Genomic DNA, 56,640 nt, shown 5'->3' on the forward strand with positions numbered 1-56,640 from the left:
ACATTTTACAAGGGTGCGCCATTTCGCCGCAGGTACATTGAGCAGGAGCAGAAGGGGTTTCATCCAAACACCACGCATGTCCAGACTGGTAAGCTCGCCCATCAATTCGATGGATGAATGGCTATGTCGCTACGCGCACTTCGAACACTGCTCGCTATTTCCCAGCACGGCTCTTTCGTCAGAGCAGCGGATGCCGTGCACCTCACCCAGTCAGCAGTCAGCCTTCATGTTCGGGCGTTGGAGGAGGATTTCAACGCACTTCTGTTTGATCGTTCAAGGCGGCTGGCGGTGCTCACGGATGCAGGTCATATCGCAGTAGAGCGCGCACGAGAAATCCTATCCCTATACGACGGCATCTCATCCGAGATTGGTGGCGACAGTGAGCTGCGCGGCAGGCTTAGAATCGGCGCCATTCAGACAGCGCTGGCCGGCGTCCTGCCCCATGCGCTATCAGCACTGCGTACCGATCATCCCCACCTGCGAATCACGGTTGCTTCGGGCATGTCCGCAGAGCTGGCTACGCGCGTTGAAGCGGGCGAGCTTGACGTTGCGATCACAACGGAGCCGGTCAAACCGCACCCATATGGTCTGACGAGCACGGCGCTTTACGAGGAGGGATTCTGGATTATCGCGCCGGTGTCACTTGCTCTTCAAGACCTGCAGTTGCTGCTCAAAAGCCAGCCGTTCATTAGGTTCGACCGCCGCGCCTGGGCAGGTCGAACCATTGAGCGCGAGCTACGCGCTATGAAGCTGCGCGTGCAGACTAGCATGGAGCTAGATAGTCAAGATGCAATAATAAAGATGGTTTCGAATGGACTTGGCATCTCCATTATTCCGCTTGCTCAGCATCAAGTCGAAAGCCTAACGACACTGACCATCGCGCCGTTCGGCACGCCGCAAAAAACCAGGCGCGTCGTGTTGCTGGAGCGTGAAGACCGTCCACTTGGACGGTTGGCTTCAGCACTGGCGAACGCCGTGAAGGCGCATCTGCCAAAAACTGACCTATGAGAAAAACTTGTTGATTTCTGAATTTTAAGTCGTTTTTATTTTAGAGTCGAACTTCTTATCGTGGTGCCTATCTTGATGATTCGCTGAGGGGCACCATGATCATTTCATCTACCGACACCACTTCGTTGCGGTCTCCTATCTTAATCATGGCTGAGCGCGCCGCGCTGATACGCGCTCAGGGCAGGGATGTCATCGACCTGACATTGGGAGAGCCGGATTTCAACGCGCCGCCCCACGTGCTTGAGGCTGCGCACGCCGCGCTTGAAGGTCGCCTTACTTACTCACCTTCGAACGGTATCGAACCGCTTCGTTACGCGATCCGTATGCGCATGAAAGCCATTCGAAACCTGGATTACTCAGACGATCAGGTGGCAGTCGGCTGTGGCGCGAAGCAGATCATTTACAACGCTTTCCAAGCGACATTAAAACAGGGGGATGAGGTCATCGTTCCTGCGCCCTATTGGGCAAGCTATCCCACCATGATCAAAATGTGTGGCGCGCGACCTTTGATGGTGCCTACTACCCTAGAAGCCGGTTATTGCCTCACCGCAGAGGCTTTGGATGCAGCGCTTCGTGTGGCAAGGTCGCCCAAATGGGTCATCTTGAACGCGCCCGGTAATCCTTCAGGATCGCTCTACTCAAGCCAGCAACTGTCAGACATCGCTGAAGTCCTGCGCCGATACCCAGGAGTGATGGTGCTTTCAGATGACATCTATTCAGAAATTCGTTACACGGATGATGTATATCAGACCTTGGCGGCGGTGGCACCTGATTTGACTCACCGTATTTTGATCGTAGATGGCGTGTCCAAAGTCTACGCAATGACCGGCTGGCGGGTAGGATGGGGATGTGGGCCAACGCCATTGATCACGGCCATCAATTCGGTTCAGTCACAGAACTGTACTCAGACCAGCACTCTGAGCCAAGTGGCGGCGGTGGCTGCGTTGACTGGGCCTCAGACACTGGTGAAAGAGCGAAATGCTATTTATCGCCAGCGGCGTGATGCTGCTCTGAATGTCTTCGAGGCCTGCGAAGCGATTGATGTCGCGTGTCCGGAGGGTGCGTTTTACCTGCTACCTCGGATCAGAACGATCAAAGATGATCAGGCTTTCGCACTAACCCTACTCGAAGTAGGCGTAGCTACCGTTCCAGGTAGCGCATTCGGTATGCCGGGGCATCTCAGGCTTTCATTCGCCCTTGATGAGTCAGTTCTGATTGAGGGCTGTGAACGGCTGGTTCAGAAAATCAAGGCAAGCGCATGACGCTCTCTTTGCTGACAGCTTTGTTGCCTATCGCATTATTGATCGTGTTAGGCGCATGGCTCAAACGTAGTCAATTCTTGGCAGATAACTTTTGGGCGCAGGCAGAGCGCTTGGCATATTACGTACTGCTTCCCTCTCTTTTTTTTCACGGGCTGGCTACAGCTAAGCTTGATGGGGTGCCCTTTCAAGGCATGGTCTCTGTGCTCATCGTATCGACTGTTGTGGTATCGCTGATGTTAGTAAGCGCGCGAGCGCTCATCACCACAAACGATGCGGCATTCACCTCCATATTCCAGGGTGGTATACGTTTCAACAATTACGTGGGCGTGTCGATAGCGGCGGGATTATTCGGTGTTCAGGGCATTGCCCTGGCAGCCGTTGCGAACGCGGCGATAGTGCCCACAGTGAATATCCTGTGCGTGTTGGTCTTTGCGAAGTACGGGGCGGGTGGCAGGATGCCATTGAGCAAAGTCCTTAAGCAATTGGCTCTGAATCCGCTGTTGCTGTCGTGCTTGGCTGGTGGGTTGATCCAAGTGACAGGTTTGGGACTGCCCATCGGTGTTGAGCCAGTGCTCAAAGCGTTGGGCCAAGCGTCACTCCCTCTAGGTTTACTCTGCGTGGGCGCCGCGCTGGAGTTCGGGAGCATGAGGCAGTGGCTGCGCCCAGTTGGCTATTCGTCACTGGTGAAGTTTTTAGTCATGCCACTGGTCACGCTTGGAGCTTGCCATTTGTTCGGGCTGGAAGGAAAAGCTGCCATCGCAGCACTGCTGTTTCAGGCGCTCCCCACTGCTTCATCGTCCTACATCATGGCGCGGCAGCTAGGTGGAGATGCACCGCTTATGGCCGGAATCATTGCTTGTCAGACCCTGCTGGCGGGAGTGGCCCTTCCCATCGTTATCCTTGCGGTGACCCAGTGGGTTTGAGCCTCATATTGTAGTGGTCAACAATTCCCGGACACTAAATTGAGTTTTTCCTCAGCGACCGCAGGCGCTAGCCCTTCGTTGAACTGATGCGGTCGCCGCCAGTTGTATCGCTCCATCAGGAACCGGCCGATGTCCTGTTGCGCTAGCGCAGCGCTCATGTAGCCCACCGTCGGTATCCATTCAGTTTTCAGGCTGCGAAATAGCCGCTCCATCGGCGCGTTATCGTGGCAGTTGCCGCGCCGACTCATGCTCTGTGTGAAGCGGTATCGCCATAGTCTTTGGCGGAAACTCCTGCTGCCATACTGGCTGCCCTGATCGCTATGAAACATTACGTTTTGCGGCCTGCCACGCTGCTCGTAAGCCATGTCCAACGCCTTGATCACCAAGTCGGCGTCGGGCTTGGATGAGAACGCCCAACCCACAACACGGCGGGCACAAAGGTCGATGACAGCCGCCAGGTAGTGCCATCGACCCTCAGCCCAAACGTACGTAATGTCACCGCACCAGACCTTGTTCGGGGATGTAACGTTGAAGCCCCGATCAAGCACGTTCGGAATATCAGGCCGCTCCACAGTAGCCTTTTTGTAGGCATGTGAGCCCGGCTGTTTGCTGATCAAGTTCATCTCGCGCATCAACCTACGTACCTTGAATCGCCCGATCTGCATGCCGTCCTCTTTCATCATCAGCATGATGCTTCGGCTGCCCGCAGCGCTTCGGCTTTGCGTGAACAGCTCGTTCACGCGACTACGCAAAACCACCCGTTCGGCATCCGGATACCGACGTTTTCGGCAGTACGCGTAGTAGTAAGATCGGGTTACTTCAAATACCGAGCACAACAGATCAATCGGCTCTTGAGCCCGCAGTTGATCGATTAACGCGAACGCTCGTGTTCCTCGGCCATCAAGAGCGCGGTGGCCTTTTTTAAGATCGATTTTTCCCGTTCTAGCCGATTGATACGGGCTTCGAGTTCCTGGATTTTTTGCTGCTCAGGCGTCAGGGCTTTGCTGGTCGGAGTAACACCGCCACGCTCCTGCTGGAGCTGGTTCACCCAACGACGCAGAGCCGACTCAACCAGCCCAAGCGAACGGGCTGCTTCGGTATGGCTGTAGCCTTGATCGAGCACCAGGCACGCCGCCTCGCGCTTGAACTCAGGGGTAAAGGTACGACGTTGCTTGGTCATCAGACACCTCTCTGTGGCGAGCATTCTCGCCTAAATGGGTGTCCGGTTTCATTAGACCACTACAAACATCGTCTTTCTCGAGTGATGCAGGCCCGCCTAGCGCGCCTGCGATTAACATAAGCCAAATATTGTCTTTAGCGAGGCCCTCATCTCGCGCCCTTCGCCTACCAGCACGTAAACGGTGTTCCGCGTCTCAAACAGGCAAACACCGTCGAAAGATTTGCACAGAGTTGAGCGCACCCATCCTCCTGGGGGAAATCGGCCTTGTTGGTCATGGATCACGCAATGTGCGTACATGAACATCGGTTGCAGGCCTGTGGCTCGTACCTTCGCGAGCGACTCGGGAGACTCGTCGACGTGAAAAATGAGCCAATCCTCGACGAGGCAATACGACTTGCGACCGAAGCGATCCTCCACCAACGCTTCGATTTCGGCCGTGGGTAGCTGAGTTCCGAAAGAGGAAATCTCCCCCTCCCGAAGCAGTCCAGGATCTGAAGAATTACCCATAAATTGCAGCTCCTAAAAACAGCGGAGAGAAATGGAGCTTCCACCGGGCGCTAATCAGCCAGCGATTACGGCTAAAAGACCATCGCCATGACTATATACATTTGTTTGGCCTCAATCAAACCCGGCATACCGTCCTCTTTTTGGGAGGGAATTGTCTGATGTCATTGCGCAAGGCTTACGCGGCGACGTTGCAGTGGCTGAGGGTGAGGCGTGGTTTATCGCAGGCTGATTTTCAGGATAAAGCTGATCAAGGTCACATCAGTCGGCTGGAAGCCTCGTCGGTCTCAGCCAGCGTCGATCTCAGTGCAGATCTAGCTCAGGCTCTTGATCTTCGGCCTTTGTCGTTTCTGACGCTTGTGGCTGCGGCGGATGAAGGTAAAACAGCGCGCTCCGCCCTGGAAGAAGTCCTGGCCGAATTGCACCAGCTCGGTGTATTGGACGAGTTTCTGCCACGTGAGCCTCAAACGCTTACCCCTCCTCAAACAGCGGCGGTGGAAGGAAAACTGAGACAGGTACAGGAACTGAAGCGCGCAGGGCTTTCGCAAACTGAAATCAGCGTGCAGCTAGGAATGCCCAGAACCACCGTTCGGCGACTGTGGCATGCTCAAAATTGATTGCTGCGAACTGATCGCATAGCTCCTATGGGGTCACTACTCCGACCATTACATTTGTCATGATCCCAGCACGGTATCAACGCCGCTGATTCTGTGGTGAGCTAATGATTTAGCCACGAGGCAGGCGGTAACTGCCGATTACCAGCCCCGCGTCGCGAGGCGGTGAGTTCCATCGAGTGACCTACATCGCCCGAAGGAACAGGTGGTCTCACAATAGTGAGTACCTGCTAGCGAAACCTCAGACCCCCGCGTTTCGCGGTGTAGTACGGCAGAGAATCTTCTCTCCGCGATTGCGATCCCGCCCCACGCAAAACTGATATTGGCTTCAGGCGCACCTGTCAAAACAGGGCGCGCGAATCAGCAAGACGTTTGACAGCTACCCCCCCCTGCACATTTTTTTCAAAACTTTCAGAAGTTCCTACTCCGCCCGGAGGAGACTGGAAATCTAGACGGACGCATTGATACCCTACCAACTGAATGGTAGCCTTTCAGCGGGCGGCCTATACTGACGGTCAAAGCCTTTTACGCCTCGGACGCATTAGTCATGCGGCGGTTCAGCCTGAGAGCGGAGGCCTACGTGCTAAGGAAGACTCCCTATGAAAAAGCAAAAGATCACGTTCCAAAACCCCCAAGGCATCAGTCTATCTGGCCTGCTTGAAGCCCCCGATGCGCCTAGCGCATACGCTTTGTTCGCCCATTGCTTTACGTGCGGAAAGGATATCAAAGCCGCAGCGAGGATTTCGAAAGCTCTGGTCGACAATAACGTGGCAGTGCTTCGCTTCGACTTTACTGGCCTAGGTGGTAGTGATGGTGACTTTTCGAATAGTAACTTTTCATCCAATGTAGCCGACCTAGTCGCGGCGGCTGATTTCTTGCGTACGACGTACCAGGCTCCCTCCATATTGATTGGTCATAGTCTGGGCGGTGCGGCGGTCATCTCTGCGGCTAAGCACATCCTGGAAGCAAAGGGAGTTGTCACCATTGGGGCACCCGCAGAAGCTGCCCATGTAATGAAACAATTCAGGAGAGACGTTGACGCGATTAGGGATATTGGTGAATTCAAAGTTACGCTCGCAGGACGAGAGTTCACGATAAAGAAGCAGTTCCTTGACGACATCGAATCGCAGCAGCAGGATCAAAACATCGCCAACCTGCAGCGCGCATTGCTTATTTTCCACTCACCAGTAGACAACGTTGTATCGATAGAGCAAGCGCAGAAGATCTATCTCAAAGCTAAGCATCCAAAAAGTTTCATCTCATTGGACTCAGCAGACCACCTGCTTACCAACAGCAAAGACGCAAGCTATGTAGCGTCATGCATTACAGCGTGGAGTTCGAGATACTTGTAGGACGCATTTTATTACCTTAAATCCTATAGAGGTTAATTCTATTCGGTATTGCTCAATACTGGCTCTGAAAGCAGCTAGAGAAAGAGAGAAAAAACAACCGTTTTGTTGTGACAGTGAGTTCGCGCACCGCCAACAGGGCAGTGATGACAGCAACCTTTGGCCGAATATTTTTCTGTCGATTGTAGTCGTCTCGCTTACTGCAGCGTTAATAGCCGATCTATGGAAGCAGTAGCGCGGTTTTAAAATTAATTTAGTTGACCTTTAAATCAGCCAGCACCACTTGTCATACAGACTGTGAAATGGTGCCAACCCATTCGGAGATTATCTATGTCTTACGACTTTGATCTATATGTAATCGGCGCAGGTTCTGGTGGCGTGCGTGCTGCTCGCTTTTCTGCCGGATTTGGCGCGAGGGTGGCAGTGGCCGAAAGTCGTTACTTAGGCGGTACGTGTGTGAACGTTGGTTGCGTGCCGAAAAAGCTACTGGTTTACGGCGCACATTTCGCCGAAGACTTCGAGCAGTCGCAGGGCTTTGGCTGGACTCCTGGTGACGCGAAATTTGATTGGGCGACGCTGATCGCCAACAAAGATCGTGAGATCAATCGTCTGAACAATATCTATCGCGATCTGCTGGTCAGCAGCGGCGTCACCCTCCATGAGGGACACGCGAAAATCGTTGATCCGCATACCGTCGAGGTCAATGGCGAGCGCTTCACGGCTAACAACATCCTGATTACTACCGGTGGCTGGCCAAAGATCCCCGAAATCCCCGGTCACGAGTACGCGATCAGCTCCAATCAAGCATTCTTTCTCAAAGGTCTGCCCAAGCGCGTTCTTGTAGTCGGTGGCGGCTACATTGCCGTTGAGTTTGCCGGGATCTTCCATGGCTTAGGTGCCAGCACCACGCTGATGTATCGCGGTGATCTGTTCCTGCGCGGCTTCGACGGTACGGTACGCAAGCATTTGCAGGAAGAGTTGACCAAGCGTGGGATGGATCTGCAATTCAATTCCGACATTGTGCGTATCGACAAGCAACCTGACGGCAGCCTGAAAGTAACCCTAAAGGATGGTCGGCAGCTTGAGACAGATTGTGTCCTCTTCGCTACGGGTAGACGCCCGATGCTCGACAACCTGGGCTTGGAAAATACGGGTGTAAAACTAGACGAAAGAGGTTTTGTTGAGGTTGATGAGCTATATCAAACTGCTGAGCCGTCAATCCTAGCTTTGGGAGACGTGATAGGGAGAGTCCAGCTTACGCCTGTCGCACTGGCCGAGGGTATGTCAGTGGCACGTCGCTTATTCAAGCCTGAGCAATACCGTCCGGTTGACTACCAGATGATCCCGACGGCAGTCTTCAGCCAGCCTAATATCGGAACTGTCGGGTTGACCGAAGAGGAGGCACGTGAGGCAGGGCACGAGGTAGTAATCTTTGAAACCCGCTTCCGCCCTATGAAACTGTCGTTGACCGAGTGCCAGGAGCGCACGTTGATGAAGCTCGTGGTGGATGCCAAGTCCGATAAGGTTTTGGGCTGTCATATGGTAGGCCCTGATGCCGGAGAGCTTGTGCAGGGGTTAGCGATTGCGCTGAAGTCGGGGGCGACCAAACGCATTTTCGACGAGACCATCGCTGTGCATCCGACATCCGCTGAAGAATTTGTCACCATGCGCACCCCGGTTGGAGGCTGATCGGTTTCAGGCAGTTTTTATGCACTCAGCTCTGTCGCAATGGCAGCAGCTGGGTGTAAACGTTTGCCGCGCCGTCTCGCCGTGGACGACACGCACCTGAGCATGGTTGTCCCCAGCTCCGTACAAAGAATCTCAACCTTGATACGGCAAGCTTTATCCCCCAAGCATTCGGCACATGCATCCATTCGAGCGGGCGCGCTGCTTTTTCCAACCAAATAAGATTCTCATCCTTAGAAAGGCTACCTATAGGTAGGCAGTTTTATTTGGAAGAATCTTCCAACCAATCCTAGAAAATCCCGTACCGAAATTGTCACCAATATCTTGTCGAGTGACATGATTTTCTAATGATCTGTTGAAAGCCTACCAACTAGATGGTAGCGTATATCCAGATTCAGAAATCACCCACGAACCTGCAGGGCGTTGAACGCCCACGTGAGAGCCCCCATGCAAGATTGGAAGCAAACCCGCAAAGACATCAACACTCGTCTGGTAGAGCTGAACGGCCTTTCCCCTGAAACCATGAAGGGCATGGCTGCTCTCGGTGCTGCCGGCAGCAAGACAAATCACCTGGATGCGAAAACTCGCGAACTGATCTCCCTCGCAGTAGCTGTGACAACCCGGTGTGATGGCTGTATTGCATTCCACGCAGCGGAAGCCAAAAAGCTCGGTGTTACCAGCGAAGAAGTGGCCGAAGCACTGGGCGTAGCCATCAACATGAACGCCGGTGCCGCTCTTGTCTACAGCACCCATGTACTCGACGCTTTCGATAAGTCCTAAGCATTACGCAGACTTTCCTCTTAGACGATTTCGAGAGCAATCATGAATGAGCTGTTCACCCCTTACGATTTGGCCGGTATCCCGCTAAAAAACCGCGTTGTCATGGCGCCCATGACCCGCACCCGAACGTTGAACAACATTCCAAATGAATCGAACGCGCTGTACTACGCGCAACGTGCTTCTGCTGGCTTGCTGATCACCGAAGGCCTGCCCATCTCCGATGAGGCTCGTGGCTATCTGTACACCCCTGGTATCTACGAGGATGTGCATCTGCCGGGTTGGCGGAACGTGACTGACGCGGTGCACGCCAAAGGCGGGAAGATTTTTGCACAGCTCTGGCACGTTGGCCGCATGTCCCACGTGTCTGTACATGGCATGGCGCCCGTGTCTTCGGGCACGGTGTCTGCGGTGGATACCACGGTGTATGCCTGGATCGAGCCCGGCAAATCTGGCCCTGTACAGCCTAGTGCGCCACGCGCCCTAGAAACCGAAGAAGTAAAACGCGTCATCGCGGACTTTGTTAAGTCTGCGCGTATGGCGATGGATGCCGGTTTTGACGGTATCGAAATCATGGCAGCCAACGGCTTCCTGTTCGACCAATTCCTGAGCAGCGCCTTGAACACTCGTACTGATCAGTACGGTGGCTCCATTGCGAACCGTCAGCGCTTCCTCCTGGAAACGATTGACGCGATTGCAGCTGAAATCGGTGGATCGAAAATTGGCGTGCGTTTCTCTCCGTTCGGTCGACTGTACGACTTCGGTGTGTACGAAGGCGAAGAAGAAACCTGGATGAGCATGGCGGCTGCCCTCAACGAACGAGAGCTGGCATTTGTTCACCTGAACTACCAGCCGACCATCCTGGCCGCGCAAACACCACCAGGTTTCGGCGCTGCGTTCCGTGAAGCTTACAAAGGCACCTTGATGGCTGCTGGCGGCTTCACCAAAGAGATCGCAGAGTCTGAGCTGGCCAAAGGCGAACTCGACCTGATCGCTTTCGGCACCGCCTACATCGCCAACCCGGATCTGGTAGAGCGCATGCAGAACGATTGGCCGCTGGCCGAGGGTGATCGCGAGACCTACTACGGGGTTAGCGATTCCATTGATAAGGGTTACACCGACTACCCGGAATACTCAGCTGCGAAAGCCTAATACTCCCGTTCAAGACCTTAGGAGAACACCATGCCACTCGTGACTATCAAAGGCATCGAAGGCGTTTTTACCGACGAGCAAAAAGCAGAGGTCATTCGCAAGGTAACCGACGCTATGGTGTCGGTGGAGGGCGAAAACATGCGTGCCCTGACCTGGGTCATTTTCGAAGAGGTTAAGAGCGGAGACTGGGGCATCGCTGGCAACCCCGTGACTGCACAGGATGTTTTGAAGCTGCAAGCAGGTCAATAAGGCTTCATCGCTTAACTACTAGCTCCCTGATTGCTGAGTGCATCTACGCTCAACGGTCAGGGGGCTTTTTCCGTTCTAAAAGAACGCCCAGCTTGTGGGGGATCACGCCGTGATTCTGATCATTTACGCCCATCCTTACCCTGAGAAATCCAACGTAAACGAGCTGATGCTCAGGTTCACAGCAACTAATCCTAATGTTGTAATCCGCTCCCTGTACGACCTTTACCCCGATTTCAATATCGACGTTGAAGCCGAGCAAAAGGCCGTGGAGCAAGCAGACCTGTTGGTTCTCCAACACCCTCTATATTGGTATAGCTACCCGCCACTTTTGAAGCTGTGGATCGATAAGGTCTTCACGCAGGGCTGGGCCTACGGTGCGGGCGCTACTGCGTTGAAAAACAAGAGTCTGCTGTGGGCCGTAACCACGGGCGGAGAGCACGATCATTTCAAGGCGGCGACCACCCAGGCTTCGCGGTGTTGTCCCAACCCCTTCAGGCGACCGCGAACTACTGCGCGATGAACTGGTTGAGTCCTGTAGCAATTCACGGCGCATACAGAGCAGATCAAACTGCACTACTCAAGCAAATTCGTCGTTACGGCGAGCGCCTGGCCTCATGGAAGGAAGACTGAATGGAAACCCACAGCCTGATTGAAATGCTCATCTACCTAGGCTCGGCTGCTTTGATAGTCCCGATTGCCGTCCGGTTGGGATTGGGGCCTGTTCTAGGCTACCTGATAGCCGGCTGCGTGATCGGCCCCTGGGGCTTGAAGCTCGTGACTGACGTCGAGTCCATCCTGCACTTCGCCGAAATTGGCGTGGTCTTGATGCTGTTCATCATTGGTCTGGAACTCGACCCCAAGCGTCTTTGGGCAATGCGCCGTATGGTCTTCGGGGGCGGCGCGTTACAGATGCTGGCGTGCGGTATTGCCATCGCAATATTTTGCGCAGCCCTAGGCTTGAACTGGACGGCTGCATAGCTGGTCGGCCTGACGCTGAGCCTGTCGTCGACTGCTATCGCCATGCAGGCCATGAGCGAGCGAAACATGAACTCCACCGCTGTAGGTCGTAGCAGCTTTGCGGTGTTGTTATTCCAGGACATCGCAGCGATTCCCTTGGTGGCAATGATTCCACTGCTGGCCGCAGATGGTGGTACGCCCTCAGGGGCAGCGCTGGCCCTGTCTATCGCCAAAATCGTCGGTGCAATTGTCGCAGTGGTTCTCTTGGGTCAGTACGTCTCTCGGCCCGTCCTTCGCTTCGTAGCGCGCTCTGGCCTGAGAGAAATCTTTAGCGCCGTCGCACTGTTCTTGGTGTTCGGGTTTGGCCTCTTGTTGGAAGAGGCGGGCTTATCCATGGCCATGGGCGCTTTCCTAGCCGGCGTCCTGTTGGCCAGCTCGGAGTATCGTCATGCACTGGAGAGCGATATCGAACCTTTCAAAGGGCTGTTGCTGGGTTTGTTCTTCATCGGCGTGGGTATGTCGATTGACTTCGGAACGCTGATCGACGCCCCTCTGAAAGTCATCACCCTGACGTTGGGCTTCATCCTGATCAAGCTACTCGTGATCAAGCTTTTGGGTCGATTCCTGAATGTCCCAAATGACCAGCGTTCATGGCAGGCGGTATTTCTCGGTCAAGGCAGTGAGTTTGCCTTTGTCGTATTTAGTGCCGCCACGGTCGCCGGAATCCTAGTCGACCCTTGGGGTAAAAGCTTGACGCTGGCGGTGGCGCTGTCCATGGGTGTAACGCCTTTATTGATCCTCTTGCTCAATCACCTGGAGTCAGCGAACAAACAGGGCAGCAAGGAAGCGGACACCATTGACCAAAGTAATCCTCGAGTGATCATCGCCGGCTTCGGAAGATTTGGTCAGATCGCGGGACGTCTGCTGATGTCCTGTGGTTTCGAGGTAGTGGTCTTGGATCACGACCCAGACCACATCGAGACACTTCGCAAGTTTGGGGTGAAGGTATTCTACGGGGATGCCACTCGTCTCGATTTACTGCACGCTGCGGGTGCCGCACAGGCCGTGGTGCTTATCAATGCCATCGACAATCAGGAAGATAACCTGGCACTGACCAAGCTGGCCCAAGAGCATTTTCCATCCTTGAAGCTGGTCGTGCGCGCTCGTGATATGGGACACATCATCACGCTGCGTCAGATGGGTATTGAAGACGTAGAGCGAGAGACCTTTGAAAGCGCACTTTCTCTCGGGCGCAGAGCTTTGGAGCAACTAGGGATAGGACGCTACGAGGCCCGTGAGCGTGCGGATCGGTTCCGCCGTCTGAACCTGGAAATGCTGGAGGAGATGGCCGCTCAACCCGATGAGGATACCGACTTCAGATACGACGCTTACAAGCGAGCGAACGCTTTACTAACTGAGATCTTCAATGAGGATCGCGCTCATCCAATTGACGCTGGCCCAGGTAAAAACGAGTCTTCGACATCACCAGGTGCATAGGCGACCAGACTGATGAGCATGGAGGACGCCCGATTAGCTGGCGTCTTCCAGCTCAGCGATGATCGCTTTCTTCAAGGCTGAGACCGATTTAGACCCTGCGAAGACTTTCAACAACCGGCCTTCGTTAAACACGGCCAAGGACGGCACAGAGCGGATGCCGTACATCTGCGCAATCGTCGGAGACACAGCGATATCAATCTTCCCAAAAGATGCTATCGAATGGAGTTTTGCTTCGAGCTCAAGAAAGACCGGCCTCATTTCTTTACAGGGTTTGCACCAAGAGGCGGAGAACATAACGACACTGCTGCCTTTGGCTACGAAGCGAGCAAATTGGGGAGCACTCAACTCAACGATACGGCTCATCTGGGTCTCTCGTTCTGTGTCAGGGAAAAGCGGCACCTTGAGAGTGCCGCCATCCAATGCCAGTCAAATTTCGCAGCCATCGATCCCGCAGACCTGGCCCATTGATGCGCTATCCAGGGATTTCGCCTCAGCTGCCATCTGATTCAACGCCTGAAGGAAGGAGGCGTCTGTCTGTGCGCCTGATACCGAGACCGCATTATTGAAGACGAACAGCGGTACGCCGGAACCCAATTGGGCGGCAAACTGTTCATCCGCTTTCATCTCAGCGCGCAGCTCTGCAGATGACCAAGCCAGTTGGATGGACTCATCCGACACACCTGCGCCTTTAGCAATCGCCGCCAAGCTGGCGCGATCAAAAAGGGACTTACCGTGGCTGGTACTCTGCTCGTACAGCGCTTCCACAAGACGCTTTTTTACCTCCGAGTCTTCAACAGCTTTTACCAGCACATGAGCATCCGCAGTATCGCCAAACATCATGGTGTCAAAGCGGTAATCCAGCCCGTCGGCCTCGCCATATTTACTGACAGTACTCATCATCGATAAAGCGGAGTTTGCGTTACCGAGCTTACGCTTCAAGGCCGGAATCATCGGCTCCGGAGCATGGTTGGCAGCCAGCCGATAGGCCCGAACGTTGACCTGTACCTCGTCCTTCTCTGGGAAGCATTCAAGTGCTTTCTCAAAGCGGCGCTTGGCAATCCAGCACCAAGGACACACATAATCAGACCAGATATCGACAACGTATTTTTTCGAAGGAGTTTTCATGATTTATCCTGCACGAAGAAATGAAGACTGAATTGCCACCATTTCAAGCAAATGGTTAAAACCAGCCAAAGGGTCGGTTGATCGACCGAGTGTCCAATCAATGAGGCTGGCTCCCTCCAACATGCTCAGCAGCATGAAGGCGAAGTTTTCAGCGGTTGTTCCCAGTGACCAGTTGTGCTGCCGGACGGCGTCCTCGAGGGTGCTTTGAAGCCAGGCGAGCTGCGAATTGAAGAAATCCCTGGTAAGCCCTTGGAGCGATAAAGGCAACGCAGCCATTTCCGCTGCCAAGGCGCCGCATAACGGCAGCAGCCCCTCATTCGCGCTGATCACGAAAAGTCGGGAAAAAGCCTGTAAGCGCTGCAGTGGCTCGGAATGCATGCTCTCGATTGAGAGCAACGTCTCATTGAATCGAGCGATGTAGTCGTTGATCAGCTCCGCGCCCAGGCACTCCTTGGTAGGAAAGTGATGGTGAATGCTGGCTTTTTTGATACCGATCTTCGCGGCGAGATCAGCGTAACTAAATGCTGAATAACCCTTGGAACGCATCTGGGTTTCCGCATAACTCATAAGCGCAGCTTTTGTCGTGATAGACATTCAGAACTCCTACAGCCAGCACCCTTTCCACCGAAGCAGTGCATTGGAAAAGCGCCTAGCTGGAAGGCGCTACACGCAGTGCTTGCTACGGTATTAGGCGCGTACCGCCATCACCCCTGCGTCCACATCCCAGATAGCGCCGGTCACCCAGGACGTTTTATCGGAGAGCAAAAAGAGGATGGTGTTGGCGACGTCTTCGGGAACACCCACTCGACCCAACGGGTGGAAATCATTCAGCGACTTCATCGCATCCGGGATTGCATCCTTGTCCATGAAGCCTTCATAGATCGAGGTGTGAACAATGCCAGGTGAAACGGCATTGACCCGGATACCTGAGTGAGCCAATTCAACTGCGAGGTTTCGGGTAACTGCATGCAGACCCGCCTTGGCCATCGAATAAGCAGTCGCAGGAGAGCCTGCCAGGGCGGCTTGGGCACCAATCGAACCAACGTTGACAATGGAACCTTCGCGTTTGGCGGCAAGCATGTTCTTGACCACAGCCTGAGTGATGAAGAATGTGGCGCGGTTCAGATCCAGGTACATGTCGTAGTCAGCCTCATCGTGCTCGATGAAAGGCTTGGGAATGAATATGCCTGCAGAGTTCACCATGAAACCAATGTCGCTATGGTTGGCATTGATCTCGTTGCGTACATGATTCATCCCTTCCTCCGTCATGAGGTTGGCAACGATCACGGATACGTTCCCCAGCGGACTCAGCTCGGCACGCACAGTCTCGGCTTTATCCTGTTTGCTGCCGGTGATAACCACGCTCCCGCCCGACTTCAAGAACTGGCGAGCTGTTTCCAAGCCCATGCCACTCGTGCCGCCGACGACCAACAGTTTTTTGCCTTTAAAAAAATCGTTCATTGCAGACTCCGTTTATCCAGATTTCATTGAGGGTGGCACCGGCAAGCAAACTGCCGGTGCACGCCTGGCTCGGATGTGACAAGGCTTGGGATCAGCCCTCACGCACTTCGAGGGTTGGCACCATGCGAATGGCTCTGGAGAAGTTTGCGTAGTTGACCGATGTCTTGAGCACCAAGTTGTGCAGCTCTTCCACACGCTCACGCGAGGCGTCGGTGTGCAGGCGAATGACAACACTGACTTCGTCGTAGCCTGGGTTAACGCTTTCGTCGATGCCCAGGAAGCCGCGCAGGTCGAGGGTGCCGTCAGTCTCGATCTCCAGGCTGTGAATTTTGATGCCCATCATCGCGGCATTGGCGGCATAGCCGACCGACATGCAGGCGTTGAGAGCAGCCATCAGCAGCTCCTGAGGGTTCGGCGCAGTGTTTTCACCCAGCAATTCATTTGGCTCGTCGGCAACGATTTCGAAATCACGCGAGTAGGTTTCACCGGCGAGGCTGTAGCGGCTTACTTTGGCCACGGAGCGGGTCTGGCCTTTCCACGCGGTCTTAACGTTGAAGCTGGCGTGGCGCTTGTTCGCATTCTCAGCAACACCTTGAGCAAACTGTTGCAGGGCAGCTACGTCAATACCGTTCAGGTTGTTAGTCATTTGGTAAATCCTTTAGGTTACGTAAGGTCGCTTGAATGAATCGCTGACCAAACAACCCTACCAACTAGATGGTTTGCTTGCAAGGAGTTTAGCCAAAATTCTTAAGCAGGTAGCTGTAGAGACCAGCATATTGGAGTGCGCATCGAGGCCTCTCCCCGCGAGTAAATCCAGGCTAATCAATGGGATAGGGCGATGACTGGTCAAGAATCAGAGAGATAGCGCGGGAGGAAATCAGCGGCTTCCACATCCGCTGAGCGGCTGTGTGAAAGGGAAATAACGATTAGAAAATGCTGACAGGGATGTGCTCTGTTCTTGCCCGAGCCGTGCAGTGCCAAGCCATACGCTGTCTTGGCACTGCACGATTTCAGTGGGTCTGCCCCGCGTGCAAATTTCTACCTACAGTAGCTTGAAAGTCTTTACGCGGTATCAGTGCTGCAGGAATGCCCTTCAACAAGAGAACAGCTCCGCATGCAAGTACAGCTGAGAAAATGCATAGGCCGTAGTTTATGGATCCGGTAGTGATCTTGATCCAACCGATCACAGCTGGACTGGTGAAACCGCCCAGCAAGCCAATGGAATTAATTGCGGCGATTCCACCTGCTGCCGCAGAACCGGACATGTAGGAGGTTGGAATTGTCCAGAAAACGGGCATCGCAGTGAGTATGCACGTAGCTGCTAGCGTGATCGCGCCCAAAGAAACCACCAAGCTTTGGCCGAACCACACAACCATTAAAAGCCCGATGCAACCACCGAACATACACACAGCCAAATGCCAACGGCGCTCCTGTTTCTTGTCAGAGTGTTTGCAAATCAAGATCATTCCAATTACGCCTACGATATAGGGTATTGCAGTCAGCAGGCCTATATTTACTGCGTCGGAAATTCCGTGCTCTCGAATCAGAGACGGCAACCAAAAGCTTATAATGTACAAGCTAGCCGAGATAGAGAAGTAAACAGCGCCGAGAATATAAAGTCGATAATCCTTCAGTGCTGCACCAAAATGATGAGTCTTCCCTTTATCACTTGAGTTCTCTTCCGCCAAGGCGTCAACAACAATGCTCTTCTCGCTGTTACTGAGCCAGCTGGCTTCGTTAGGACTATTCGAGAGCACAAAGAATACAGAGATACCCAATATAAGAGTGGGGATTGCCTCAATCACGAACATCCACTGCCAGCCCCGGTAGCCGAGCACACCATCCATGTGGGCTAGCAGCCAACCCGAAACGGGCCCGCCGATGATTCCTGCAACTGCGATTGCGGACATGAACATCGCAATGATTTTTCCCCTCATTGCAGACGGATACCAGAATGTCAGGTAAAGGACGATTCCTGGGAAGAACCCAGCCTCAAACGCACCTAGAAGAAATCGTGCAATATAGAATTGCATTGGTGTCTGGATAAACGCAAAGCTGCCCGAGATTAGTCCCCAAACAATCATGATGCGCATTAGCGTAAGCCGGGCGCCAATTTTCTCCAGAATCAGATTGCTAGGTATTTCGAACAGAAAATAGCCTAGGAAGAAAATTCCAGCACCCAACCCGTATACAGCGTCTGAAAAATTCAAATCCTGTTTTATATGAATGGCCGCAAATCCGATGTTCACACGATCAAGATAGGCGAAGACGTAACATATAAAAAGAAACGGAATTAGGCGGAGCGTGATTTTTCTGTAGATATCGGGCGCCTGCACGCAGCCATCCGCGTTACATTTCTCTTGGCCGCTCACAGCATTTGATTTATTCATGATGATGCCCACCTGAACCGAAAGGCATCAAAGAAGAGTGCGGTTTTGAGTTCGTAGGCTTGAAGATTCTTGTCGCTGTAAATTGAGAGGTTGTCATTTTTATTCTCCCGTTAGTTTGATTGCGAGGAGTGATCCCCCTCGCTTTAATTAGCTGTTACAAGCCTAGGTATCCTTTAAAAGCTCGAGCAGGGCGGGCTCGCATCATGTCTTCGATTGGATCACATCCCCAACCTGGAGTGTCAGGCACAACCATTGCGCCATTTTTGATCTCCGGTATATAACTAAAAAGATCCTTGTCCCACGCCAAGCGATCAATATCATGCTCCATGATCCTGAGGTTCGGAACCGCAGCCGCGAAGTGCACGTTCATCATTGTTGCTTGATGGCTATAAAAATTATGAGGCGCGACATTTACGTCTAGTGCATCGGCCACATGCGCAATCTTCATGGATTGCCACACTCCATTCCAAACTGCATCAATGATCGCAACGTCAACGGCTTGAGCTTGTAGATACGGTAGGAACTGACGTATGCCGAACAGCGTTTCGCAGGCTGCGACTGGTGCGTGGCTTTGCGAGCGTATGTATGCGAGGGCTTGGGGATTATAACTGTCCAGTTCTATCCAAAAAAAATCATAGTCACGCAGCGCTTTGATGATCTTCACGAACCCTTCAGTTTTGAAGTTGAAGTTTAAGTCGATCAAGAGCTCCGTGTCTGGGCCCGCACCTGCTATCAAGGCATCAAGGTGGGAGCGCACACTCGTGACCAGCTTCTTATCCAGGTTCAGGGAAGGCTCGTACGGGGCCGCGAATCCTGGCATCCACTGCCGAATACCGCGCTCGTCATGGACGAACAAATTTGTCTTAACCGCCGGGACTCCCAGCTCGCGTGCGTCCACGCCAGCCTGCGTAACCCCACTCAGATCGGTGATGACCGGACTGTAAAATTTTGGATGGTTGATGCGCCAGGTAGCGCAATGCGACCAGTACACAGGGATGCTATCTCTGTGCTTTCCGCCCAGAAGCTCGTAGCACGGTACTCCCAGCGCCTTCCCTTTGAGATCAAGAAGCGCATTCTCGAAAGCCCCGAGAGCTTCTGCCGCCAGTCCGTGGGGAGCTGGTCTCAAGGTCGCAGCAAGTGGGCCAATCACCGCTTCGTGACCCAAAACTGACTGCCCTATAAGTCTGGGCGCAATTTTTTCGATCACGCCAGTGAGGCCAGCGGGCCCGAATGCTTCATCGTACTCGGCCCACCCTACAGTCCCATCGTCAGCAACGATCTTGAGGTAATGGTAATTCCGCCAACCTGCGTCACAAGCAATAGTTTCGATCTGTTCAATACGCATTTTTATTGTTCTCCAAGGCCATATCGTCCAACAGTTAATTGTTAACAATCGACGAAATCGATCCTAGGCCCAAAGCTTTGGCTCGTCAACACCCTCTCGATGATCCCCATTCCCAGCGGGGACGGATGCTAGAAAAGCGAATTGTTAACTGTTGACAGCCACCACCTCGGTTGCCACTATCGTGGCATGAACCAGAAAAATGCCCTGTCCATTTCCGGCGAAAATATCGACCGCCGCAGCCTCGACCGTAAAGCAGCAGACTGCATCCGGGATGCCATAATTTCTGGACAGCTTCCCCTTGGGTCTCGTCTTACCGAGATCGGCTTGGCGACACAGGTCGGCCTATCCCGCTCGACGATACGAGCGGCTTTGCACCGGTTAAGCGGAGAAGGATTGGTGGTTCAGCACGCGTATACGGGGTGGGAGGTGTTTTCGCTCTCATCTCACGATGCGCGCGAACTGTACACCCTGCGGAGCTGCCTCGAAGGTCTGGCTGCCAGGCTTGCTGCGGAAACTATCGATGCGGTCGGTAAGACCACCTTGCTGGCAGCACTCAAGACTCTTGAGGTCGCAATTGAAGTCAAAGACTGGCGCGGGATTGCTGAGGCAGATCTGGCGGTGCACAAGCTGATCGTATCGATTGCCGGCCATCGTCGGCTTCTCGAACAGTACGCGCTGATCATTGATACAGTGTTACTCTATATCCTCCACACCAACAGGATGGTCGAGAGTGCAGAGTCGATCTACCCAGAACACAGGGCTTTAGTAGACGCAATTGTGTCTGGTGACAGCATTTTGGCTGAGCGCTTAGCGGCAGACCACGTCACTTCCCACGGACAAAGGCTTGCGAAATCCTTGGAGGCTACCGGGCATTGAGCTTGCCCTGCGTAGCTCTGAAGATCGAAATGTAACTGTGGCTTCTGGCCCTCTAACCGGTTTCATGCTGCGAGCGGAACTCACTGTCACCATAGACCGACCATCAGACTAAAAGCGCCAGCAGATCTCCGTTCAGGATTGCGTAACCAGCAACGCCTTATTGGATTGGCATCGAATCACGTGTAAAAGCTCACGGCCCCCTAGGCGAATCCTCGACTTCCTCTAGCCACCCCATCGTAATTTCAGATCGATCCTCCGCTCCCTCATTCCCTGACATCGAGTCAGGAATACCCGAGTTCATATCCAGTTCCGCCGTGTGGGCTACGTTCATCACGAACCAACCTGCCCAATCCGCCGAAGCATGCTCCACATCACCGCGTGCCCACCAACCCATCGCCGAAGCGCTGCCGAGGATGAACTTAGTCAAAAGGCGCTAAAAGACTACCTAATGGTAGACATTTAAAAAATGTAGATTAGTATGCGAAGGAAGCGATAGGAATCTCAGCCGACACTCACCCACAATCGTGGTCATCCGGAAGCTCGTATGAATACCTACAAGAATGCATCAACCCTTTTGGCCCACGCGTCAATTGACCCGGAGCAGCATCACGGTTTTGTGAATACACCTGTCTACCGAGGCTCCACCGTCGCGTTTCCCACATGTGAATCGATGCGTGAAGGGCGTCAGAAATACGCCTACGGACGCTGGAACAATCCCTCTACCGAGGCTCTCACCCAAGCCATCCAGCTTTTGGAAGGGGCAGAAGGCACTGTTCTATGCCCTTCAGGGCTCTCGGCTTGTACAACTGCCATACTTTCAGTAGTGGGAATGGGTGATCATATTTTGATCGCTGACAACGTGTATGCTCCTATCAGAGCCTTTTGTAAGCAGGTGGGTGAGCGTATGGGGATCGAAGTGTCGTTTTACGACCCCACGATAGGGTCAGGCATCAATGATCTCCTTCGATTCAATACCAGAGCCATCTACCTTGAATCGCCAGGCTCACTGACGTTAGAAATACAGGATATCCCAGCGATAGCCAAAGTTGCTCATGACAATGACATTCTCGTCATTGCAGATAATACATGGGGCACGCCGCTTTACTGCCAATCGTTAGAGCTTGGCGTAGACCTATCAATCATGGCAGCAACCAAATACATCGTTGGCCACTCAGACGCAGTTCTTGGCACCGTGTCCGCATCCAAACGTGCATGGGAGAGTCTTAAGCAATACCATTTCAGCATGGGTTTATTTGCTAGCCCTGACGATGTGACGCTAGCTCTTCGGGGAATGAGGACGCTTGATGTGCGACTGGAGCGACACTATATAAATGCAACAATAGTAGCCAAGTGGCTGGAGAGCCGAGAGGAAGTAACCGGGGTCTATTATCCTGCATTGGAGTCTCATCCCCAACACGAATTGTGGAAGCGAGATTTTAAAGGGGCATCTGGTTTGCTGTCGTTTACGACAACGCCTTCTTCGCAGTTAGCTGCTGACGCTATCCTGGACAGCCTATCGCTGTTTTCAATTGGTTACTCCTGGGGTGGCTTTGAAAGCTTGGCAATGATGGCAGATCCAAAGCCTGTCAGAAGCGCTACACGCTGGGAAATTGATGGTCATTTGATCCGACTCCACATTGGTCTTGAGGATCCATACGACCTTATCGCGGATCTTGAGAATGGCTTTGCGCAATTTAACAAGTTGCGTAATCAGTAGTAGCTGATATTTCTTGAAAAGTGCATCAGGCACAGTTTCAACCGGACTGCGCTCCAAGACAGGTAATACCGTATTCGTTCAGTTAGGAGCGTTTGGTGCCGCAGCAAACAATTAAGAAGTTTTCTTTCAATGGCACCAGAAAAGTAATTCCCCTTACGATTCTGGCCATGCTAGCCTTTGCAGCCAACTCGCTACTATGCCGACTTGCACTCCGTCACACTGAAATAGATCCTACATCTTTTACACTGATACGGTTATTAAGCGGGGCTGTTATGCTCTGGGTCATTGTAGCAATTAAAGGTGTTCGCGCCCGCCGCTCTGGAACTTGGCTTGGTGCCTTCACATTATTTGTCTACGCTTTCGCTTTTTCATACGCGTACGTACATTTGGAAACTGGAGCAGGCGCACTCCTGCTGTTCGGTGCAGTACAACTCACCATGCTAGGATACGGGTACTACAAAGGCGAAAGGATGCAAGCCGTAGCGATTCTGGGCCTCGTACTCGCCATAGGAGGGCTGGTTGCCTTACTGCTCCCAGGAGCGACATCGCCTGCACCGGCTAGTGCTGCACTAATGGCGCTTTCAGGTGTTGCATGGGCCATCTACTCCTTAATTGGCAGGCAATCGAATGACCCGCTCGCTTCAAGCGCATGGAACTTCCTGAGATCCATCCCCTTCATGCTTTTGGCCTCAACACCTTTCCTAGGTCACCTGTCCATCGATCTTACAGGTGTTCTTTGTGCGATTGGTTCAGGCGCGATTGCTTCGGGACTAGGTTATGCGATTTGGTACGCAGCCTTGCGTACGCTTTCCTCATTCCAGGCCGCCTCCATCCAGCTGAGCGTTCCTGTATTAGCATCGCTGGCGGGAGCTCTAGTTTTAAACGAAAGCCTCACCTCTCGTTTAGTGATCACATCACTTGCCGTACTGGGAGGCATCGGTCTAATACTGAGCGGTAAACGTTCAGCGGAATCACGCCGGTGAAGAGCCTGCCAATAAGGCTCTCAATGCTTAGATTGAGGAGCTAAAAGCCCGGCCAGAATCAAATCAAACCCAGAAGACTTCTGATAATCATCGTTCATGGCCCACGAGACAAAGCTTGCACCCTCAAGAGTGTTCAGCATGAACCTCGACACCTTCGTAACATCCAGATCGGCTTTGAACTCACCCAACGCTTGGCCATGAGCAAGGTTCCCTTGGAGCCAGGTGAGATGGATTTCAAAAAAATCCTTGGTCAATGTCCGTAGACTTTCCGGCAGGGCCAAAAGCTCTGCGGCCAAAGCACCACAGAGGGGAAGCATTCCATTCTCACTGCTATTCGAGAACATCAAGGCAAAGGCTTTAAGTCGGTCGACGACGCAGGTATTTTCGTCATTGATAGCGTCTAGCTGATTTTTGAAACGAAACAGGTAGCTTTCGACGATGGCAACCGCCATGCCTTCCTTGGTAGGAAAGTGGTGGTGAATACTTGCCTTCTTGATACCGATGTCTTCTGCCAGATCGGCATAGCTGAAGGCCGCATAGCCCTTTGTGCGCAACAGGATTTCAGCGCTGGTCAAAAGGTCTGAACGTGTACTCATGATGCGGCATCCGAATTTGTCATCCGGACATCATAAATTAGTCACTCCTCATAAGACAGCTTTCGCAATGAGCAGCACCGCGCTACCTGATGTGTGAAGCGCTCTGAAATGCCAGCCACAACAGGTTAGCGGCTGTGAGCGTTCATTGCTGGCCGAGATCATCAAGCGATGTCGGTCGCCCAAGCTCCGCTTTGAAGAGACTGCTCGCTGCCCCCAGCGTCCTCACATGACTTTTGCGTCTCCAGGCACACGCGTAAAAGCTTGGAGTGCTGGGTAAAAATCGCTGAAGTCTGCGCTCAGCAGCTCATAGTTACCTTCTAGATGTTCGAACAACCCATCAAGGCCCTCTGGTCTGGAGAGGCGCTTCGAGATTACGCCCAGGCCATATCCAATCATTTCAATGTCTCTGTAGGCGCACAGCCAGTCCTCCGAGATCATCAAGGGCTCGACCTGCGCCAGTGACGAAGGAAGGTTAGGCTCTGCCTCCAAGATCCCGTAGATCTGCTGCGCGAAGTCATCCAGCGGGACGTTAGAGTATTGCTCCCAATCGCGCGCGAGGCAGTGGTCAAAAAACATATCGAGAGCGATCCCGGCATAGCGCCTTTTCTCGCTGGGAAATCGTGACAGCGCTCGCTTGACGACCCGGTGGGCGTCAGTGAATGCATCAATCGTGCGATGCAGCTGAATCGCCGCCTCAATTTTAGGAGAAAAGCGCCCTGCGAGTGGGCCTTTAACAAAGTCCCCGTAAAGGCTACCCAGGAGCTCGTCAGACGACTGCCCCCCAAGGTGCAGATGAGCCAAATAATTCATCCAATGCCCCTCCATGCAGGTAGCGGTCGACAGTCAAGATAGCAGACTCGCAAATGTCCTATCTACTAGATGGGTACGTCCCAGGGCTTTATCAACTTTGAACGTATTTTGAAGCTCATCCCCCTAAAGCTCTGCACATCGCCGCTAGCTCAGCTGAATCTGAGCTGCTCACTCACGAAGGTATTGAAATCATGAAAAGCGAACAGGTTGAAGGCGTTATAGAGAAGGTTGCCGGCAAAGCTCAAAGCGCAGTGGGAAAACTACTGGGTGATTCGAAGATTGAAGCCGAAGGTGCGGGACGCCAAGCTGCTGGCCAGCTGACTCAAACCTATGGCGATGCGCTTGATAGCGTGTCCAAATTCGCGAAAGAAAAACCAGTGGCTGCAATCGCGATTGGTGCAGTAGCCCTGCTGGTACTTAACCGGCTCCTGCGCCGCTGATCCAGGTTGATTCAGGCAGAAAGGACTCTCCAATAGAGAGCTGCCTCCTGCGCTCATCCTCCCGCCCGTTGATCCTGCCCATCGGTCGGCAACGGGGGCGGTTGTACCGATCCAAAGCCAATACCCCGTGATCGGCAGGGAAGTTTATCGTGACGTTACAGCATGATCTATTGGGCGCTCTGCCAACGGGTCTGCGAAATCACTGATCTTCGTGAAGACCGTCATCAGATAATGGCTCAAACGCCGTAGCGTTTGTTTCCTCCCGACGTTATGCAGTACCGACCACCGCGAGGCCCGATGCACACGTTGCCCGATGAACAAGGACAGGACGAGCCGTACGCGGGAATCTTTTGGCGAGAAGGCTGTACTGGCTGAGTCACTGGTTTGGGTTTCGAAACTACGTAGCAGCCCGACCCGCTGCAAAGGCTTTTCAACGAAAGCCATTGGGAAGACTGACTATCAGTGCTGATGCGCGCCCATTCATTCCGGGTCTCGAAGACCTGAACCTTTTCCCCACGCTTCAGCTTCGAGACGACCTTACCGCCTGGTTGATCCCGGACATTGAGATTATCAGCACTTACAAAGTGCTCAGTCGCAGAGGCAAGAGCCGGCGCAGAGGACTGAGCTGGCGAAATTGACGTTAGCGTATTTGGCGTGCTTGGGACGCTCGGTTGTACCGGCGCAGGAGGGGCGTCTTTCTTCCCCATTCCCCACAGAACCGCAAAAAGAATCAGAAGCGGGACAAACCATGGTTGGGACTTCTTGCGCATATCCATTGCTCTCATTCAGCACGTGTTACACAGCTGTCTTCCTGACCAACCTGACGTCATCAGCTATTGCGAGCTTAGCCAAGCTTCCACTTTTTGCAGCCTGTCCAGTTCCGAAAGCTTGGGCTTGCCAAGATCCAGTAATTCAAGTAGCCGACTTCTCGCCTCAAGGGATGGAAACCATTCGACGACCTCCACGTTGCAGTGCCTTGAATCACTGATCGCCCATTTCACTACCATGGCTGCTGCGGCTCTGTAGTGGTCAGCCATGAAGAGTCTTCTGTCCTCGACGAGCCAGCCACGCTCCTTCAGTTGTTCGGTCACGTCAGTGATGCCCGTGTCGCCAAAAAACGCATCGGTGTCTGGATAGTGAATCCCTGCAAGCGACACCTTTGCAACGCCCGAATCTCGGTCGAAGTAAGACAGGAAATGCCATCCACCAGTGGTGCACCCTGAGTGAGGGAAATTGATAGCGGCCTTACCAGTTATGTAGTGCAGGCGAGAAACGCGTCTGAAGCCAAAATCGAAGAGTGGCTGGGTCATGAGTAGGCTCGCTTCCTTCGTTTAGAGACCTACCGTAGGCCGCTACTCGCCAGCCGTAAAGAGGCGATAGGTACGTTCAGCATGATCTGGCTCTTCACTATCTCCGTGCTCAGGCCGGCAGCAGGGAGTATGCGATTCCAGGTCGTATAGTTCAGTAAATCGATTGCACGCTGAACAAGCAAGGGGCCTCCATAGGAATCATGTCGACCAGCTAGGAGCAGGCGATACTCTGATCGCTCTGTCCGTGATTGGGCGCTTCTACGGTATCCTCAAGACTTGATCCAAGACGGCTGTGTCACGCTCGGCAGGATGGACGAGCTGAAAGCACTGAGCTATGTTCGCTTGCAAGAGAAACGCGAGACCCCGCGATGACTCAGGAAAGGAATCGACGCGATGATTTATCAATGCAATGGATGCAGCAGGACTACTTTCGAGACGGCATGTCCATGGTGCATGGGCTCCCAGGTTTCTCCATCATCAGAGCTCACTCTGCGACACCTCACACCGCTGGATCCTTCGTTCTACCCTGATTTTCAGTACAGATCTAAAGGTTTGATTCAGGACTTCTTTGGTAAGAAGAAAGAGCAAGCCCAGCTCAACGACCTCTTGAACAATGTCTTGAGAAAATACGCGGAGCTGAAGCATCCATATTTCACAAACTTCATCCACACGACCCGCGAGAGTGCAGGTAGCGGTGATGACGCCGGCGTGCCTGGCCCACGCTTGGATGGTGTCTATAGCGAAAGAGAACTGTTCAGGGAGGTTTTAATTCGCAAAGGCTTTGATGAGCTCGAAGGCCTTCCATCTCTCATGGACAAGCTGTTGCAAACAACCGCCTTCAACTCAGTCTACCTGGGTTTTTCGAGAGAACTCACGCGCCACATCCGTGCAGACCTGGCCGACACCTTACGCTCTTGGATTGAAGAGGCTGGGACGACGTTTAGGTCTGATCTGGCTCTGTTCTATTACTACCTGTGGGAAAATGACATTACATTCCCAAATGTCCAATGCAATCCCCAAGCGGCTTCGACATCTGGTGTGCCACTTCTCCCGCTACAGGTATTTAGGACTGGCCTGAGCCTCTGCGAGGAGATCTATTTCGACATTCTCGTGGAGCGGCTAGGGTCTCGGCTGGAGCATTTCAACCCTAATCAGTTCATCACTATGTACCTGGTAGATGCCATGGATGGGTTTCAGTTTGAAGCCTTCCTGGTTGAGATCTTCCAGACCATTGGCTATGACGTTAAAGAGACGAAGAAAACTGCTGACCAGGGCGCCGATCTTTTCGTTACCCGGTTCGGTAAAAACATGGTGATCCAGGCAAAAAACTATTCGGGCTCTGTAAACAACGCAGCAGTGCAGCAAGCAATCTCTGCTAAAGCCTTCTACGGATGTGACGAAGCGATGGTCGTCACTAACTCCTATTACACGAAATCAGCGAAGGAGTTGGCCAGCACTGCGGGCGTGCGACTAATCGACCGCGATGGGCTCCAGAGCTATCTTGATGACTACAACCAGAAGCTTATTGAGGTCTTCCAGGCTGAAGAAGGAGCATAACCTCAACTTAATCCAATACATCAACCAAAAACAACGCAACGGAGATGCGCTATGACAGCAGATGCTTTTTGGAAGCCATTTGAAGTAGAGATAAAGGACTTCGACGGCCTGGTGCAGGTTATTAATCAGGTGATGGACAAAGCAGTAGAGAAAAACATAAATTTCGCTTGGCGCGGGCAAGTCGACGCTAGTTGGGCACTACATAGTTCTCTGTACCGCAGAATGAATATTACTCGAGATAGGGTTCTTCCAGAAGATGATATTGAAAGGGCTGAAGGGGAAATACTCGTTGAATTACATCGGTGGGGTCTCCATTCATCCAATCATGGTGGCAGGCTATCAGTGCTAAAGCAACTCGCTATGCTGCAGCACTATGGTGCGCCTACGAGGTTAATTGACATTACGTTCAATGCTTGGGTTGGTGTATGGTTTGCAGTAGAGGAAAAATGGAGTAACGGAGTTCTGAATGAAGACGTGGACTCCAGGCTTTTTGCATTCGATATTACAGACAGACTGATCAATGAGAAGGCAGAGTTTAGGCCTTGGGAAGACTCCTATCATCGACCATGGAAGAGTGGTGCCATCGACGATCTAGATAGAAAGGAGTGGACTACGTCAGTTTACGCCTGGAAGCCTTCGAGTTTGGATGCACGAATTGCAGCTCAAAATGGAGGCTTCCTTTTTGGAGGTGTTCCTGCAAGTAGTAAGCCGGATAATAAAAAGTTTCAGTTCCCCAAATCCCCCAATTGTAACGATGGATGGTGGTCGATTGAGGAGGGGCGAAAAGCCTGTTGTATTGCTGCCAGGCCTCATGTTTTTGAATCGATTAAAGGTAAACGTCCTGGGCCGGGTGCACTTTACACTTTTAGGATTAGGGCAGCTGCTAAGGCGGACATAAGGCAGCGACTGGAAAAACTATTTGGGTATAAGCACGCGACTATATATCCTGATTTTTCTGGTTTTGCCTCATTTGCTGCCCCCCACATAAAAAGCTATTAGTTTTTCAATCATAATGCGTCTGCTTTTAGTTTGTTGGGCTTGGTAAGTATGAAAAATTATAATTCGACTCACCCTAGCTTTAGCAGCCGGCGCGCAGGCCACTATGGTCAAACCCAAACCCAAACCCAAACCCAAACCCAAACACGGGCGACGTTGCCAAGTTCAGCATCCGAACAGGGCTTCAGTCAGTGCGATGCAATGTCACCACGCTGTTTAATAATGCTCCTTGGGGCTAATGATGTGATGCTTATGTCTCCATGCGGGTTTTATCGCTCAAGGTAAGGATGGGATATGTCAGGGATACGGCAGCACTTCATTCCAAAGTTTTTGCAGAAGGGGTTCAGATCTACATGTAATGGCAAGATAGTCCGGTGTTGGGTATACGAAAAGAATAAGCCCCCCAGATCCGCGAATATTCAGGACGTGGGACTTGAGAGGTATTTCTATGCCGTTGACGGTGAGCCAGATCTTGACGATAAGATTACAGACGCGGAACAGGACGTATACGCACCTTTGGTAGACCACCTACGTGCCGGCAACCTCAACGCTGCCGTGATCGAGAACATTCCAGGATTGTTGGCTCACTTAGAAATCAGAAGCCGCCACGTCCGCCTGAATATGCAAAACATGGTCGATGAGTGCGCCACCCGCGTCCTTGATCATCTCTCCGATCCTGTAAACATCGGCGCGTTGAGCAGAAAGCATTTCAGACCAGACTCAGCCATCTTTGACAAGGCTTTGGCCGAGCAAGGCATCAGTCAGCAGCAGATTCAGGCTTTGCTCGCCATGGATGAATCAGCGCTTGAACGGATATTCGAACCCCTCGTAGATAATTTTGCATCTCTGATTCCAGCCCATTTGAGTCGTATCAAGTCCGCGATTCCCAACATGATAAAAGGTAGCCATGTCCGCATGCTTAACGAGTCTATCTCGCCAGCCGCGCGCGCCTATCGCTTCAGCTCGCTTCACTATGCATTTCACAAATTTGAGCCTGGCGATCTTCCTTTGGGGGACTCTGTCCTTCTGTTTCATGTTAGCGGTGAACGATCCTTCAAGCCATTTTTGGACAAGGATGATGAGCTTGTTCACGTGGTGCTGCCACTTGCGTCAGACAGATACCTTCTGGGGGCAAAAGATGCGGCTCGTTCATTGCCTCCCCACAAATTGCCACTGGAAATAGCTAGGTGCTCAATGCGGTATTTCATCTGCGCACATCAGAACGATCAAGCTGCCGATCTTCAAGCGGAGATAGGGAGCAATGCCAGCTGGCTTTCACCGAGAGAGATGAGCACGTTACTGGGCGAAGTGCTCCTAGGGTTTACGGCTGCGCAAAGGACGCCAAACCGCTGACCTGTACAGGAAACGCTGCAGTTGGATTACCAGCCTCCCGCAACGCGCAAGAGAGTGGCAGAGTAAGTAGCTGGACGTGGGGTACAAATATTCTCTAAGGCATCAGGACGCCATAGCCTCCCGTCACCAAGCCCTAGCGACCGTGGATTTTGATAAGAAGAGCTCGGCGGCAGTTTCGCGCTGAGTGAGACCTCTAGCTTTGCATGCCTGAATGGCAGCAGTCCGGTCGTCCCTGGCGGCGTTCTTGGCTTGCTGTCCTCCCAGTTCAAGCTGTCGAGCCAATTCTGCATGCCCGCCGAGACGACCAAACTCGTTCAAATCAGATTTGATCCTTTCCAGGATGGAATCCGTCGACGCCTCTTGGTCAGCAGACTGCAGCAGAACCATGAGCGTGGACGGTTCCACCTTCAGCGTTTCAGCCAACAGGACGAGCATCTCTAGACTGATATTTGAAAAGCCGGCTTCGAGCTTGTAGAGGTGCTTTCGATCAGCGGGCAATTCCGCCTGGCTTACACCCTTCAGCGTTCTAAGAGCGCGGATCACAGCCGCGAGTGCGGAGCGGGGTAGCATAAGACAGCTCCAAGAAATGGAGCATGAAGTCAGATTGCCACGCCCCATTCGACGGTCTATAGTACCCATTGTGGGGCAGGCGCCGGTGCGCAGGACGTCTGGAACGATACTTCCAGCTTGGCTGATCAACCTAGTGCGGCTGCTTCAAATTTTACGAATGGCTAAATTCATAGGATATGTAGTGATTAAATTCGACTGCGCTAAAGTCTCTGGGAAGCTTGATTATGTCAAAGTGACTAATCGCATGAACAAAGGGATTAAAGCGACCGTGAGTCTTGATGGTCAGAAAATACCCAACATCCAGATGGAGACAGAGTTCTTCGAGGAATTGAATGAGGGTGACAACGTCACGCTGTACACCATCGTCAAAAACTCTAAAAGTAAAGAAAAGAATTTTGGCGTTTTATACGGCTTTGAGAACGGTAGCGGTGTGAAAAATTTCGCTACCAAGTATCGCTTGCAGGTACCATTTTTACTTCTTATCTATGCATTCATAGCTTTCGCAGTAGTGTTCGTTGTTGGATGGCCGATTTCACTTTACTTACTCCTGTTTCTACATTTGGCAGAGCCGGGCAGCGGTCTCACCCAAATCACGACTTGGGCTTTTGTAGAAGCCTGCTTGGCTGCAGCATTTTTCCTGCACGCTGCTTGGCGAATGCTTAATGCCACATCTGATCCTAAATCTTGGACGGCCATGGATCCTGCAACGCTGTCCAGTCGTTTTAGCAAACTCCATAAGTGAGGGAGTCGGGCGGATTTCATCAACGCCCTTAAGCACTTCCATTTGTTACTACCCATCGCAAGCGGAGCGCGCAGGCGTGCAGGATGAGCGCCCGGAGGGCCGAGACACGGCTTGCTATGGCTCGGTTCACGCCACCCATCCGCCGTTAGGCGGCACGCCGTTGTCGCTACTCGGCTTTGAACCACCTCAGAGGAGCCTGCAATGGCCAGTAAGGAGCTCAGCGAGCTTGAGAGAGCAAGACGAAGGACTCTCTGGGCACTTGCCAGCCTCCATCCAGGTGATTCAATGGCACTTGATGTCTTAGCCATCCTTGACGATGTCGACGGCCAGGAGCGAAGCAGCTCAGCCTGCACCCATTGGCCACTTAAGCTGAACGAGGTTCGTGACGTTGTCCGTATAAAAAGCCATCCCTCCGGCATCGATATTGTCTTGGAATTAGAAATCCCGCAGCCCTGGAGAGAGCGCTTTCTGCAGGCCAGCGTTGGATCAACGCGACTCCCCGAAGGCCCATATGCGCACGACTGGCAGAAATTTCTGGTTGAGTGTAACCGTCCGGCCAAGTCATCTACCCAGCCCTGCAAAGCGAAGACATGGTGTGCACTTAAATTAAGTGGACACCAGTTCTAGCCTTTCAAGCGGGTATTTCATGCAGCCAACACGCCGTTCCTATTCCAAATCCTTTAAAGCCCAGATCATTCAAGAGTGCGCCCAACCGGGCGCTTCGATTGCCAGCGTCGCGCTCGGTCATAGCCTCAACGCAAACCTCGTCCACAAATGGATTCGGCTGCAAGCGCAGAAAATCCCGGCGCCGCCACCTGCATTTATTCCGTTAGCCATGCCGCTGGCCGGGGCGAACTCCCATCCAGCATCATCGAATATCTGCGTTGAAATACAGCACCCACGCGGCATCATCAAAGTGAACTGGCCCACTGAAAGTGCTGCCGCCTGCGCGACTTTTCTTCGAGATATTCTGCGATGATTCGCATCGACTCTATCTGGCTCGCCACCGAACCGATGGACATGCGCGCAGGCACCGAAACGGCGCTAGCCAAGGTGATCGCGGTGTTCGGTGCGGCGCAGCCGCACTGCGCTTATCTGTTCGCCAACAGCCGCGCCAATCGCATGAAAGTGCTGGTGCATGACGGCTTCGGAATATGGCTGGCGGCGCGCCGGTTAAACCAAGGCAAGTTCCACTGGCCTGGCATTCGCCATGGTTCTGAGATGGAACTGGATGCCGAGCAACTTCAAGCATTGGTGCTGGGGCTGCCATGGCAACGCGCAGGTTCTGGAGGCTTGATCATACTGCTTTAACGGCTGCCATTAGCCTATCGGTCTATCGTCGCGAAAAGCCTGCTCTGGCAAAGTCCGGCGTATGACTTCTTCGCCCAATCTCGACCAACTATCTCCCACTCAACTGCGCGTCCTCGCAGCGCAGTTGCTCTCGCAAGTCGACACTATGGGCAAGAAAATCAACCGTGATCAAACAGTCATTGAGAAACTGACCCATGAGATCGCCCAGCTCAAGCGTTTGAAGTTTGCCAAGCGCAGCGAGCAGATGAATCCTGAACAGGCCAGCCTGCTAGATGACCTGATCGATACTGATATCGCGGCGATTGAGGCCGAGCTTCAGGCGTTGCAAATAGCACCAACGGCGACCGAGGAAAAGCAAAAGCCCAAGCGCACGGCATTGCCGGCAGAATTTCCGCGAACGTTGATCCATCACGAACCGGACAACACTCACTGCCCATGCGGCTGCGCCCTCAAGCGCATCGGTGAGGACGTTAGCGAGAAGCTGGACTACACGCCCGGCGTGTTCACCGTCGAGCGCCATGTCCGTGGCAAGTGGGTCTGCGATAACTGCGAAACGCTGATCCAGGCACCGGTTCCGGCGCAGGTCATTGATAAGGGCATCCCGACTTCGGGCCTGCTCGCACAGGTCATGATCGCCAAGTTTGCTGACCATCTGCCGCTTTACCGTCAGGAATCGATCTTCGGTCGAGCGGGCCTGGCGATTCCACGTTCAACCTTGGCTCAGTGGGTTGGCGTGACCGGAGTTCAGTTGCAGCCGCTGGTCGATGCGCTGCGCGAAGTAGTGCTTGGGCAACAAGTCATCCACGCAGATGAAACACCGGTGCAGATGCTCATGCCGGGAACAAAGAAAACCCATCGCTCCTATGTGTGGGCCTACGCTACCAGCCAGTTCTCGGATGTGGCAGCGGTGGTTTATGACTTCAGCTCCAGTCGCGCCGGAGAGCATGCTCGCAACTTCCTTCAGGACTGGAAGGGCAAGTTGGTCTGCGACGATTTTGGCGGCTACAAGGCCAGCTTTGAACTCGGCGTGACAGAGATCGGCTGCATGGCCCATACACGGCGCAAGTTCTTCGAACTGCACGCTACGAATAAAAGCACGCTCGCCGAGCAAGCCCTGCGCTATATCCAGTTGTTGTACGAAATCGAAAGAGAAGTCAGAGACCTGGAGCCGGATTTACGGCGCCGAATACGGCAAGAAAAAGCCGTACCGGTGATGGACAGGCTGCATGCCTGGATGATCGCGCAGCGTGATCTTGTGCCCGAAGGTTCGGCCATCAGCAGAGCACTCGATTACAGCTTTAAACGCTGGGCAGCGCTGTCGCGCTACCTCAATGACGGGGCGGTTCCCATTGATAATAATTGGGCGGAGAACCAGATCCGGCCATGGGCTCTTGGGCGCAAGAACTGGCTCTTCGCCGGGTCGCTGCGCAGCGGAAAACGGGCTGCGGCGATCATGAGCCTGATCCAGTCAGCGCGGCTGAATGGCCATGATCCGTACGCCTATCTAAAGGATGTTCTCATGCGCCTGCCGACGCAGCGCGCGAGTGAGATTAACAAGCTGCTGCCGCACATGTGGGCGCCTGTTTAATCGCGCAGGGTGTCTGCCCTGGCATCTACATTTTGCGCCACACCAAAGCAGGAATTGCTCGGATGTAAATTAGTTCGCTGACCAACTCAATCAGCGTTTGAGTAATGACTGCTGCCGCAGCGAGCCCTCTGATTTCCTCGGGCAAGGCCAATGCCAATGGCAGAACCACTAATGAGTTTCGTGTCGAGCTGCTGAAAGCGACTGATCTTGCCGTGCTGGCCGGTAACTTAAACGCCCGAGCCACCAGCGCACCTACCACTGGTGCCAAGAGCATGAAACCAATGTAGGCGGGAATAACAGGCAGCAGCTTGTCCATGTCTCTGACCACCGTTGAAATCTGAGAGCCGATCACTACGACCAATACAGCCGCCATAGCCGGTACAGGCATCCAGGCCCATGCGTTGTTCCAGCTTTCAACGATGCGTGATCTCTTTGCCCCGGCAGCTGTTGCTACCGCTAAGACCAAAGGCAAAGCGATCAGCATCACAAAGGCCTCAACAAATGGGCCTATAGAAATGACCACTGCTGAGTCGTTACCCAGCATGAAGGTCAGGTACACCGGCAGCAGCACAAGCTGCATCAAAAGAAGCAATGGGGTGGCCGCCAGAGTGAGTTTGGAGTCGCCTTTACCGATGTGGGTAAAAACCACCACATAGTCGATACAAGGCGTCAGCAAGACCAACAGGGCACCCACCAAAATCGCCGGGTGATTGGTTATCCCCATCGTCAATGCCCAAACCAGCAAGGGGATTGCCACGAAGTTGGCTGTGAGCAGCGCCGCCATGAAACGCTTATTTGCGAGGCCATTACGGAGATCCAAGAACGGGATCTGTAGAAACATGGCGTACATCAGCACTGCGATGGTGGGTGTCACCGTCAACCCTAATGCTTCAGACGCATTGGGGGCGAGCAGGCCTCCGAGGGCCGCGACAATGACCGCGATGAAGTAAATGGGAATCTGGTTCGTCTCTAGCTGTTCTCTGTCCACAAAATGCCCTTCAAGCGCGTGAAGTTATTTTCTGAAGACAGGTTAATATCTGTAGCTACTACAGGTTCAAGAAAATGCTTGGAGAATTTGCATGTCAGGAATCGGGGCGCTGTCGAAATCAACGGGTTGCCACATTGAAACGATTCGCTACTACGAGAAAATAGGCCTTCTACCTCCCGCCCTGCGGTCGGCTGGGCGGCATCGAATCTATACTGAAAAGCATCGATCAAGACTCGTCTTCATCCGGCAGAATCGTGAATTGGGTTTCCCGCTCGAAGATATCCGAGAACTCATCGCGCTCGCAGCAGATGCTGATCGTCCGTGCGCTGACGCGCTTTCTGTGGTCAAAAAGCACCTAGCGGAAGTAGAGTCGAAGGTAGCAAAGCTTCAGCAAATCCGGGTAGAGCTGCTCTCAATGGCAAGTATGTGTGAGTCAACATGCCTAGGTTCAAACACTCCAGACTGCACGATTGTTGAGTCACTTTTTGAACCTGCTGCTGGGGTTCGCTCTGGTTGCTGCTCCTAGACGAGTCAAGAGCATAGGGGGAGCAAGCTGCCATCGAAACTGAATAGCGCGATAGCCTCGACAGGGTGTTTCGAGCGTCTGTCTACACCAAACGGGCTGGTACGAGATGTGTTCGGCAGACGCTTACGTAGCTGCCATGACAACTCACCAGTGGAGCTGCTGGTTCGCAGCCTGAAGACTGAATGGATACCGACAGTGGGTTACATGAGCGCTGCGTTAGCGCAATAGGATATCGGCTAATTTCTGAAGGCGTGGTACAACTGGCGGCACCCGTATCAGTTCAACGAAGGCTTAGGGCCTGCCGTTGCTCAGGAAAAACTTAACGCAGTGTCCGGGATTAGTTGACCACTACAACCTCGATTCAAGCATCGGCAGAAGACGACGCAGAACCAGACACTACAGACATATCTAAGAATGTGGCGAAGATCGTGATGCGGGCCGCCTGATGCCCAATGAGGGGGGAGGGGGCAAGCAAAAGTCCCCGAAGGACACCTCATGGAATTGTCACGATGTCTGAGCGATATCCTCCTCCAACTCCCGCACCGCTTTGCTGACTTTGATTTCAAATCGGCGCTCCACCTCAGCTTCACTCAGCTTAAGAGCGTCATCGCCAAGCCACATGGCAAGCATCTCGCGCTTCTGGCTGACCTTGAGCGCATCGAGGTTCGGGATGTAGCCGTTGTTGGCTTTCATGCCTCTCCGCAGCTCGTAGAAGGTCTTGATCAGAGACTTTGGATGGATCTCACCGCTGGGGCAAAAGCGGTTTGTCAGCTTTCTCACCGTGTGATTGATGGCACGCAGTTGGGAAGTCGTGGTGATCTGGCAGAAGTAGGCAGCCCATCCGAGGCGTTTGCCTTTGAAGATGCACCCAGTGATCCTCAAATTGAGCTTCCACTGGCAGTAGGCCAGGGCGCGCTCCTTGTCGGCGGGACGTCGGGCCGTTACCAGTTTGTGCCGGTAAGCCGTGAAGATTTTGGCGATCGAAGACTCGAATCTGATAATGCTCTCGTGGCGGATCAACACCTGGCCGCCCTCGATCTGGTACCCCAGAAAACTAAAGGGGTCGGTCAAGCTCTCTACCTTGGACTTTGATCCTGGTTCAAAGTCATGCGGATTGAGCTTCAAAGCCTTCAATTCTGCGATGAGCTCCTGGGCCGTCGAGCGGGCCACGCCTTCCGGCCCTAAGATCAGGATGTCGTCAACGTAACGCTTGTACCAAATCCCCGTCCGAGCCTCGAAAAGGCTATCAATGCTCTGCAGCGAAATCTCGGCAAGCACATTCGAAATCGCGAGTCCTTGCGGTACGCCCACTGTAGGACGCTCGGCTCCTTTACTCCCCTTGGACTCTGAAACCGTGGGGGTTGTGAGCGCGTCGGTGATCAACTGTCTGAACTCGGGTTTCCGGATTTTCTTCTGTGTTGCTGCGGTTACCAGTTCATGGGGAATGGACGGGTAAAAGCTCTTAAGATCGATCTTGGCGTATTCGGCATACGCACCGGAATTCAGCGCAGTTTTCAGGGAGTCGATGACAGTCTGGGGAAGTGTGAGTTTGGCCGTGGGGAAAACGTCTGATAGGCAGTTGCACAACGCGCGCAGGACGATTCTGTCCCTGGCGGTGGGAATTGATAATTGCCGAGGCGGTGACGATGCGCCTTTTAGAATCAATTTTTCCTTGTAGGCCGTGAAACGATACTCCCCCCGGTGAACCTTCTCGACGATGTGATCAAGCTCAGCGGTCAAGTGCTTATCGAGGTTAGCCGGGCGCACTCGGTCGAGGCCAATGGCCCCGGAGTTTTTGATCCTGTCGGTGTAGATTTCTTGTAAACGCTTTTGGGTAAAGATTTTTTTGAAGCTTTTCGCCGCGCTCATGGCCGGTTCCAGAAAGCATAGAGGCCTGCCAACACGGGAAGAGCGTAAAGCAGCGTCGTGATCAGAAATCGCATGGTCAGCCAGAGCGCGGCAGAAAAATACTCAAAGCCTGTGAGGGGGCGAGTGGTGGCCCCGGTCGCAAAAACACGCGCGATTCGATCATCGATTTCCCGATGATTTTCCGATTCAGCCAGCAGTTCGTCATATCTGCTGATCTGTTCGGGCGTTGGTGGAGGGGGTGGGGAGGTCGGCGAGCCTTCGGGCAATCCCCGATGGAGCTTCTGCAGCGCAAGATAGTTGGTGCGCATCAGCATTGCGCGGCCCCGAAAGTCGCGGTTCGCAACCGCAAGCGAAATGCCGAGCAGCGCAACCGAAAGGATCGTCGCCATGACATCGGTATCTGGGCCAAGGATGGTGCTATGTCTGATGGTCAGCACCCCCAGCGCCGTGCTGAGGATCGCGTACCATACCAACAAGAGCTGCGAGTGAAAGTCCAGCCACTCCAGGCGCTTATGAGCCTGAATACGTGCCTTGTAAGTGAACCAGACGCTATCCTTTTTCACGCACATCTCTCCATAGAAATTGGTGAAGGAGCGGGGGGATTTGAGTACCGTTGAACATCCCGTAGGGATCAGTGGGCCGAAACCCAACAGCCGAAGCTGTTAATTATCAGAACCGCCCTCGTTCGCACGAGAGGAAATACCCACCCCTTCATGGCTGATTCTACAGTGCCATCATGAATCGTGGAAGCTACCTACATACTCGACCGCCCCCTTCCGCTGGCCTTTGAAGACCTGCTTCGCCCCCGAGGCTTCGCTGTGCCCATCCCGCGCAGCGTTGGGATTGAGTGCCTTGCCAACTATTGTTTTGCGAGCCCACCTAAACCCTACCGTTGGATGAGGGCTCACTCAGGTCGGCCTCGCTTACTTCGAATGATCCCAAAACGTATGATTCATGTCGTTTTCAATGTCCCGGATCTTTTTAACGAGCTCCTTGGCTTCATCCTTATCCACCAGTTTCTTACTAACCAGGCGCTGGATGTCGTTGACTTGCTCCCTGCGCTCCTCAAAGCGCTTTCGATTCAATTTGAGCCCTTCGATCATCAGCCGTGATGCGACCTTCATTAGTTGGGGATACTTCATGCAGAAGTCGACCGCTGGTCTCACCTGCTCAGTAACATCGTCCCATTCAAAGTGATTGTCGGCCAAAGCATCAAACCGCCCTGGGCTTAGAACACTGTCATTAGGAATTCCAATGCTCGTGATGCCCGTGTGCAGGTAAACCTTGCGTACGAGCTCGGAGCAATAGGCTGCCGCTTTCATCGGCTTTTTTGACAGGCGGATTTTGTAGGGTTGAGCCAGGTAGAACGCGCAGGCGCGGTAGACGGAATCGGTGTGCTCAGAAGCCAGCTTTTTACAGCGGATCACCCTCCAGTCTGCTTTCACATCATTCAAGACTTCGGATATCAACCGATTAGTTACACCGGCGCTTGGCATAGCATCAATGCAAACATAGTCCGCATGAACAAGCGCAACATGGCTTGAGCGGGCGCGTTCGTAAGAGTATTTTTGTCCTTTCGTGATGATTTTTGCGCCAAACGTGGCACCCGTACACAGGATAACGTCCCCCGCATGCAGGAGACCGTCGACGCTGGTTGCCTCTTGGATGAAGGAGTTGTCCTCACCTCGGATCATGGCACGATAGATGTGCATATGCTCGGCGGGTATGCCTTCGATGCGGGCGGTGAAATCAATCTGCGCATCGCTCTGCGCTCGAATTTGCGCGAGAACCTGCTCACTTTTTTCCTCCGACGACATGGTCGCAAAAATATCAGCGGCAGCAGCGTGCCGAGCATTCTGCTGCATTTTATCTAGATCTATCTTGAAGCCCATGTCGTCTTATACCTAATATCTTCATCCGCCCAGCGACGGGGATTGGAGTTCTGGAGCCTGTTCTTGCAATCCACACGCATGACGTAGCCCCAACGTTTCTAGGCCGCAGGTTTCTTTGGCCAACAGATGCGATAAACGGGGGCAGGATTTCAAGTAATGGCGCGAGCGCCCAACATTGGCCGTTCGCCAAGCAGCAGATTTGAATCATCTACCCCGACTGAAGGGGAGCACTACACCACTGTCCTCAGACTTAACCAGCGAATCGCCGCTAACCATGGACTTAAGCTTCGCCAGATGGAAAACGGAAGCTTTCCCCGACAGATAACGCTCAGGCAAGCCCGCCAGTTTTTCCACATCGTTTGCAGCCAAACCGATATAGCTCGATACCGACTCAATCGGCATGACCCCAGAAGAGGACAACAACTCGATCGTACGCTTGAGAAGGCGAGGTTGTTCAGGGGCGCGCGCATCATCACCTGGCTCAGATTTAGCTCCCCACCTGGCTGACCTGCGTTTGAACAGAACCAGCTTCGCATCAGCGTCGATGATCTTGAGCGCTTCAAGACGCATGATCATGGCGGCGACCGAGACGCCCCAGCGCTGTTTCAGCAACAGGAGGCTGTCCAGTGTGACCGGAGTCCTGACATCAGCAGCAAACGTTTCTGCCGGCAGCAAGAAAGCTCCCGCGAACCGGTGAGCCTGCGATTCCATCAACTTGTAGCGCTCGGGGTCGGTGGAGCGGTCAATACCTTTGTGCAGAATGAGGTGACCGAGTTCATGCGCAAGGTCGAATCGACTGCGAAAGCCATTGCCCTTGTCGGCGGAAAGCAGGATCAGCGGCCTTTGAAGCTCGTGGCTCCAGGCTGAAAGTCCTTCGATCGGTGCGATACCGGTTTCTTCGCGAACCACGATAACGCCAGCTCCCTCCACAGCCAGTGCCAAATCAGGAATTGCGCGACGGCCGAGACTCCAGAGGTCTCTGCACTCGCTGGCCGCTTCCTCGATATCGGAATTGGCAATTTGCTGAGGATCCGTGAACGACCTTACGGGTAGGTTAACGTCCGGGAAATCGACAAATTCGGTCATCGCCAGGACGATGTCCTGCGTCCATTCAAGCCGAGCTTCCAGCATCGCTCTTGCGGAGACATGCGCGGACGCGTTGCTTCTGAAAAGAGGCAGCGATCCTTTCGTGGGAAGAGGGCGAGTGAACCATTCAGGGCTGACATTGATGACCTTTGAGAGGCTGTCCAGTGCCTCCGCTTCGGGTGACTGCTGACCCGATTTCCACTTGCTGATCGTGGCGGGCGACACGCCGACCATGGCAGCAAGCTGTACCTGAGAAAGAGCGCGGGCAGCCAACGCTTGAATCAATCGACCTGGCTGGAAATCTGGAATACCCCGGCTCATGTTTCTTCCTGTCCTCCGAGCTCGATGAGGCCCGATTTGAGTTTTACTTTTGCATTGTCGGCCTGTTTAGGAGCCGCTTCATAGCGATCTAGGAACTGGCTTAAAGGTTCACGAAACAGCCAGCCATCCATTTTCGGATTGGGCACCGCGATATAGACCTGCAGCGGCGTCTCGGGATGATGATGCAGTGAACCGCTGAAACGTGCGACGAAGAAGAACGCCCCGGAGTTCATAGCCTGAGGCCCAAAAAGGGATGGCTGCACCAGTTGGCTCATAGCCTCATTCGCTTCGGCCAGCTCACGTCGGACGATGCTACGAGTGGGTCGATTCCAGTTCGTCGTGCTCATGTTCAAGCGCGCGAATTTGAACACTCCTGCCTGGCCCACGATCACCCGGTTGCCTTGGGGGGGGATCAATTCAGCGTTAGATGCCTCCAGCAAGTCGCTGAAGCGCTCGTTCATCAGGATGTGCCGCATGTGCCCCAGAGCAGTTTTGCGCTGCTTACTCACCTCCTTTGTCACCCCGTAAGCCTGTAGCGCACCGGCAGCAAAGGCGTCTTCGACACCCATCACGAGGTCACGAGAGACATTGGCGATTAGCAAAGCGGCAATAGCTTCGGAGGTTAGGTTCATTAAGTCATGCTCTGGTTTCGTATATCGAGATTATATGGCGTTAAAATTTCGTGTAAAGAGGTAACGTAGGTGAATTCGCATCGCTGAGCCGCAAGTGTGAGGATGGATGCCTGGACGGCCGAGACGCAGGCAGCGCCAAGGCTCGGTTTACGACAGCCGGCTCCAGCAGGGCACACGTAAATGACAGCCATTTAGACTCTCAACGCATGAAAGCGGAGATTCGGACAGCTATTCGAGCCTGCCCCAATCAGATTTCGAACGCGGGATAAAGGCTCGTAGTACGCAAGTCACGGGAGTCTACGGTATGGGCCCCACAGATTGATCAGTGCAAAACTCGTCTATGAATTTCACATTCCCATCCTCGCTGAGCTGATATTCAAACGTCCAACGGCCAGCTCTCAACATGAGCTCGTAGCCCGCGCAATTCGCCAATGGCTGCTCCACATCAAGCTTGCGGAACCGACGCATTAGCTCAGGCTTTCCACCCGTCTCTCCATGCTTGATAAACCAGGCCACAGCTCTTATGAACTGGCCGTGGCTGAAAGCCAAAATCTGATTTGCTTCAGCCGCCGCTAGACGATCAAGCATGACCTTCGCGCGCTGTAGCAACTCTATGAAAGACCCCGCGCCAGGGCCATCGATAAGCTCCATGTCTCCGGTCTGCCAGTAACCATCAGCCAAAGGCTTTCGATCTGCCTGGGTCGTTCCAGCTAAACGCCCAGGGCTAAGGTATGTGAACTCCTCAACGGCCCAGATTTCGAAAGGGGTATCAGGAAACCGCTTAGCCGTAGGTAAAGCCGTATGGATGGCGCGCTCGAACGGAGAGGCGATTATCAGGTCGGGCTCGGACTTAATGCTGCCGGCGAGTGTGTGGGCCTGAGAATGGCCGAGTTCGGTCAGAGGGATCGAGTCTGGGGAGGTGGTGGCCAGGCCGGCGTTCGCAGCGCTCTGAGCATGCCTGACTAGCCGTACGACTTTGGTGGGGTCGGCCTGAGTGCTATTTGTCATCGCAGGATCACCCGCCGCTGCCAAGGGTAGAGCATTATGATCTACGCACTAGGTGCCTGTACTCTTCGCGTGCAGCGATGATCTGATCACGAATCTCTTCGGGGTCTATCGACATGCCGCCGCGTTCAGTAACCCTCAATGTTTTGAGCTGGTTAGCCGCGTGGATGAATTCCTTCTCACGCCGGATCTCCCATTCCGGCCTTGTGTCCCTAAAGAGCCGTTCAAGCAGTGCATTTAGCCAGCGCATGTTGCACCTCCGATGAGCCCGCTCAAAATCCGATTGATGCTTTCCGTTACCAGGAGCTTACTCGCTGGCACCGTTGAGAGAAATCCTCGGATCGCGTCATCGGCAGAAGATCTTGCACTGCTCTGTAACGCCTGAGCTGACACATGGGTTGGTCAGGCCGCGCCACTCGTGATCTCGGTGCAGTGGGCTGGGCAAGCGGAGCGCGCAGGCATGAGGATGGAAGCCCAGCGGGCCAAGACGATGCGATAGCAGAGGCTTGGTTCACGACAGCCGGCTCCGGAGGAGCATGCCAAAACAAGCATCAACGAAGAAAACAGCAGATGGCCCTGCAGCCTCTACCTTGTTGGAGCAAGAAAACCGTTTGCTACGAAAAACCTCACAATCACATCAAGATTGAATTTCCAATTTTGCCTTTGCTCGCTACGGAGTAGCCAGCCCATTCCATCTGCTGATCAGAGTGATGCTTGGCATCTGAAACGAATCGTTTACTTGCCTTGGCACCCAAGCGCAGTTCACTGAGTACAATCCGAGGATTTTGATGCACAAGTCCCTGGAGCAGTCCTTGGATTAGGCCAGCATCCACCGTTGCTTGATACGCGCTCAAGCCGCCGAAGTAGGTGACGAGTAGTGGCCTGAGGTGATCTTGAGATTGCTCACTCAAATCTAGGTGGATCGTGGCTAGGTTGAAATGCACTCCAACGCCAGGATCCGACGTCGCATACCATGATCGGTAGTGCTCCAGCGCTGCTGCAGATGGCTTACAGGCGCGGTAGCTCTCTTCGCACTGAGTCGTGGTGGCATTCATGATGCAGACCACGTCATCATCATCCAATGCGCCTATGTTCCTAAAAAAGCTGCAAGTAGCCCGCAGGGTGCTCGTTGCCTGCACTGAATCCTGCTGGAGCTCAATCGCTAAGAATCCTTTGAATGCCTGGAAAGCAGTGACGCTGCATGCATAGCCCTCAACCGCCCCAATGATCACCAAGAACGCGTCGTAGAGGGCCAGGCAGTCGAGGCTGTCATGACCTCCACACTGGCCCTTGGCGGCCCCAGGGGTGAGCATTTCCTCCAGGGCCGCACGGTCGAAGTAGCACATCCCCTTAAGCTTGATTTGTTCCACTGTCAGCATGTTGATGTCCGCATGTGATTCGGCTGACGTAGCTACGACAGTACGCCGAAATTAGTCGGAGACGTCCCTGGTAGGATCAGGTCTCGGGATCGATCTGAAATTTGAACGGGCCGCATGTGAGGTACCGACCTTGTGACTATTCGGACTTGGAGGAGGGGGCTGCGAGTCCGGAATGAACGCACACACCTAATGTAGGAAAGAACGGCCAGTCGTCATCGTTAGCCTCGATGCCATGATCAAACACAGGCGGTTCATAGTCGGCGATACCCAGCGAGTTCGACTCCAAAATTTCCTTCACAACCCCCCAATATGGATAGTCCGAACGGGCTGAATAAACGTCAGCCTCGCTGGAAAAACTGACGTGATAAAACCGAATAGGATCAATCGCCACGAACTTTTCCCACATCGCCTCAAGGGCAGGAATCGTGTCGCTCGTGGTGGCGCTGTCGAGAAAGACGCTGAGGCAGTCGTCGTGGAACGCAATCAGTTTCACCGGGGAGATGGCGCCGCGAATGTGCATGTGCTCCAGGGCTGTGAGGAGGCGCTCATCCAGATAGTCGCCATACAGCAAACAGAAAGTCTGCTTGGCGGCTTGCGGTAGCGCCTCGAGATTCGGGCCCTTCCACTGCAGACAGCTGCAGATGATGTGACTGGGAGCGTCATTGGGTGACGCAGGATCGCACTCGGGATGGAACAGAGCTGGCATAAGCATTTCTCCTCTATGATGGGGAAATGAAGCCGTCGGCAGGGGTTTGGTCAAGCTGATGAGCCGCGAAAAATAATTTTTCCGACGGAATATCAGTATCTTAGGAGCATACCGATAAGATCCTTGGCTAGATTTTGCCGCAGTACTTTGCGTGAAAAGTCGACCACGTTGTGAGTTGCATCAGAACAGGAATGTCGAGCGGCTGGGCTTCGATGAACGAAGCCCAGCGCTCAAGCAAGCATGTCAGGCCTTGGGCGTTCTATCGATCCCGCGAATGTATTGCGACAACAGCCCAGGCCAAGGATGGCCCATTGCAGCAGCCAGCGCGTCGCGGGTTGGGACTGAACGATGTGCGATGGCACACATGATGAACGCCTCTCGTAGTGCCCGAATGGACACGCTCTGAGGATCGATTTGAGCTTCCAGCCACCAGGCCCGCAAAATCCGTTTGAGCTCAAATTGAGTCATAGGATGATTCGGGTTCTTGTGGGAGGTAAACAGGTAGTCCCCGTCCGAAAGCCCACTTTCTTCTACGTACTGAGACAGCACTGCTGTACTCAATGCGGGCAGCCTGTACGTCATTCGCTTGGGTATGGAAATCGAAGCCTTAAAACCATCGAAAACCAAACCATCACCTTGAATGTATCCTGCTTTGAGATGTAAGAGTTCCACTTGCCGAATTCCTGACAGCGCGGCGACACACAATGCACGATCGCGAAGACTGGTAATACGATCTACTGCCTCTGCGAGGGCTTTGAGGTCTTCTTGGCTCAAGGGCGTGATCAGCAAGGAGCGGTTCGGGGCGCGCGAGACCTCGAAATCAAGGAGGTCTGGCTGGCTACGCGCGGGCGCTGAACTCGCACTTGATTCCTGCTTCATGCGAAAGCTCTTGAAGGCCAAAAGCTCGTGCAGTGGCAATGCCATCACCAACGAGTTTATTGCCCCATCATCAATCTCAGCAATTTCGTGAAGTTTCGCGTGCAGGTAGATCGCCGTACTGACGGAATCCCGCACCTCTGCCAATGAGGGAACGGGAGCATCGGGCAGGCAGGTTTTTGATGACTTCAATAGGTCGTGAAAGTCACGATACCCAAGCCCTGAAGCGAGGACTTCGTGGGCCACCATGAGGCTGAGACCATCAATGATAGGCCAGTTGGAACGTAGGGTATTGGCAATACGTTTGAAGCGGCGATTCCGCTCGAGATCGAACGGATAGATAGGAACGCGCACGGCATTTCTCCAGGGTCAGGATGTCGGCTGCTCTCTGACTCTTGTCGAAAGCCTGCGTGGTGAGGAATGACAACCTGAGGCCCATGGCCTTTTGCGAACCGACCGCTCGATCCAGTGAACCGATGGCTCTTAAATTAGCATACCTGCCGCTGTTGTCTAGTTGCCCTCATTCGTACTCTTGGACGTGGAGACACTTGCTGTCGGTGGCAATCCAAAGCGCGGCGCTGTACACCACAACTCACCACTACATCCGCCTACGATGATCTCGAGTCGGTTCCGAGAGCCGAGCGGAGTGCGCAGCCCGATTGGCTGACGGCTTGAGCATGAAAGCCCGCAGGTCAAGACGAAGGCTTAATTCACGACTGCCGTTCCGAGAGGTGATGCTTAGAAAACAATACTCCTAGCTGGATGCGATGATTGGTATGGATAGACGAGCTTCAGCCTAACTGCTCAACTAGATCGACCCGAAGCATAGGGTCGAGGTCGCTTGTAGTCGCACCTGGGGTGGCAGAAAGGTCTTGACCCGGCAGACCTCCGGTATATGACCTGCTTTGGATTAGTAAAGGAGGAGGATGTTGAATAAGCGGATGCAAGATCGAGCTTTTGAGAATTGGTGAAAAGGGCTCCCTCGATTCCAAGCTTCTTCCCAGGCGGAAGGTCTGTTGGGCTGATGAGGAGTTGTCTGAAAAAAAACTCTCATATGGACTGTCAGGAGTACTCAGCGATAGCGTCATATATATTGATGGTCTTCTCATGTATATGCTCATGAGTGATACCCTTTCTGGCCATAACGAGAAATCGTCCCAAAACAAGGTAGTGCTGATAGGTCGTTGTTGGATTTTCATGGCCAAGCTGATTTATGATTACCTCGGTGATCGCGAGATCCATGACCTCTGCGTTTTTCTCAAGAATACCGTCTCCGTTGTGATGCTGAATCATCATAAGGGTCGGCCACCATTTCCTAGTATGATAAAACTTATTGCTCATCTGGAAATCAGGATCTTTTTTGAATGCTAGCTTTTTTGCATAGTTGGTCGCTTGGGCTATCATAGTTTGAGTAACGGGAACGCCCTCCGATGTCAAGAAGAGTATTGACAGCGGGCATTTTTTTCCAAAGCGTTCCTTATAAAGCTTGGCGCGAGCTTGGTATTCAGTTTTGATGTATTCAGAATCAAGCATTTTCAAGGCGTATGCCGGAATGATGATCTTTCTGAATTTATTCCCCTTGCCAATGAGAGAGTATTTAAAAGTCTTATCAGCTTTGCTCATCTCGCTGTACGGAAGAATGTGGCGGTTTTTTCCATTTCCCATGTACGGAAATTTTACCAGCTCCATAGGGCGCATTGCTGTTGCAAGGGCAAATTTGAAAAGCGTTTTGTATACCATGTCGGGGTAGCAAGATAGAAGAGTATGAATATCATTATTGGATATTAGGCGAATAGCTCTTTTTTGTCTGGACTCTTTATCAAGCACGCGAATAGAGTCGGCGTCCAGTACCTGCTTTGCTTTCGTCTCAATGTAACTCAGAAGTCGTCTGTCTTTAAAATTGGCGATCCAGGTTTTGAGATGAATGGTTACGTTAATAGGGATGTGGCGTTCGTGTAGCCACTTAAAAAAATATAATACGACACAGGCATCATTGTAAATGGTTTCAGAGCTCGGATGAGCACTACCGTTTTTAACGCGGTTTATCTGCCGATATACTTGCCATTTTTTTAAATCAGCGTTTATGACGTGGAAATGATAGTCGCCGGGGCTTACAGAGTTAAATCTTGGAAGTTTCGATAAGAATTTATAAAATTTAGTGATTAAGGTAGCATACCTTTTTGATGTTTCTTTAGATGAGCGAGTTTTTTCATATAGGTATAAGTTTGGTATGCTCAGTAAGAGTTTCTTTTTTCTAAAACCTGCAATGATAACTTGATGTTTGACCTCTAGATTGAGGTCGATGCTATGGTAGCTAATTTCTTTGAATTCAAAATCTGGCATCATTCGCCCTGCCGAACTCTGAAAAATATAACTTGTTCAAAGCCCCATGTGATAGATGGAGGCTTCGCGTTATCCGCATCTTTCAACTCTTCTGGAGGGATATCGCGATTGCCAAACCTGCGATTTGCCGATGTTGTTGTTTCCGACGCGGTGAAAGGCACATGTATTGAGATGCTAGATATCTGCTGAAGATCTTTAAGTATAAATTGTAGCTCTTCTCGACTGTAAATTGGAAGACGTACAACAATGGTGGTGCGATTTTGATAGGGTGCAATCTTAGTGCAGAAAGCATCAAAGTCTGAAATATATTTATCCTGAAAGAGTACGATATCAATGTTTTCCGGATTGGGCAGTTTTATCAAATTCTTCGTGATATTCGTGATTGCTGCTTCTTTAGCGTCCTCATATGCATCGAAGTCGCTTGAGGTTGCATATGATTTTTTAGCTGACGAAAGATCCAGATCAAATATAATAAAGTTTTTGTCAGATTTCACCGCATAACTGGAGCTGGTGGCGTGGGCGGAAGTCACGGCCTCCATCGTAAGCTTCGCATTTTTTACTTCAAGCTCGGTTACCCGTTTATTAAGGTAGGCATTGTGATTGCTCTGGCCCGTGAGAGTTGCTGTAAGTTGTCCGGCCTCGAACGCCATAATATCGTTGTTCATCAGTGTTGAAATGTGATTCGAGATTGCAGCTTCAAGTTCGGCTTTATGTGCAGCTTTGGTTGCTGCAAGTTCCTGCTCCAGCCGCAGAATCATAGATTCTTTGTTCTCGATCATCTCGCCGAGTGATTCGTTGTCATTGGCAAATAACTTAGCAACGGATTCTTTGCCAATTGAGTAGTTCTTTAAATCACCATAATAGCGGTTGAAAGCCTGGCGGCTAATGCCCGCCAGGTCAGCAAGTTTAGCTATAGGAAGTTTAGATTGGCCGTGGTTGAGTTGGTGCTCTTTGATGATGCCAATTAGTTTGTCGCGTGTGGCTTGGCTACTCATACGCTGATACCCACTGAAGGAATAACTTTGTAAGCGTGATTATTATTCAATGCTTCGAGGTGCTTGGTGTTTTCCAATACCTTTAGTCGCAGCATCGCTTTCGAGGTCTCCGATAAAGTGTCGCTTGCCTTGTCCAGCATCTGTTGATAGAAGTTCGTGTTGTCCTTCAATGCCTGTGCCGCCTTACCGACGATCAATGCGTGTGGGCATGCCGTATCGCAATGGAGTGGTTCCGGAAGGGCATCCTTAACCGTAGTTCGGTGATGGGCCAGGCATGGCGGAAGATCGGGAGACGAGTACACTTCCGTACTTACGCAGTAAGTGCCTACGGCCGTACGGTGAATGAACAGAGGTTCGCCGGACGAAAGCAAATGGGTGACGTAGGTGAAAATTGTAACCTTGAGGCTTTGTCCAGAGAACGACTCTGGACGAGCAGCAATTTTTTCGACGAGACGTTGTGCATTGATGCCAGACGAGCTTGAGCTTTTTACCGATGTGATGATATCGGTGAACTCTTGGATATAGTTCTCCTCAATCGCCTTGGCAACACTCTGAACAATGTAAGGATTACGGCCAATGTACCTTAGAGTCATCGCATAGCTGGCATGACCAAACAACAGGCGGATGATGTCTACATTCCGTTCACTGCGGTTGATAAGAATTTCGGCAATGGTTTTCCTGAAGCGATGAGTATGGACGCGGTCGATACCTAGCTGTTGTTGAAGACGCTTCGTAATTTGCTCTGTCTTTATAGACGCTTCTCGCACGACTTTTTTCGTACCGAGCATAGATTGAAAAATATAGCCTTCCCTTTTTTGGTCAAGTTCGTATCTTAAGTGTTCGAAATCCTTTACCTTTCTTCCGATAAATTTTGGAAGTGGGATGAAAGACGTATCCCCTTTGTAATTGGGGTCTTGGCTAGTTTTATATCGGGTGACTTGTAGCTTGAATTTTCCGTTCTTTGTTTCAACGACGTGATCAAATTTAAGCGCTTCAAGTTCACTCACTCGCAGCCCTGTAACCAGTGCCAGCAATATGTAGAGTGCGTCCCGTATGTGGGTGAGCGAATGTTGAAAGCTGCGAGTCCATGAATACTGCCAGAAAGGGGCCTGGTTATTGTATTCACGCTTAGTCTTTTGAAGTTTTAGAATCTGCTTACTAGCAACTACTACATTCAGATTTTTTTCTAAATCAAAATCTTCCGCACTTCGAGTGATCGTTTTCGACCAGGTGACTTCGAATTCTCGGGACTTGATATAATCAGAAGCTTCTTTAACACGCGGCATCGCCTTCTCAGTCCAGAATAAGGCGTGCTCAACGAGCTTTTTCAGATCGCTTTCGGTGTAGGGAGCCCAGCTTGCAATGGATCCCGTAAAATTCCGAATAACGTCTTTCCTGCGCTCAGGTGTGTCTACGGTAGTTGGCGATACTGATAAACGATTTTCCTCCGGAATCAATTTTTGTACGCTGAGAGAAATCCAGAAGCGGATGTGCAGAAACAGATAATGGTAATGAGTGAATTGAGGGGCTAGTTTTGACCTGTCAAGTGCGTCGTTCAGAAGCCTTGGCGTAATGAAAGATAATGAGTCAGCATCTTCTGTGAGATTATTATCTACGAGAACATAGTTGTAGACGCGCCGAAAGTTCTGAGCGTGGTTCAGTGTAGTTAAATACGACCGGATACCCGCAAATGGTGCGAAATCAGGAATTAAATGATATACGATTGATTTTTTGATGGATACGCCATGTTCTGACATGGCGTCAAAGTTGATGCGAGTAACTTCGCCATCTGGCCCTTTAAATATTATCCAGCTGTCATCGCAATACATCGAGTATTCGGATACGGGGAAATTTCCGGCAGGATACAACGCCAGCTTTTGTAAGAGGGTGCTTTGCGTTTGACGGTAGTCGCCGCCGGTCTCCTTCAGGAGATCTTCGATTTCTTTCTCTGCAGCGTCCAAGATGTCTTCAGAGAAGTCGATATCCAGCTGCTCAGCGAGATCATCTGGTAATTCCTCTACGATATCAGTAGTCTTATTTTTCATTTTGTCTGTCCTCTTCTTCAAGGATTACTTGGAGGAAATTCATGTCTCGTGGCAGCAAAGGCGTATTCCGCCGCTGGTAACGAGATGCCTCTCTGACTGCCTGCTCGTCTTCCCAGTTTTCAAGGATGGAGTCTATTTTGATCAACTCGACTTCCCAGTCGTTGCTATATTCAGAAGCAGACTCTGGCTGATCATCGATGATCTCAACCACATGGATGCGGCGCTCAATCAAGTAAGGAAGGGAGTCTTCAAAAATGATGCATTGAGAGCAGAACATGCATTTGCTCACCACGTAGCATCTCTGTCCCAATGGCACATTGCGGGCTGCGCCAATCCAAGTGGGCTTGCGCTGGTTAGCGCACCCCCAGAGCGGCCTTTCCATCCCAGGGATATGAAAAATCTTCAGTGGAAGCTGAATGGCCGCCTCTTTGGGAGGCGTGCCCAGCATTCCTTCGAATTTTCCTGACCGCATCAACCGGAGGACTGCTTCGAGTTCGGACTCGAGTCGGTCGTAACGCTCCTGTTGGGCCGGAGGTGAATTGTCGTAGTGCACGTCTGTGGTGACCGTACTCGCGTGCCCCAGAAGCATTGCCAGCATGCCGTGGGAACTGGAGCTGTCTGAGATTTGCTTTCGACGCTTCACCCACGTCGGGCGCAGCCGCCACGTTAGGTCTATACCGCTCATCAACCTTTCACCATCCTCATCGAAGATGGGAAATTCTTTGAGAAGCTGCTTAATGCCTTGCTGAAAAGCTTTTTCGTTGGAAGCAGAGGTATGACGTCCACCTTTCTTCGTCCAGTCCGCAAAGAAACGCAGGCACAAAAATGTTGTGTTGTAGTCTGCTGAAGTCATGCCATGGCGGACATAATCGAATTCGTACTTAGCAAGGGGCTCAGAAAGCTTTATCGCGAGCAAAATCAAATTCCGAGCCGAGTACATGTCGGTGGTTGTGCTCGCGGCGATTATTTCTTTCGGGGCATAGTAAGGTTTGGCGATCCCTTGGCTACGGTTTTTTTCCGTCTGAATCATCACATGCTTTTCATTCATTGCCCCAGTAAGCGCGTGCTCAAAATTATTAGGATCGAGCGCCAAGACCGCCTCTTTGTTCCAGTTAGTCTGAAGCATGATGAACTGTACGATGCAAGACATGTCCTGCATTGATGGATAGTACAGGTTGAGCAGGTCGTCCCACTTGATCGGATTACTGAAGCCAGGCGGCGTTACGGGCTTGCTCCATCTGTGCATAATCAGTTGGATTACATCACTGCACTTTTCAAATGCGTTGACTTTGATAGCCGAATATTTTTCGATGATTTCATCCAGTTCTACTTCGAACGGATAGCCGTTCTCGATGAACGTTCTGATCACTCGCGCGGGATCCGGATTAAAATTGAGAATCTTTCGGAACTGAAATGGGTTTTCTGGATTCTCAAATTGGAATTCTTCGCTTCTATTTTTGTAGGCCGAGTAAATCACTCCCCGCCAGTTGGGAAGTGAAGCGATTTCGCGTAATTCCGGATTGCTTGAAAGTTTCAGCTTAGCATGTAGTGCACTCCAATTGAGCTCAAAGCCACTATCAAACCTATGTTGAAGCCACTGGAAGATCGTTTCTTTCGAGTAAGTGACTTTTGAAATAATTTCTGTGAAGGTATAGGGTGTGGCTTGGGAAACTAACTTGCGAAACTCAAGGATTTCGTAGAGCCGATCAATACTCGAGGTGAAAGCATTTGCAAGCGAATTCTCAGTTTCATCGCTAAAGGGTACTCTAGCCTGAGTGCTTGCTCTTTTCGCAAATGGAAGTAACAAGTCTGGAATCGCATCTGTCATGGATGACGCATTTTTGAGTGCGGTCTTCAGTCGGGCAGCAAGAGCCAGGCTTTCATCACTTTTCAGGAGATGGTTTTCGAACTGCTTGTATACTTCCGCGCTCAGGTCGGTAATCTTCAGAATCCATAGCTGGGCTGGATTGCGGGCATTGTAGGCTTCAATGAAGTCAAAAAATATCCATATTGACCGTCTTAGTGAGCTGTTTGTAGCTCTGCTTCTCGTTGGGCAGTACTTGATAAAAGTTAAGTGAAGTGCCAGGCAGATAGCTTTTGCCTTGTCATAAAAAGAATGGCCTTGATAGTGGCATTCCATCTCATGATTGTCAGCGCTCATGACGACATCATGAACGGCGTCTTTCGGCTTATAGAGATGATCCATCTTACCCTCTATCGGCTGAATCTGAAATTAGGGATGCCCACGTCTCGTTTAAACGAGTGCCTAACTCTTCAAGTGATCCATTGTTATGGATGACGATATCTTCGTCTTCGACCGTAATTCCAAATTCCGATGAATGCATATTTACAGGTTGGGCATCCTCTCTCACAATATGCCAGATGCTACCCCCTATACTCCGAATGTACGCAGCCTCATTCTCGAAGCGAATGTCCTTGATGATAATTGTGTCTTTTCCGTTGCTGTCGAGATTCGGTTTTTGAATATAGGCGGTATTATTGACCTCCTGAGGAGGCATCGCGCTTCGCTTCTCTGTGAAGTCCGGGAAGTCTTGAAGCGCTCTCATTTTGACTAGATTAACCATTTCAACTGGTGCCATCTGCCAAAATGAATCAATCTTATTGAAGGCGGCAGCGCACCAACATTGGTCATCGCTTAGGTTGAAAAATGCTTTCGCAGCTAAGATAAAAGGGGTTTCTGGATGATTGGTCTGTTCAGAAGAGAGTGGGTGTATGGCAATGGGTTTATAGATCTCGCGATCAGCCCGCATCAACCAGTGATTGGCGTTGTGGCTCCTCATCCATTCAGTGCCTATGCGCTGAAAGAATGCACGCGGTGACAGTCCCCATGCCCCAACCTCAACCTCCTTTACGCTATCATCCCAGGCTTGGGCATCTGAGAGATTGAAGAGAATTTGGCATCCCCGTTTGAGTGGATCTGCGAGGGCGAACGCGGTTACACAGGCATGCTGAAGCAATATCGCTGCTGCTGTGTCCTTGCCTGATCTAGCCTTCGCTGCCAGCCCTATGATTCTCTTCATCCGTGCTAAGCCCCTGATTTTAAACAATTTTAAGTTTGTTTACATTTTTTCATAGCCTGAGTATATCTTCTTGTTTCCAATTCTGTCCATTCCAAAACAAGATGCCACTTACGCCTATCAGGGCGGCGGCCGTGGTTTATCCCAGGAACGCATCGCCCAGCTCGAAACCTTCGTCCAGGGCACGTTGCGCCCGGACCTGACGCTGGTGTTCGACCTGCCCGTGGAAGTCGGCTTGGCGCGGGCCAGCGCGCGGGGTCGCCTCGATCGTTTCGAACAGGAAGGCCGGGCGTTCTTCGAGGCCGTGCGTGGCGCCTACCTGGCGCGCGCCGCTGCAGCGCCTTCGCGCTATCGGGTAGTCGATGCCGGGCAGAGCCTGGCGCAGGTCCAGCAGGCGCTGGATGCGTTGCTGCCCGAGCTGCGAGGTTTGCCGCGTGGCTGACGCCTACCCCTGGCAGGATGACCTGTGGCAGAAGCTGGCCGGGCGCACCCAGCATGCTCACGCCTACCTGCTGCACGGGCCGCAGGGCATCGGCAAGCGTGCCCTGGCCGAGCGCCTGATGGCACTGTTGCTGTGCCAGCGTCCGGCCGCGCAGCACGCCTGTGGGGCCTGCAAGTCGTGTCTGTTGCTGCAGGCCGGCAGCCATCCGGACAATTTCATCCTCGAACCTGAGGAAGCGGACAAGGCGATCAAGGTCGACCAGGTGCGCGAGTTGGTCGCCTTCGTGGTGCAGACCGCGCAAATGGGCGGGCGCAAGGTCGTGCTGATCGAGCCTGCCGAAGCGATGAACGTCAATGCGGCCAATGCATTGTTGAAAAGTCTCGAGGAGCCTTCGGGCAATACCGTCTTGCTGTTGGTCAGTCATCAGCCCAGTCGACTGCTGCCCACGGTCAAGAGCCGTTGCGTGCAGCAGGCGTGCCCGTTGCCTACTCAGGCCGTCAGCCTGCAGTGGCTGGCCACGGCGCTGCCGGAAGTGGACGGGGCTGCGCGCACCGATCTGCTCGCGTTGGCCGCAGGCTCGCCGCTGGCAGCGGTGAGGTTGCAGGCTGCCGGTATCGTCGAGCAGCGGGCGCTGGTGGTCGAAGGGGTGAAGAAGCTGCTGAAAGGGCAGCAGACGCCCAGCCAGTTGGCCGAAGCCTGGAGCGCTGTGCCATTGCTGCTGCTGTTCGACTGGTTCTGCGAGTGGTCGAACCTGTTGCTGCGCTATCGCCTGACGACGGACGAGCAGGGACTGGGCTTGAGCGACATGCGCAAGGTGCTGCAATATCTGGCTGACAAGAGTACCCAGAGCAAGGTGCTGGCCATTCAGGATTGGGTGCTGATGCAGCGCCAGAAAGTGCTGGCCAAGGCCAACCTGAACCGGGTATTGCTCATCGAGGCGCTGCTGGTGTCCTGGATGGCCTTGCCGGGGCAGACGTGATGGGTGCATTGTGATCGAACGCTGCCGATGTTGGCGGCGGCTTGTCTGATGTACCGTGGTGATACCGGACGCGGCTCGCGCCGCTGCTACAGGGATGCACCGGTTGTAGCAGCGGCGCAAGCCGCGTCGGCGGCGGACGCGGTTGGGTCGGTGCGATGCGGTGACGCCGGATGAGGGATGCGCCGGCGGCAGACGTGGTTTGACTGCTGCGAAAATTCACTATCAGTAACGGAGCACGAATGAATCAACCCGTCAGTCCCGGACCGCGCAACGGTATTCTGTCCCTGACCATCAAGGACAAGGCCGTCCTGTATGCGGCGTACATGCCGTTCATCAAGAACGGCGGCTTGTTCATTCCGACCAGCAAGAGCTACAAGCTGGGCGATGAGCTGTTCATGCTGCTCAACCTGATGGATGAGCCGGAGAAGATTCCCGTGGCCGGTCGCGTCGCCTGGATCACCCCCAAGGGCGCCCAGGGTAACCGCGCTGCGGGCGTGGGCGTGCAGTTCAACGACGGCGACAATACTGCGCGCAACAAGATCGAAACCTATCTGGCCGGCGCCCTGAAGTCCGACCGTCCCACTCACACGATGTAGTCCCCATACCCCCATGCTCGTAGATTCCCACTGTCACCTCGACCGCCTCGATCTTGCCGAACACAACGGCTGCCTGGACACCGCCTTGGAGGCTGCGCGTGCCTGCGGTGTCGGGCATTTCCTGTGCATCGGCGTCAGCGCCGAGAACGCCGCCACGGTCAAGGCCCTGGCCGGCCGCTACGACGACGTCGATTGCTCGGTCGGCATTCATCCCCTTGACCTCGCTCCCGGCAAGCCCCCCGCGCTGGACTGGCTGATGGCCGAGCTCGATGCGCCATGCGTGGTGGCGATCGGTGAAACCGGCCTGGACTACCACTACGAACCCGAGGCGGCGCAGCTGCAGCAGGAATCGTTTCGACTGCACCTGCAGGCGGCCAATCTGACCGGTAAGCCGGTGATCGTGCATACCCGCGGCGCACGCGCCGATACCCTGGATTTGTTGCGCGAGGCGCAATTGCCCCAGGCCGGCGTGCTGCATTGCTTCACCGAAGATTGGGCGATGGCCAAGGCCGCCCTCGACCTGGGGTTCTACATTTCGCTGTCGGGCATCGTGACCTTCCGCAATGCCGATGCTCTGCGTGAAGTTGCGCGGCA

General features: G+C 52.8%; 55 protein-coding genes and 3 pseudogenes (1 of these 58 only partly in view). 28 read left to right on the top strand and 30 right to left on the bottom strand.

Annotated features, from left to right (window positions below):
• The first annotated feature begins 123 nt into the window (after positions 1-123).
• The 3 genes from IFT44_RS19780 (at position 124) to IFT44_RS19790 (ending at position 3,193) form a co-directional block, all read left to right on the top strand.
• Positions 124-1,008 carry a LysR substrate-binding domain-containing protein gene (locus IFT44_RS19780; RefSeq protein ID WP_192052832.1) on the top strand — a complete coding sequence of 295 codons (885 nt, stop codon included), beginning with the start codon at positions 124-126 and terminating at the stop codon, positions 1,006-1,008.
• A gap of 95 nt (positions 1,009-1,103) precedes the next feature.
• Positions 1,104-2,270: a pyridoxal phosphate-dependent aminotransferase gene (locus IFT44_RS19785; RefSeq protein WP_122797569.1), complete on the top strand. Its 1,167-nt coding sequence runs from the start codon at positions 1,104-1,106 to the stop codon at positions 2,268-2,270.
• Positions 2,267-3,193: an AEC family transporter gene (locus IFT44_RS19790; RefSeq protein WP_122797570.1), complete on the top strand. Its 927-nt coding sequence runs from the start codon at positions 2,267-2,269 to the stop codon at positions 3,191-3,193. Before IFT44_RS19785 ends, IFT44_RS19790 begins: the two co-directional genes overlap by 4 nt.
• A 17-nt stretch (positions 3,194-3,210) precedes the next feature.
• On the opposite strand, the gene IFT44_RS19795 is transcribed toward IFT44_RS19790, so the two are convergent.
• Together IFT44_RS19795 and IFT44_RS21285 are read right to left on the bottom strand one after the other, a co-directional pair.
• A protein-coding gene (locus IFT44_RS19795) for an IS3 family transposase (RefSeq protein ID WP_192052834.1) occupies positions 3,211-4,373 on the bottom strand; the annotation gives its coding sequence in 2 pieces (ribosomal slippage) (positions 3,211-4,121 and positions 4,121-4,373; 1,164 coding nt in all).
• Between the two features lie 111 nt (positions 4,374-4,484).
• Complete coding sequence (locus IFT44_RS21285; protein ID WP_342214300.1) at positions 4,485-4,880, bottom strand: DUF6957 family protein; 396 nt, start codon at positions 4,878-4,880, stop codon at positions 4,485-4,487.
• Between the two features lie 158 nt (positions 4,881-5,038).
• On the opposite strand from IFT44_RS21285, the gene IFT44_RS19800 reads away from it, so the two are divergent.
• The 8 genes and pseudogenes from IFT44_RS19800 (at position 5,039) to kefC (ending at position 13,158) form a co-directional block, all read left to right on the top strand.
• Positions 5,039-5,494, top strand: a complete 456-nt coding sequence (locus IFT44_RS19800; RefSeq protein WP_192051330.1) for a helix-turn-helix domain-containing protein — start codon at positions 5,039-5,041, stop codon at positions 5,492-5,494.
• A gap of 596 nt (positions 5,495-6,090) precedes the next feature.
• Positions 6,091-6,843 (top strand): alpha/beta hydrolase family protein, encoded by a 753-nt coding sequence (locus tag IFT44_RS19805; RefSeq protein ID WP_192051332.1) that lies wholly within the window; start codon positions 6,091-6,093, stop codon positions 6,841-6,843.
• Positions 6,844-7,170: 327 nt separating this feature from the next.
• Positions 7,171-8,529: a glutathione-disulfide reductase gene (gorA, locus tag IFT44_RS19810; protein WP_192052836.1), complete on the top strand. Its 1,359-nt coding sequence runs from the start codon at positions 7,171-7,173 to the stop codon at positions 8,527-8,529.
• Positions 8,530-8,973: 444 nt separating this feature from the next.
• A complete protein-coding gene (locus tag IFT44_RS19815; RefSeq protein WP_007252395.1) occupies positions 8,974-9,306 on the top strand; it encodes a carboxymuconolactone decarboxylase family protein in 333 nt (110 codons plus the stop codon).
• A gap of 42 nt (positions 9,307-9,348) precedes the next feature.
• Positions 9,349-10,455, top strand: coding sequence for an alkene reductase (locus IFT44_RS19820; RefSeq protein WP_192052838.1), 1,107 nt, complete (start codon positions 9,349-9,351; stop codon positions 10,453-10,455).
• Positions 10,456-10,485: 30 nt separating this feature from the next.
• Positions 10,486-10,704 (top strand): tautomerase family protein, encoded by a 219-nt coding sequence (locus IFT44_RS19825; RefSeq protein ID WP_122797573.1) that lies wholly within the window; start codon positions 10,486-10,488, stop codon positions 10,702-10,704.
• 109 nt (positions 10,705-10,813) lie between these two features.
• A pseudogene (kefF, locus tag IFT44_RS19830) lies at positions 10,814-11,334 on the top strand (glutathione-regulated potassium-efflux system oxidoreductase KefF).
• Positions 11,335-13,158, top strand: a pseudogene (gene kefC / locus IFT44_RS19835) (glutathione-regulated potassium-efflux system protein KefC). It abuts the pseudogene before it with no gap.
• 33 nt (positions 13,159-13,191) lie between these two features.
• Here kefC and IFT44_RS19840 read toward each other — a convergent pair.
• The 7 genes from IFT44_RS19840 to IFT44_RS19870 form a co-directional block, all read right to left on the bottom strand.
• Positions 13,192-13,521: a thioredoxin family protein gene (locus IFT44_RS19840; protein ID WP_192051340.1), complete on the bottom strand. Its 330-nt coding sequence runs from the start codon at positions 13,519-13,521 to the stop codon at positions 13,192-13,194.
• A gap of 63 nt (positions 13,522-13,584) precedes the next feature.
• Positions 13,585-14,283 carry a DsbA family oxidoreductase gene (locus IFT44_RS19845; protein WP_122797575.1) on the bottom strand — a complete coding sequence of 233 codons (699 nt, stop codon included), beginning with the start codon at positions 14,281-14,283 and terminating at the stop codon, positions 13,585-13,587.
• 3 nt (positions 14,284-14,286) lie between these two features.
• The gene (locus IFT44_RS19850; protein WP_122797576.1) at positions 14,287-14,877 is read right to left on the bottom strand and encodes a TetR/AcrR family transcriptional regulator; all 591 of its coding nucleotides are present in this window, start codon (positions 14,875-14,877) and stop codon (positions 14,287-14,289) included.
• Positions 14,878-14,970: 93 nt separating this feature from the next.
• Positions 14,971-15,744 (bottom strand): SDR family NAD(P)-dependent oxidoreductase, encoded by a 774-nt coding sequence (locus tag IFT44_RS19855; RefSeq protein WP_192051342.1) that lies wholly within the window; start codon positions 15,742-15,744, stop codon positions 14,971-14,973.
• Positions 15,745-15,835: 91 nt separating this feature from the next.
• Positions 15,836-16,390, bottom strand: a complete 555-nt coding sequence (locus IFT44_RS19860; protein WP_192052840.1) for an OsmC family protein — start codon at positions 16,388-16,390, stop codon at positions 15,836-15,838.
• Between the two features lie 364 nt (positions 16,391-16,754).
• Positions 16,755-18,134 carry an MFS transporter gene (locus IFT44_RS19865; RefSeq protein WP_122797578.1) on the bottom strand — a complete coding sequence of 460 codons (1,380 nt, stop codon included), beginning with the start codon at positions 18,132-18,134 and terminating at the stop codon, positions 16,755-16,757.
• 154 nt (positions 18,135-18,288) lie between these two features.
• Positions 18,289-19,479, bottom strand: coding sequence for a mandelate racemase/muconate lactonizing enzyme family protein (locus tag IFT44_RS19870; RefSeq protein WP_192051345.1), 1,191 nt, complete (start codon positions 19,477-19,479; stop codon positions 18,289-18,291).
• Positions 19,480-19,665: 186 nt separating this feature from the next.
• Here IFT44_RS19870 and IFT44_RS19875 point away from each other — a divergent pair, with 186 nt between their 5' ends.
• From IFT44_RS19875 to IFT44_RS19885, 3 genes are all read left to right on the top strand, one after another.
• Positions 19,666-20,355 carry a GntR family transcriptional regulator gene (locus IFT44_RS19875; protein WP_192051347.1) on the top strand — a complete coding sequence of 230 codons (690 nt, stop codon included), beginning with the start codon at positions 19,666-19,668 and terminating at the stop codon, positions 20,353-20,355.
• Between the two features lie 544 nt (positions 20,356-20,899).
• Positions 20,900-22,072, top strand: coding sequence for a cystathionine beta-lyase (metC, locus tag IFT44_RS19880; protein ID WP_122797581.1), 1,173 nt, complete (start codon positions 20,900-20,902; stop codon positions 22,070-22,072).
• 95 nt (positions 22,073-22,167) lie between these two features.
• Complete coding sequence (locus IFT44_RS19885) at positions 22,168-23,055, top strand: EamA family transporter (RefSeq protein WP_192052842.1); 888 nt, start codon at positions 22,168-22,170, stop codon at positions 23,053-23,055.
• A gap of 20 nt (positions 23,056-23,075) precedes the next feature.
• Here the strand turns inward: IFT44_RS19885 and IFT44_RS19890 are convergent, their stop codons facing one another.
• Both IFT44_RS19890 and IFT44_RS19895 read right to left on the bottom strand, forming a co-directional pair.
• Complete coding sequence (locus IFT44_RS19890; protein WP_192051353.1) at positions 23,076-23,651, bottom strand: TetR/AcrR family transcriptional regulator; 576 nt, start codon at positions 23,649-23,651, stop codon at positions 23,076-23,078.
• Between the two features lie 222 nt (positions 23,652-23,873).
• Positions 23,874-24,461: an acyl carrier protein phosphodiesterase gene (locus tag IFT44_RS19895; protein ID WP_192051355.1), complete on the bottom strand. Its 588-nt coding sequence runs from the start codon at positions 24,459-24,461 to the stop codon at positions 23,874-23,876.
• 191 nt (positions 24,462-24,652) lie between these two features.
• On the opposite strand from IFT44_RS19895, the gene IFT44_RS19900 reads away from it, so the two are divergent.
• The gene (locus IFT44_RS19900) at positions 24,653-24,901 is read left to right on the top strand and encodes a CsbD family protein (protein ID WP_192051357.1); all 249 of its coding nucleotides are present in this window, start codon (positions 24,653-24,655) and stop codon (positions 24,899-24,901) included.
• A 236-nt stretch (positions 24,902-25,137) separates the two neighbouring features.
• On the opposite strand, the gene IFT44_RS19905 is transcribed toward IFT44_RS19900, so the two are convergent.
• Both IFT44_RS19905 and IFT44_RS19910 read right to left on the bottom strand, forming a co-directional pair.
• Complete coding sequence (locus IFT44_RS19905; RefSeq protein ID WP_342030343.1) at positions 25,138-25,686, bottom strand: SH3 domain-containing protein; 549 nt, start codon at positions 25,684-25,686, stop codon at positions 25,138-25,140.
• A gap of 48 nt (positions 25,687-25,734) precedes the next feature.
• Complete coding sequence (locus tag IFT44_RS19910; protein WP_192176458.1) at positions 25,735-26,211, bottom strand: hypothetical protein; 477 nt, start codon at positions 26,209-26,211, stop codon at positions 25,735-25,737.
• A 393-nt stretch (positions 26,212-26,604) separates the two neighbouring features.
• Between IFT44_RS19910 and IFT44_RS19915 the strand changes: the two genes are divergently transcribed.
• From IFT44_RS19915 to IFT44_RS19925, 3 genes are all read left to right on the top strand, one after another.
• Positions 26,605-27,768 (top strand): restriction endonuclease, encoded by a 1,164-nt coding sequence (locus tag IFT44_RS19915; RefSeq protein ID WP_192052846.1) that lies wholly within the window; start codon positions 26,605-26,607, stop codon positions 27,766-27,768.
• A gap of 51 nt (positions 27,769-27,819) precedes the next feature.
• Positions 27,820-28,767 carry an FRG domain-containing protein gene (locus tag IFT44_RS19920; RefSeq protein ID WP_192052847.1) on the top strand — a complete coding sequence of 316 codons (948 nt, stop codon included), beginning with the start codon at positions 27,820-27,822 and terminating at the stop codon, positions 28,765-28,767.
• 291 nt (positions 28,768-29,058) lie between these two features.
• On the top strand, positions 29,059-30,117 hold the full coding sequence (locus tag IFT44_RS19925; protein ID WP_192052849.1) for a DUF4238 domain-containing protein: 1,059 nt from the start codon (positions 29,059-29,061) through the stop codon (positions 30,115-30,117).
• A gap of 123 nt (positions 30,118-30,240) precedes the next feature.
• Here the strand turns inward: IFT44_RS19925 and IFT44_RS19930 are convergent, their stop codons facing one another.
• Positions 30,241-30,687: a helix-turn-helix domain-containing protein gene (locus IFT44_RS19930; protein WP_192052851.1), complete on the bottom strand. Its 447-nt coding sequence runs from the start codon at positions 30,685-30,687 to the stop codon at positions 30,241-30,243.
• Positions 30,688-30,868: 181 nt separating this feature from the next.
• Between IFT44_RS19930 and IFT44_RS19935 the strand changes: the two genes are divergently transcribed.
• The 5 genes from IFT44_RS19935 (at position 30,869) to tnpC (ending at position 34,328) form a co-directional block, all read left to right on the top strand.
• Complete coding sequence (locus IFT44_RS19935; RefSeq protein WP_192052852.1) at positions 30,869-31,429, top strand: hypothetical protein; 561 nt, start codon at positions 30,869-30,871, stop codon at positions 31,427-31,429.
• 201 nt (positions 31,430-31,630) lie between these two features.
• The gene (locus IFT44_RS19940; protein ID WP_244652195.1) at positions 31,631-32,056 is read left to right on the top strand and encodes a hypothetical protein; all 426 of its coding nucleotides are present in this window, start codon (positions 31,631-31,633) and stop codon (positions 32,054-32,056) included.
• Between the two features lie 19 nt (positions 32,057-32,075).
• Positions 32,076-32,408, top strand: a complete 333-nt coding sequence (tnpA, locus tag IFT44_RS19945; protein ID WP_054096639.1) for an IS66-like element accessory protein TnpA — start codon at positions 32,076-32,078, stop codon at positions 32,406-32,408.
• Entirely contained in the window at positions 32,405-32,740 is a 336-nt protein-coding gene (gene tnpB / locus IFT44_RS19950; RefSeq protein WP_122797586.1) for an IS66 family insertion sequence element accessory protein TnpB, read from the top strand. The genes tnpA and tnpB overlap by 4 nt, the downstream gene beginning before the upstream one ends.
• A 61-nt stretch (positions 32,741-32,801) precedes the next feature.
• Positions 32,802-34,328 (top strand): IS66 family transposase, encoded by a 1,527-nt coding sequence (tnpC, locus tag IFT44_RS19955; protein WP_122797585.1) that lies wholly within the window; start codon positions 32,802-32,804, stop codon positions 34,326-34,328.
• Between the two features lie 25 nt (positions 34,329-34,353).
• Here tnpC and IFT44_RS19960 read toward each other — a convergent pair whose 3' ends face one another.
• Entirely contained in the window at positions 34,354-35,316 is a 963-nt protein-coding gene (locus IFT44_RS19960; RefSeq protein ID WP_122797584.1) for an arsenic resistance protein, read from the bottom strand.
• A 91-nt stretch (positions 35,317-35,407) separates the two neighbouring features.
• Here IFT44_RS19960 and IFT44_RS21450 point away from each other — a divergent pair, with 91 nt between their 5' ends.
• Positions 35,408-35,842 carry a MerR family transcriptional regulator gene (locus tag IFT44_RS21450; RefSeq protein ID WP_080898798.1) on the top strand — a complete coding sequence of 145 codons (435 nt, stop codon included), beginning with the start codon at positions 35,408-35,410 and terminating at the stop codon, positions 35,840-35,842.
• A gap of 504 nt (positions 35,843-36,346) precedes the next feature.
• On the opposite strand, the gene IFT44_RS19970 is transcribed toward IFT44_RS21450, so the two are convergent.
• The 15 genes from IFT44_RS19970 to IFT44_RS20040 all read right to left on the bottom strand — a co-directional run bounded on the left by IFT44_RS19970 (position 36,347) and on the right by IFT44_RS20040 (position 54,032).
• Complete coding sequence (locus IFT44_RS19970; protein ID WP_192052855.1) at positions 36,347-37,711, bottom strand: reverse transcriptase domain-containing protein; 1,365 nt, start codon at positions 37,709-37,711, stop codon at positions 36,347-36,349.
• Entirely contained in the window at positions 37,708-38,274 is a 567-nt protein-coding gene (locus tag IFT44_RS19975) for an SLATT domain-containing protein (RefSeq protein ID WP_192052857.1), read from the bottom strand. The genes IFT44_RS19970 and IFT44_RS19975 overlap by 4 nt, the downstream gene beginning before the upstream one ends.
• 360 nt (positions 38,275-38,634) lie before the next feature.
• Positions 38,635-39,603 carry a YiiX/YebB-like N1pC/P60 family cysteine hydrolase gene (locus tag IFT44_RS19980; protein WP_192052859.1) on the bottom strand — a complete coding sequence of 323 codons (969 nt, stop codon included), beginning with the start codon at positions 39,601-39,603 and terminating at the stop codon, positions 38,635-38,637.
• A 204-nt stretch (positions 39,604-39,807) separates the two neighbouring features.
• Positions 39,808-41,010, bottom strand: coding sequence for an XRE family transcriptional regulator (locus tag IFT44_RS19985; RefSeq protein WP_192052860.1), 1,203 nt, complete (start codon positions 41,008-41,010; stop codon positions 39,808-39,810).
• Positions 41,007-41,642 (bottom strand): hypothetical protein, encoded by a 636-nt coding sequence (locus tag IFT44_RS19990; RefSeq protein ID WP_192052862.1) that lies wholly within the window; start codon positions 41,640-41,642, stop codon positions 41,007-41,009. The genes IFT44_RS19985 and IFT44_RS19990 overlap by 4 nt, the downstream gene beginning before the upstream one ends.
• Before the next feature lie 297 nt (positions 41,643-41,939).
• Complete coding sequence (locus IFT44_RS19995; protein ID WP_192052864.1) at positions 41,940-42,650, bottom strand: histidine phosphatase family protein; 711 nt, start codon at positions 42,648-42,650, stop codon at positions 41,940-41,942.
• 34 nt (positions 42,651-42,684) lie between these two features.
• Entirely contained in the window at positions 42,685-42,897 is a 213-nt protein-coding gene (locus IFT44_RS20000; protein ID WP_192176459.1) for a hypothetical protein, read from the bottom strand.
• Positions 42,898-43,279: 382 nt separating this feature from the next.
• Positions 43,280-44,026 (bottom strand): hypothetical protein, encoded by a 747-nt coding sequence (locus IFT44_RS20005; RefSeq protein ID WP_192052865.1) that lies wholly within the window; start codon positions 44,024-44,026, stop codon positions 43,280-43,282.
• 136 nt (positions 44,027-44,162) lie between these two features.
• Positions 44,163-44,732, bottom strand: coding sequence for a hypothetical protein (locus IFT44_RS20010; protein ID WP_192052867.1), 570 nt, complete (start codon positions 44,730-44,732; stop codon positions 44,163-44,165).
• Positions 44,733-44,975: 243 nt separating this feature from the next.
• Complete coding sequence (locus tag IFT44_RS20015; protein WP_192052869.1) at positions 44,976-45,962, bottom strand: hypothetical protein; 987 nt, start codon at positions 45,960-45,962, stop codon at positions 44,976-44,978.
• Positions 45,963-46,670: 708 nt separating this feature from the next.
• Entirely contained in the window at positions 46,671-47,954 is a 1,284-nt protein-coding gene (locus IFT44_RS20020) for a hypothetical protein (RefSeq protein WP_244652196.1), read from the bottom strand.
• Positions 47,951-48,946: a TetR/AcrR family transcriptional regulator gene (locus IFT44_RS20025; RefSeq protein ID WP_192052873.1), complete on the bottom strand. Its 996-nt coding sequence runs from the start codon at positions 48,944-48,946 to the stop codon at positions 47,951-47,953. Before IFT44_RS20025 ends, IFT44_RS20020 begins: the two co-directional genes overlap by 4 nt.
• Positions 48,943-50,991: a tyrosine-type recombinase/integrase gene (locus tag IFT44_RS20030; protein WP_192047631.1), complete on the bottom strand. Its 2,049-nt coding sequence runs from the start codon at positions 50,989-50,991 to the stop codon at positions 48,943-48,945. The genes IFT44_RS20025 and IFT44_RS20030 overlap by 4 nt, the downstream gene beginning before the upstream one ends.
• Positions 50,981-53,197, bottom strand: a complete 2,217-nt coding sequence (locus IFT44_RS20035) for a hypothetical protein (protein ID WP_192052877.1) — start codon at positions 53,195-53,197, stop codon at positions 50,981-50,983. The genes IFT44_RS20030 and IFT44_RS20035 overlap by 11 nt, the downstream gene beginning before the upstream one ends.
• 1 nt (position 53,198) lies before the next feature.
• Positions 53,199-54,032, bottom strand: a complete 834-nt coding sequence (locus IFT44_RS20040; protein WP_192047633.1) for a deoxynucleotide monophosphate kinase family protein — start codon at positions 54,030-54,032, stop codon at positions 53,199-53,201.
• Between the two features lie 100 nt (positions 54,033-54,132).
• Between IFT44_RS20040 and IFT44_RS20045 the strand changes: the two are divergent.
• From IFT44_RS20045 to IFT44_RS20060, 4 genes and pseudogenes are all read left to right on the top strand, one after another.
• Positions 54,133-54,471: pseudogene (locus IFT44_RS20045) on the top strand (dTMP kinase); the annotation flags it as partial.
• Entirely contained in the window at positions 54,464-55,450 is a 987-nt protein-coding gene (locus IFT44_RS20050) for a DNA polymerase III subunit delta' (protein ID WP_185794290.1), read from the top strand. The pseudogene IFT44_RS20045 and the gene IFT44_RS20050, both read left to right, overlap by 8 nt.
• A gap of 239 nt (positions 55,451-55,689) precedes the next feature.
• Positions 55,690-56,046 carry a PilZ domain-containing protein gene (locus IFT44_RS20055; protein WP_043185228.1) on the top strand — a complete coding sequence of 119 codons (357 nt, stop codon included), beginning with the start codon at positions 55,690-55,692 and terminating at the stop codon, positions 56,044-56,046.
• A 13-nt stretch (positions 56,047-56,059) separates the two neighbouring features.
• A protein-coding gene (locus IFT44_RS20060; RefSeq protein ID WP_192102478.1) for a TatD family hydrolase crosses the window boundary here: on the top strand, positions 56,060-56,640 show its 5' portion. The gene runs 211 nt beyond the window's last position; only the first 581 of its 792 coding nucleotides appear in the window; it begins with the start codon at positions 56,060-56,062; the stop codon falls past the right edge of the window.

It is taken from the genome of Pseudomonas sp. CFBP 13710 (genome assembly GCF_014842235.1).
GTDB classification, from domain to species: Bacteria; Pseudomonadota; Gammaproteobacteria; order Pseudomonadales; family Pseudomonadaceae; genus Aquipseudomonas; species Aquipseudomonas baltica.

Excerpts from the sequence above, each read along its gene's own strand:
- IFT44_RS20035 (WP_192052877.1), bottom strand. The coding sequence starts at position 53,197 with ATGGATCATCTCTATAAGCCGAAAGACGCCGTTCATGATGTCGTCATG.
- IFT44_RS20055 (WP_043185228.1), top strand. The coding sequence starts at position 55,690 with ATGAATCAACCCGTCAGTCCCGGACCGCGCAACGGTATTCTGTCCCTG.
- IFT44_RS19970 (WP_192052855.1), bottom strand. The coding sequence starts at position 37,711 with ATGAGCGCGGCGAAAAGCTTCAAAAAAATCTTTACCCAAAAGCGTTTA.
- IFT44_RS20005 (WP_192052865.1), bottom strand. The coding sequence starts at position 44,026 with ATGCTGACAGTGGAACAAATCAAGCTTAAGGGGATGTGCTACTTCGAC.
- IFT44_RS19910 (WP_192176458.1), bottom strand. The coding sequence starts at position 26,211 with ATGACCCAGCCACTCTTCGATTTTGGCTTCAGACGCGTTTCTCGCCTG.
- IFT44_RS20040 (WP_192047633.1), bottom strand. The coding sequence starts at position 54,032 with ATGAAGAGAATCATAGGGCTGGCAGCGAAGGCTAGATCAGGCAAGGAC.
- metC (WP_122797581.1), top strand. The coding sequence starts at position 20,900 with ATGAATACCTACAAGAATGCATCAACCCTTTTGGCCCACGCGTCAATT.
- IFT44_RS19930 (WP_192052851.1), bottom strand. The coding sequence starts at position 30,687 with ATGCTACCCCGCTCCGCACTCGCGGCTGTGATCCGCGCTCTTAGAACG.
- IFT44_RS19940 (WP_244652195.1), top strand. The coding sequence starts at position 31,631 with ATGGCCAGTAAGGAGCTCAGCGAGCTTGAGAGAGCAAGACGAAGGACT.
- IFT44_RS19845 (WP_122797575.1), bottom strand. The coding sequence starts at position 14,283 with ATGAAAACTCCTTCGAAAAAATACGTTGTCGATATCTGGTCTGATTAT.
- IFT44_RS19850 (WP_122797576.1), bottom strand. The coding sequence starts at position 14,877 with ATGTCTATCACGACAAAAGCTGCGCTTATGAGTTATGCGGAAACCCAG.
- IFT44_RS19780 (WP_192052832.1), top strand. The coding sequence starts at position 124 with ATGTCGCTACGCGCACTTCGAACACTGCTCGCTATTTCCCAGCACGGC.
- IFT44_RS19985 (WP_192052860.1), bottom strand. The coding sequence starts at position 41,010 with ATGAGCCGGGGTATTCCAGATTTCCAGCCAGGTCGATTGATTCAAGCG.
- IFT44_RS21285 (WP_342214300.1), bottom strand. The coding sequence starts at position 4,880 with ATGGGTAATTCTTCAGATCCTGGACTGCTTCGGGAGGGGGAGATTTCC.
- IFT44_RS19815 (WP_007252395.1), top strand. The coding sequence starts at position 8,974 with ATGCAAGATTGGAAGCAAACCCGCAAAGACATCAACACTCGTCTGGTA.
- IFT44_RS20025 (WP_192052873.1), bottom strand. The coding sequence starts at position 48,946 with ATGAGTAGCCAAGCCACACGCGACAAACTAATTGGCATCATCAAAGAG.
- IFT44_RS21450 (WP_080898798.1), top strand. The coding sequence starts at position 35,408 with ATGTCAGGAATCGGGGCGCTGTCGAAATCAACGGGTTGCCACATTGAA.
- gorA (WP_192052836.1), top strand. The coding sequence starts at position 7,171 with ATGTCTTACGACTTTGATCTATATGTAATCGGCGCAGGTTCTGGTGGC.
- IFT44_RS19895 (WP_192051355.1), bottom strand. The coding sequence starts at position 24,461 with ATGAATTATTTGGCTCATCTGCACCTTGGGGGGCAGTCGTCTGACGAG.
- IFT44_RS20000 (WP_192176459.1), bottom strand. The coding sequence starts at position 42,897 with ATGCGCTGGCTAAATGCACTGCTTGAACGGCTCTTTAGGGACACAAGG.
- IFT44_RS19785 (WP_122797569.1), top strand. The coding sequence starts at position 1,104 with ATGATCATTTCATCTACCGACACCACTTCGTTGCGGTCTCCTATCTTA.
- tnpB (WP_122797586.1), top strand. The coding sequence starts at position 32,405 with ATGATTCGCATCGACTCTATCTGGCTCGCCACCGAACCGATGGACATG.
- IFT44_RS19920 (WP_192052847.1), top strand. The coding sequence starts at position 27,820 with ATGACAGCAGATGCTTTTTGGAAGCCATTTGAAGTAGAGATAAAGGAC.
- IFT44_RS19980 (WP_192052859.1), bottom strand. The coding sequence starts at position 39,603 with ATGGGCTTCAAGATAGATCTAGATAAAATGCAGCAGAATGCTCGGCAC.
- IFT44_RS19905 (WP_342030343.1), bottom strand. The coding sequence starts at position 25,686 with ATGAGAGCAATGGATATGCGCAAGAAGTCCCAACCATGGTTTGTCCCG.
- IFT44_RS19915 (WP_192052846.1), top strand. The coding sequence starts at position 26,605 with ATGATTTATCAATGCAATGGATGCAGCAGGACTACTTTCGAGACGGCA.
- IFT44_RS19800 (WP_192051330.1), top strand. The coding sequence starts at position 5,039 with ATGTCATTGCGCAAGGCTTACGCGGCGACGTTGCAGTGGCTGAGGGTG.
- IFT44_RS19995 (WP_192052864.1), bottom strand. The coding sequence starts at position 42,650 with ATGACAAATAGCACTCAGGCCGACCCCACCAAAGTCGTACGGCTAGTC.
- IFT44_RS19825 (WP_122797573.1), top strand. The coding sequence starts at position 10,486 with ATGCCACTCGTGACTATCAAAGGCATCGAAGGCGTTTTTACCGACGAG.
- IFT44_RS19875 (WP_192051347.1), top strand. The coding sequence starts at position 19,666 with ATGAACCAGAAAAATGCCCTGTCCATTTCCGGCGAAAATATCGACCGC.
- IFT44_RS19890 (WP_192051353.1), bottom strand. The coding sequence starts at position 23,651 with ATGAGTACACGTTCAGACCTTTTGACCAGCGCTGAAATCCTGTTGCGC.
- IFT44_RS19855 (WP_192051342.1), bottom strand. The coding sequence starts at position 15,744 with ATGAACGATTTTTTTAAAGGCAAAAAACTGTTGGTCGTCGGCGGCACG.
- IFT44_RS19860 (WP_192052840.1), bottom strand. The coding sequence starts at position 16,390 with ATGACTAACAACCTGAACGGTATTGACGTAGCTGCCCTGCAACAGTTT.
- IFT44_RS20010 (WP_192052867.1), bottom strand. The coding sequence starts at position 44,732 with ATGCCAGCTCTGTTCCATCCCGAGTGCGATCCTGCGTCACCCAATGAC.
- IFT44_RS19865 (WP_122797578.1), bottom strand. The coding sequence starts at position 18,134 with ATGAATAAATCAAATGCTGTGAGCGGCCAAGAGAAATGTAACGCGGAT.
- IFT44_RS19790 (WP_122797570.1), top strand. The coding sequence starts at position 2,267 with ATGACGCTCTCTTTGCTGACAGCTTTGTTGCCTATCGCATTATTGATC.
- IFT44_RS19925 (WP_192052849.1), top strand. The coding sequence starts at position 29,059 with ATGTCAGGGATACGGCAGCACTTCATTCCAAAGTTTTTGCAGAAGGGG.
- IFT44_RS19900 (WP_192051357.1), top strand. The coding sequence starts at position 24,653 with ATGAAAAGCGAACAGGTTGAAGGCGTTATAGAGAAGGTTGCCGGCAAA.
- tnpC (WP_122797585.1), top strand. The coding sequence starts at position 32,802 with ATGACTTCTTCGCCCAATCTCGACCAACTATCTCCCACTCAACTGCGC.
- IFT44_RS19990 (WP_192052862.1), bottom strand. The coding sequence starts at position 41,642 with ATGAACCTAACCTCCGAAGCTATTGCCGCTTTGCTAATCGCCAATGTC.
- IFT44_RS20030 (WP_192047631.1), bottom strand. The coding sequence starts at position 50,991 with ATGAAAAATAAGACTACTGATATCGTAGAGGAATTACCAGATGATCTC.
- IFT44_RS19870 (WP_192051345.1), bottom strand. The coding sequence starts at position 19,479 with ATGCGTATTGAACAGATCGAAACTATTGCTTGTGACGCAGGTTGGCGG.
- tnpA (WP_054096639.1), top strand. The coding sequence starts at position 32,076 with ATGCAGCCAACACGCCGTTCCTATTCCAAATCCTTTAAAGCCCAGATC.
- IFT44_RS19840 (WP_192051340.1), bottom strand. The coding sequence starts at position 13,521 with ATGAGCCGTATCGTTGAGTTGAGTGCTCCCCAATTTGCTCGCTTCGTA.
- IFT44_RS20020 (WP_244652196.1), bottom strand. The coding sequence starts at position 47,954 with ATGATGCCAGATTTTGAATTCAAAGAAATTAGCTACCATAGCATCGAC.
- IFT44_RS19820 (WP_192052838.1), top strand. The coding sequence starts at position 9,349 with ATGAATGAGCTGTTCACCCCTTACGATTTGGCCGGTATCCCGCTAAAA.
- IFT44_RS19805 (WP_192051332.1), top strand. The coding sequence starts at position 6,091 with ATGAAAAAGCAAAAGATCACGTTCCAAAACCCCCAAGGCATCAGTCTA.